Source organism: Polaribacter sp. (assembly GCF_024639685.1).
Taxonomy (GTDB): domain Bacteria; phylum Bacteroidota; class Bacteroidia; order Flavobacteriales; family Flavobacteriaceae; genus Polaribacter.
In genome coordinates this window covers 1-57,671 of the sequence record NZ_JAHEHX010000005.1, presented here as the reverse complement: position 1 = coordinate 57,671, position 57,671 = coordinate 1, and the positions used below count along the sequence as shown (strand labels likewise).

Here is a 57,671-nt window from a genome sequence, read left to right as displayed (position 1 = left end):
TCTTTAGAAATAAATAATGGTACACCATCTGGATAACCAGTAATGTCATTATTCCTAACCTCTTTTAGTTTAGCTCTTAATAGGGTTGCAAGTGCAACACGGGTCTCTAAATATTCAGGTTTATTTGCCAAATTGGTAATTTGGTAAGGATCTTCTTGGATATCGTATAGTTCTCTTCCTTTAGAGCCACTTTCTTCATGTAAAATAAGTGCATATTGATCATTTCTTAATAAAAACGATTTACCATCTTGAGACACCGAAAAAGCAAAATCTCTAACGCTATACGAAGCATTATTAAAAACAGGTGACAAGTCTTTACCTTGAATATGTGGCGAATACTCTAAGCCCGCTAAACTAGCTACAGTAGGGTAAAGGTCTACAAGTTCTACAAAAGAATTGCATACCGCTGCAGGTTTACCGGGTACTTTTATAATTAAAGGTACTTTGGAAGACTCGTCTTTCAAGCTCACTTTCATCCAAAAACGATGCTCTGCTAAATGAAATCCATGATCTGATGCAAAAATAACAATTGTATTGTCTTCTAGGCCTTCCGCTTTAAGTGCATCTAATACTCTACCCACTTGGTTATCCATAAAAGCAACAGAAGCGTAATACGCAGCAATAGCCTTTCTTTCTTGAGTGGTATTCATCTGTGCTTTCTGACTCGTAACATAGTTGATCCCTCTTGCTGGGACGTCATTTAAATTATCATTATAGCTTGGTGGAAAAACGATACTTGACCAAGGGTAAGGTGTAAAATATTCTTCCGGAGCAACAAAAGGCACATGTGGTCTCACAAAACCAACACCCAACCAAAATGGTTTGTCTTTATTCTCTTTTAAAAGTTGAATGGCCTTGTTGGCTGTTACTTGGTCTGGAAGCACATCTGTACCATCAGCTTTAACAATAGTCATTACATTTCCATCTGCAATAGGTTTGGTGCCATTGGGGTTGTTTTGAACCAATTCCCCTTCACCAGATGCTTGAAATTCTGGTCCTTGACCATTATGCCTTTCATTCCATGAAATAGGATCATCTTCACCATTTAAACCTTGATAGATATCTTTTGGAACACGCATATGGAAAAGTTTACCAACTCTCGCAGAATGATACCCATTATCTTTAAATAACTGAGGCCATGTTTGACGACTAGAGCCAATAGCTTCTCGACCACTTGTATAGCCAAAAACATTTGCAGCATGAGGGTAATACCCCGACATAAAAGATGCTCTTGAAGGGCCACATACAGGAAATTGACTGTAAGCATTGTTAAACTGAACACCTTCTGAAGCCAATTTGTCTATATTTGGTGTTACACTCGCCCCATTTTGATAGGTTGAAATTGCAGTAGCCGTTAAATCATCAGAAACGATAAATAAAACATTAAGTTTATCTTGTGCATGGCTTAAATTACTCTTTACACAACACAAAAGAAGCAATAGTATACCTTGTATAGAAATTAAATTTCTCATTATAATTATATTTTTGTTCAGTACTTATAAATACAATCTTGCTAGAAGATACTACAAAGCCCTCAACACAAAGTTAATACTATATTAAATTGTTAAAGTTCAATTAAGTATTTATTTAGTCTAGTATTATAACCATTTATTTTAACACCCTTAATTTTGTTTTCCAACGCCTATAGGTTCAGGTGTTAGTTCTGGAAAAAATGGATTGAAATAATAAATACCTTCTTTATCAAATACTTTTAATACGGGTTTTAAGCGATGTAGAAAATTTTCGTAGTTTTTGTTTTTTTCTTGCGTCCAAGAAGACTCCGCTAATGCCAATAGTCTTGGAAAAAGCATAAAATCTAAACGTTTTTCATTTTGTATTATTTCAGTCCAAACATTGGCTTGAATTCCTTTAACAAAAGATTTTTTTCCTTTGGTCGTTAATTTTAAACTTTCAGGGAAAGCATATATTTTACTTAAGGTTCCAAATTTCCCTCTTCGTTTTCTTCCCCATTTATGAGATTCCTTTTGTATAAAATTAAGGTAAAGAGGTATGTTAGGACACAAAACAACATCACACTCATTATTCAAGGCAGTTTTAAGTTGGTTTTGTTTATCGCCTCTCCACCACATTACCATTGATTCTTTATTAGATATATTGGCATCAACAATTTCATCCCAGCCTATCATTTTTTTATTAAAGCTCAAAATGGTATCCTTCATTCTATGCAAAAAAAAATTTTCAACCTCTTTTAAGGTTTCTAAATTTTCTTTTGCCATTAGCGTTTGCACATCTTTATCTGTTTTCCATTGCTGATTTCCGTAATGCACCTCATCACCTCCAAGGTGTATCCATTTAGAAGGAAATAACTGAGTAACTTCTTTTAAAATATTCGATAAGTAGTTGTATGTTCCTTCCTTACCAGGGTTGAAGGTAAACTCGGGATATTTTTTTGTGCCACCACCACTAAATTCTGGATAAGCTCTATTGGCTGCCGCTGCATGTCCTGGCATATCTATTTCTGGAATAATTTCTATATGCCTTTTTGCAGCGTATGCTACAACTTCTTTAATATCTTTTTGTGTATAAAAACGAGGGATAGCATTTGGGTCATGCCAGTTTCCTTTAGCTCCAATAGTGGTTAATTTTGGATATTTTTTTATTTCAATTCTCCATCCAGGGCTATCCGTTAAATGCCAATGAAACTTGTTCAGTTTAAAAAAAGCCATCCAATCTAATAATTGTTTTACTTTCTCTTTTCCAAAAAAATGACGAGATTCATCTAACATCAAACCTCGCCATCCATATAAAGGTTCGTCTATTATTTGAGTCGCTGGAATCGCTATTTTTTTGCTCTTAACCTCTGAAAGTAATGACATCTGTAGTAAGGACTGGAATCCATAAAAGACTCCTCTATTACTTGATGCTTTAATTTCTATTGATTGTTTAGAAACATGCAACTCATATCCTTCTGAATGAAGACTGCCTGAAGAGTCTTTTGTTAAAATGATATTTGCATCTTGTTTTTTTACCGATTTGTTTTGGATACTAATACCTGTTTGAGCATTCAATTTTTTTGTAAAAATCTCAACAATTTCTTTGTATTCAGGACTATAATTAAACGTTGTTTTTTTGCTCATTACAAACGTACCTTCTCCAAAACGAACCTGTTTAGGATGAGGTACTATTTGAGAAACTCCACTAGTAGTAGCAAATACAATTAGTAATAATGTGAAATATTGTGTGTATTTTTTCATGATTATTATCTATTTAAAACCCTTAATTTTGTTTTCCAACTCCTATAGGTTCTGGTGTTAACTCTGGATAAAAAGGATTGAAATAATAAAGGCCGTTTTTATCAAATAAATCCAATACCGGTTTTAAACGAATTATAAAATTTTCGTAATTTTTATTTTTCTCTTGTGTCCAAGCAGCTTCTGCTAAAGCGACGAGTCTTGTATAAATCATAAAATCAAAACGGTCTTCATTTTGTATCCTTTCTGTCCATACATTGGCTTGAATTCCTTTTACAAACTGCTTTTTTCTTTTAGGAGCTATTGATAAACTATTTGGAAAAGCATACAACTTGTCTAAAGTACAGAATTCTCCTCTTCGTTTTCTTCCCCATTTATGGGCATCCATTTGTACAAAATCAAAATAGAGCGGTATTCTTGGGCATAACACCGTTTCATAACCCTTATTTAAAGCTTTTTTAAGTTGTTTAGGCTTATCATGTCTCCACCACATCACCATCGATTCTTCACTAGCTATATTGGCATCTACGATTTCATCCCAACCTACCATTTTTTTATTCAAACTTAAAACGCTATCCTTCATTCTATGTAAAAAATAGTTTTCTACGTCCCTTAACGTTTTTAAATTTTGTTTTTTCATTAATGCTTGTACATGGCTATCAGTTTTCCATTTGTGATTTCCATAATGAACCTCATCGCCACCTAGGTGTATCCATTTTGATGGAAATAACTCAGCAACTTCTTTTAAAATATCAGTTAAGTATTGGTAGGTTCCTTCTTTACCTGGATTAAACGTAAAATCTGGATATTTTTTTGAACCACCACCACTAAATTCTGGATAGGCACTATTCGCTGCTGCTGCGTGACCAGGCATGTCTATTTCTGGAATAATCTCAATATGCCTTTTAGCAGCATATGCAACGATTTCTTTAATATCAGCTTGTGTATAAAAAAGAGGTGCTGCATCTGGGTTGTGCCAATTGCCTTTTGCGCCAACCGAAGTTAGTTTTGGGTACTTTTTTATTTCAATTCGCCAACCCGGGCCGTCGGTCAAGTGCCAATGAAATTTATTAAGTTTAAAAAATGCCATCCAATCCAACAATTCCTTTACCTTTTCTTTTCCGAAAAAATGACGCGATTCATCTAACATTAAGCCTCGCCATTCGTATAAAGGTTTGTCAACAATCTTTGCTGTTGGTAGGGCAATTTTCTTACTCTTATTTTTAGAAAACGTACTAAGTTGAAGTAAAGATTGCAAACCATAAAAAAGACCTGTATTAGTTGCTGCCTTTATTTCTATAGAATTTTTAGAAATTTGCAATTCGTAACCCTCGTTATTTGATTTGAGAGAAGCATCTTCTGTTAAAATAATACTTGCTTTTTGTTTGGATACCGATTCAGTTTTAATACTAATACCTGTTTGAGCCTCAAGTTTTTCTACAAATATTTCAAGAATTTGTTTATCTGCTATATTATAATTTAACCTTGCTTTTTTACTTATGATAAAAGTATCCTTACCAAAACTTAATTGGTTTGGTTGTGGTATTATTTGTGCATAACCATTTACATAAACACATACCGTTAAAAGTAAAAAGATAGTATATTGGAAAAATGTTTTCATCATATTCATTAGTATTAGTATTTCTAAAAGGTATTATTTTTGAAACTTTTTCCAACCATTACCTTTATCTAGCTGTTTGCTTAGTTTTTTAACTATAGATTGATATTTCTTGTCTTTGGCGTAATTACGGTCAGCAAGCTGGCTTTTAGAATGATCATACAGCTCTCTTTCAACTATATGATTCTCTTTATCTATCCATTCTGTATAACGCCATTTACCACTTCGTATAGAATACCGCATACTACCACTAGTTGGGTACTGACTTAAAGCTACTTGTTTCCATTTTTTATTTGGCTTTTTAAGTAGTGGAATTAATGATGCCCCTTCACAATGTGTTGGGATTTCAAAATTGCAAAAGTCTGCTAATGTTGGATAAACATCGACTAATTCAACTAAAGCTGGTGAATTTTTATTTGTTTTATATTGAGGAGCCGAAATTATTAAAGGGACTCTAGCGTCAATCTCAAAGTTGGTATGTTTGCACCAGGCTCCATAATCGTTAAGTTTCCATCCATGGTCTCCTAGCAACACTATAATTGTGCTTTTTCGTAAGTCTAATCGGTCTAATTCTTCAACTACTTTACCTATTTGTGCATCAACATAACTAACAGAAGCATAGTAGCCATGTATTAAATTGGTTTCTATCGATTTGTCCCAATTTTTTTTCTTTTGTGGAATATCTGTATATGATTTTAATTCACCCGATTTATTACCGGCACGTTTGGGCATATCAACAGGCCATGATTTTTGGCTTGTTTGATAAAGTGTTTCAGGATTATAAATATCCCAATACCTTTTAGGTGCATTAAAAGGTAGGTGTGGTTTTTGAAAACCGCAAGCCAAGAAAAAAGGTTTTCCAGATTTCTTAAAGCCTTTTAATCTATCAATAGCCTCATCAGCCAATACCCCATCTGGATACATATTATCGCTAACTGCTGCTTTTTCTGTTGAAGGACCGACGCCTTTTTTTCTATTGGTATTGTATATTTTTGATTGCGCCTCTTTAGTAAGATAACCACGCCCTTTCCATTGTCCTTGAGGATGCCATTCTAGCTCAGTCCAACTATTAGGGTCATCTCCATTCTCTCCTCTATTGTGATAAATTTTACCTAAAGAAATAACTTCGTATCCCTTATTTTTAAAGAATAAAGGTAATGTTAAGGTATTGGGTACAGATTCTTGCAAACGTGTTTTAAGATCAAAAACATTGGTTGAATTTGGTCGTAAACCACTTAAAAAGCTTGCTCTACTTGGACCACATACCGCTTGTTGGCAGTAGGCTTTTTCAAATACAATACCCTCACTTGCCAGCTTATCTATATTTGGACTTTTAACGATTGGGTTTCCATAACACCCTAGTTCTGGCCTAAGATCATCAACAACAATGAATAACACGTTTTTTTGTTGTCCTAAAACATTAAAAAATGTTAGCACTGAGAGGATGCAAAATAAGCGTATTCTTTTCTTCACTGTGTCTTATCTATTTATTTCTTTAAAAACAGTTGTAAAAACTTGTTTTGGTGATGTTACAGACACCACTCCAGAACCTCCATTGTGTTGGATGATTATTGAAGCATATCCGTTAGTTGCTTGAACTTTACGAGAACCTCCAGTAGTCCCTATATTATCTAACATTTTACCTTTACCAATATAATCAAAAAGCACCCAGTTTTTAGCATCTAAACAAAGAACATTATTCTTATCTTTTAACCAGACTTCAACTTTACTTTCTTTTTTGTTTATTGGTGTAACTTTTACTTGAGCATTTGATGGTTTTTCCCATTTGGCTGTTTGATACTTTACATGGATGGTATCAGAAATTGTGAATCTACCTTTTTTCCCTTTAGCTATAATGATGTTATCTCCTTCTTTTAGCTCCACATTCCATCTTAAACCTGCCGCCGGAAAATCTTGACTGTTTCTTTTTTTGAAGTCATACGATATCCCATTCACAAAAAGTTCAACTTTATCGCAATTGGAATAAACTTTAACGGTTTTCTTTTCGCCAACATTACCCCATCTTACAGGCCATGAATGCCCATAAATATGAACCATAGGTTTTTCTGTCCAATAGGATTGAAATACATAAAAAGCCTCTTTAGGTTTAAAATCGCGCTGTACCACTCCTTTTTGATTCACATAAGGAACAGGGTTATCTGGTCTTACAGGTGTTGAAAAATCTTTAAATGGCCAATAGGCTGTTCCTGTTAACCAATCCATTTTTTCTTGTTCTTTTAGGTGCCAGTCTATAAGATCGCAACCATACGTTTCTGTCCAATCACCATCTTTAGAGACTCTTGCAACACCTCCAAATAGCGAGGCGTCCCCATCGCGCTCATCAGCCCCTTGATTGGTTTTTATTTTATCTAATACTTTTTCAGAAGACTCAGAGTGGCGTCCTGCATGCTGACTTGCTCCCCATTCTACATGTAAAAAATGTTTCACCTCGTTTGCTTCTTGTTTTGATACATTGGCATATTCTGTAAATTTACCTCTATACCAACCTGCCCATAAGGAAGGAGAATACACATCCACAATGTCTTTACAGAAATCGCATCTACGGATTGCCGTTTTTCGTTCTGAATCTAATTCATGTGAAAGATCATGTAGCTCTTTCATAAATTTTCGAATCTTCTCTTTATCAAATTCTTGAAAATCACCGTCCCAATCGTTTTCGTTACCAAGCCCCCAAATAATAATAGAGGGATGGTGCTTGTGTTGGTGAATCATATTTGTGAGCATCCGTTTTGCTTGAGCCTGATATTTTTCGCCACCTAAACCACCTCTACACCAAGGAATCTCCTCCCAAACGACAATACCCAAACTATCACATAAATCTAATACTTGCGCAGATTGTTGGTAATGCCCCAAACGGATGAAGTTTACTCCCATTTCCTTCATCATCACCATTTCTTTTTCAATCATCTCTGGTGTCATTGCAGCTCCAACTACTGCATGGTCTTCATGGCGATGGGTTCCTCTGAGTAGTAATCGTTTTCCATTTAATAAAAAAGGCCCTTTATTTTTAAATTCAAAATATCGAAATCCAACACTACGACTGATTTTTTGAGTTCCTTTTTCAGAATTAATTGTAACAATACATTCGTATAATTCTGGGCTGTCTGGATTCCATAGGGTTGGTTTCTTAACTGTTACATTGAAATCAATGTTTTGATTTTTAGATGTAATATTTTTTCGAGCGACTTCTTTTTTTGTTTTTTTATTTCTAATAATTACATTTAAGCCATAGTCACTATTTTGAGTGTTGCGCACATTTGCAGAAATGGCAATATTTCCTTTTTTAGTTTTTTCATCATAAGTTACTCCCGTAACAACATCTTTCATGTAAATATTTGGTACATGCACTAGGTGAACTTGCCTGTAGATTCCACCGTATACTGTAAAATCTGAAAGATTAGAAGGAATCGTGGTTAAATCTCTTGAATTGTCGCTTCTAACTATTAATGGAATTCCTTTTCTAAAACGCTTTTTGGAATTTGGTAGTTTTTTTATTTTTTTTATTGCTTCGGTTATATCTATAGTCCACTCATCATAACCTCCAATATGTTCGCCTACTTTTTCAGTATACAAATATACCTCTGCTCTTTGCCCAACACCTTCAAAATGAATAAGGGTTCTTCCATCAGGATAAGGATTATTTGTTTTGATGTTGGTTTTGTACCATGCTGGTCCTTGGTAATAATTCACATCTGGATCCACAGCATCTTGAGCATTGTAAGAATGCGGGATAGAGACCGTTTCCCAGAAAGGAACTGCTTCTGCATTACCTCTTTTTATAGGCCTAACGGCTTCCCAAATCCCTCCTAAATCAGATTGTAAAAACTTCCAATTATTAGTAAGTGTTATTTTTTCTTGAGCATGGTTTCCTGATGAAATCATGCATAATAAAATAAAGGCAATAACTATTTTATTAAAAAAAAAATTTAAAGTTTTCATTAATCTATTGGTATTTTTAAATATCTAAACAAAATATATTTTTACTTATTTTTTTGCTTTTTTCATTTTATCACGTTCAATTTTACTCGCTTTAGCCTCTTGTTGAAGTTTAGCAACAAATTTCTTTATAAATTGAGCATCATCCCTTTTTCTAAAAGCCGCTAATAAAAAGTCGCCGGTTTTTTCCATATACTTTTCAAGCTCTTTACGTTTACAAGCAATTTCTTTTTTGTATTTCGGGTTATGAATTAAATTATTCAAAGCATTTGGGTCGTTTTTAAAATCATAAAACTCTTCTAAAACTCGATTTTCAAAAAGGTGAACCCTAGCTTTAATGGTAGTGTCAGAATTAGCCACTTTTTTCATGGCTTTCCAAGAACGTCCTGATTGAGATTCATTTTTAAAAACCTTTTTACCATTTGCCCAAGCATTAAAAATATAGCCAAACCTTTCGTCTTGAACACTTCTTATTGGATAAGCATTGCCTCCATTTGTTTCATGAAACTGTGTAAACACATGCTTTCTTCCTTTTTGATTTTTTCCATTTAATATTTTAACAAAAGATTTTCCATCTAAGGTTATCGGTTTTTTAATTCCTGCTGCCTCTAAAACTGTTGGAAAAAAATCTACAGTTGATATAAAATGCTCATCATCTACTTTACCTTCTTTCACAACTCCAGGCCATTTCACTAACCATGGTGTATTGGTACTCTGCAAGTAACAATTGGCTTTAGAGAAAGGAAATGCCATACCGTTATCTGATAAAAACATAATTAATGTATTATTTGCCACACCTTGTTCCTCTAATGTTTGTAGTATTCTTCCGACGGTATCATCTAATCGCCTAACAGAACTGTAATATTCAGAAATTTCTAAGCGAACTTCTGGTAATTCTGGTAAAAAACCTGGTACAACAACTTCATTAGGTTTATAGATTCTAGAAGGATCTTTAATATTGTACTTTTTCCATTTCTTTTCTTGATCACTTTTTGCAAACGGTCGATGAGGATCGTGCGAATTTACCATGAGATAAAAAGGCTGATTTTTCTTTTTTGATTCTTGAATGAACTTTGTCGCCTCTTTGTAATAAATATCTTTATCACGCCCCATACCTAAGTCCTTTAAATCTAATTTTGTATCCCAAGGCGTATCAAATTTTGGTGAAGAATGATCAACTTTCCCTAAAATTCCACAACGATAACCTTCGCTCTTAAATGTTTTAACAATAGTTGGGATGTCCTTTTTGGTATCAGAAAACCCAACTAATCCACTATTATGAGCATAAAGCCCTGTTGCGATTACTCCTCTTGAAGGTGCACAAACAGCAACATTTACATGGGCTTTTGTAAACCGAAGTCCTTGTGAAGCTAGCTTATCTATATTTGGTGTAATATTATCTACCTTAGAGCCATATACACCAACAGTATTGCAGTTTAAATCGTCAGCGGTTATTAAAAGAATGTTTAATTTATTTTGAGAATAACTTTCATTAACAAACGTAATAAAAAAACTTATAGATAATATATATTGAATGATTTTCATTTTTTTATGGGTTTAGTTTTTTACAGAATAGCCTTGGGTACGATATGTGCTTAAAAGCTTTCTCATTTGTTCTACTTGCTGTGGATATTTACTATATAAATTAACGCGCTGTTCGGGGTCAGCTTCTAAATCAAACAGCAATCCTTTTGTTTTAAAATCTGTATAATTCTTTAATTTCGTATAGAATTCAGGCACTTTAAAATGACTAACATCTGACGTATTCATATAAAGCCATTTGCCTTTTCGCAACGCCCATTTATCTTCAAAAGTATTTTGAACGGTTGCTTCCCTTAAAGGGCCTTTAATTTTTTTTCCTTTTAAAATACTTGAAAAGTCGTAACTATCTGGGCCAGCTGTTTTGGGCAGTGCCGTTTTTGTGATACTAGAAATGGTAGCCATAATATCTACCTGCGATATGACTTCGTTACTAACTGTACCTGCTTTTATTTGTTTGGGCCACTTTACAATAAAGGGAACATGATGTCCGCCTTCCCAAATATCTCGTTTTAAACCTCTAAAATCTCCCATGCTAAAATGGTCGAATTTTTCAGCTCTTTTAAAAGCATATTTCTCAGGACCGTTATCAGAACTAAAAATAACAATAGTATTGTCTTCTAAGCCTTTTTCTTTTAATGCATTTAGTACTTGGCCAACTACCCAGTCTGTTTGTACCATAAAGTCTCCATAAGCTCCTGCTTCTGATTTTCCTTCAAACTCATCATTAGGAATAATGGGAGCATGAGGTGATGGCAAAGCAAAATAAAGAAAAAACGGTTCTTTCTTGTCATAATTATTAATCCATCCTACCGTTGTTGTAGTAAGGGTAGGTAATACTTTGTAAGGATCCCAATCTTTAAGTTTAGGTCCAGCTCGAAACTCGCATTTACCTTCTTTTGTTATACAGGTGTTTTTTGAACTCATTTCTTCAGTTGGTGCTTCAATAAACCGTTCGTTTTCCATCCAAGCGTAGGGTGGAAAATTTATAGTCCCATCTCCAAAATAATAATCAAAACCTCTGTCTAATGGACCTCCCTTCACAGGTTTACTCCAATCAATATCATGAGATTGATAAACATCAATTATTCTTCTCCCTTTTTTTCTTTTAAGCGACGGTGGATTTTTAAATTCCCAATCTAAGCCCAAATGCCATTTACCTATACATGCTGTAGTGTACCCTGCAGTTTTTAAAACCTGCGGAAGCGTAATATCGGTCTCTTTAAAAAAAGGTTTACCAAATGACTTTACAATTTCATGCTGATTGCGCCAATGGTATGTTCCTGTTAATAATGCAAAACGGCTTGGTGAACAAATACCCGATGAGCTATGGGCATCTGTAAATCGCATACCCTCTGAGGCTAGTTTGTCTAAATATGGAGTTGGAATTTTTGAATTGGGGTTTTGACAATTTAAATCGCCATAACCCATGTCATCCGCATAAATAATTACGACATTAGGGCGTGTTTGTTCTTCATCTTTAGTTTCCTTAACTGTTTTACAGCTAATAAAAACGACTAGAATCAATATGAAAGATATTTTTAAATGTATCAATTTCACATTATTTGGTATTAAGCAAATTAATTAATTCGTAGCCCGCACACAAAAAAGCACCAGCACCGTACACTTCAGTTTTATCAGGAAAAGCTTCTCCTGGAGCCGCTCCTATAGGTTGCACATAGCCCAACATACCTTCTTCTGTTATGTGCTTTTTGGTTCCGTTCCAGCCTTTTTTAACTACGGGTTCATAAGTATCATAATCTAGTATTCCTTTATTGATACCCCATGCCAAACCGTATACAAAAAAAGAAGTTCCACTAACTTCTGGTGTTGGATATTGCTCTTGAGCTAACAAACTCATAGCCCAGTGCCCCTCAGGTGTTTGTATCTGAGCTAATTTTTTTGCCATTTTTTTATAGATTTTTAAAAAGTACTTGTATTCTTTGGTCTTTGGTTCTAATTCATTTAGAATATTTACCAAACCAGCAAATACCCACCCATTACCACGAGACCAAAAGATTTTTTTACCCTTGTCTAGCTTATTCATAAATCTTTCATCTCTATAATACAACTGCTCTTTTTTATCGAATAAAAATTTTGTAGTAGCCTTATATTCCTTCATCATAAAATCCAAATACTTTTTTTCTCCTGTAATTTTGTACAATTTCGCCCAAACAGGTGGTGACATAAATAGGGCATCGCACCAATTCCAACGATCTAAATGGAAAGGAGTTTTCCAATTTAAAGCACTTTTAGAGGGATGATACAGGATATAATCAAACTGTTTTATGGTGGGTTTAATTATTTTTTTTTGAGGATATTTTTTGTATAAATCGCAATACAATTGACCTACCGTATGATCATCTGCATGATAGATTCTATCATATAATTTCCAGTTATAGTCTTCACCAATTTTTTTCAACCATTTATAATAGGTATCATCACCAGCAATTTCTGCCCACTTAACTAAACCCACATAAAATGCACCGTTTGTCCAATCTAAAGGGTGGTGTGGTTTTTTTTTGCTAAATGCATCATTAAAATGTGCCATTTGCCAATCGGCAACACGTTTCATATCCTGTTTTACCTGTGCAATGTTAATTTTTTGACACCATAATGAATTCCAAGAAACAAAAGTTAAAAGTAGTATTGTATATTTAATAGTATGTTTCATATCAATTACTGTGGTTATGTATATTGGACAATTAATGTATTAATTATTCTTTTCTTTTTCTGTATTTTTATCAACCTTATAATATTTATTTGCTCTATGCCTGCTTTTGCAAAAACTGAGGTTGTTTATTTTTGTTAGGTGCTTTTTTAGCGTATTGATTGTTTCTTGATATTTTCGATTTCCTGTAATGTTACATTCATATTTAGAGCATTTCTATGGTTGTACATTTCTTCAGAGCCATCTTAAAATAAATCAATCGAAAATGTTCTGACCAAATGGTATGATTCTTTTCACTTCCAAGAACCATTTGTTTTAAAGAACAAAATTTTACGATTCTTTTCTATTTCTTTTTCTTCTTCTTAGGCTCTTTAATTATATTTTCATATTTGTTTAATTTACCTACAGGCGAAGTTGTTTTAAACTTAATACTGTCTTTAAATTTTAGAGGTATCTTTTGAGAGTACTTTTCAGAATTTATCGTTGGAATTTCCCCATTAAGTGTATAGTAAATTTCTGCTTCAGCATAGGGTTTTGTAAAAGAAATAGAATCCTTTTCAAGTGCATATTTTGCCCTTGGAATGCGATAACCAATTCCTTGAGCATCCAATCTTTTTAGATGATGACTTCCAAGTCTGCCCATGAATTCAGAGAAATCACGATTTTCTGGTTGACTCCAACCAACTTCTGCTAAAGCTAATAATCTTGGAAAGGTTTTGTAATGCAATTGTTCTCTTTCGGGAGTTACATATTCAGTCCACAACGCCCCAGAAATTCCTTTAATGTGTTTTTTGTTTTCTTCTGGAATAGACTCATACGGATCAAAACTATACACACGCTCTAAGTTAACAATACCTGCCCACCAGTGCCCAGGTTCTAACTTATGTTTGGCTTCTTTCATATCAAAATAACAATACTTCCCTGGTGCCATAATTACATCAATACCTTTCTTTGCAGCTCGAATACCCGGTTTTGGTCCAATCCACGACATAATAGTGGTGCCTTTTGGCAATTTTCCTCCTTTTAATATTTCATTCCAACCAATTGGCTTTTTACCATATTTAGTAACAATCTCGTTAGTACGTTTTACAAAATAATGCTGTAATTGTGCATCATCTTTAAATTTTTTATCTTTCATTAATTGATTACATAAATTACAATTAAGCCATTGTTTACGGTTAACCTCATCGCCTCCAATATGAATATATTCAGATGGAAACAATGCTGCTACTTCTCCAAAAATATCATCTAAAATCTGAAACACTTCTTCATTCCCTGCACACATCACATTTCCTTTGTAACCGTGTACACCTTCTAAACCTGCTACTTTACAACCCGTATTTAAACTTTTATTTATTGCCAATGAATGTCCAGGAACATCAATTTCTGGTATAATGGTCATACCTCTAGTTGCTGCATAAGCAATAAGCTCTTTTATTTGTTCTTGGGTATAAAAGAATGGTCCGTAAGGGTCTGAATCTGCTTGTTGCCATTCTGGTGCTTTTCGATTTCTATAGTCTTTTAATACTTTTCCTGTTCCACGAACAGCTCCAATTTCGGTTAGCTCAGGATGTGATTTTATTTCAAGTCTCCAACCCTGATCGTCTGTTAAATGAAGGTGTAATACATTTATTTTTTGCTGCGCTAAAACTTCAACATATTCCAATAAATCATCGAATTGAATAAAATGCCTACTTACATCTAGCATCATGCCTCTGTAGTTAAAACGTGGTGCGTCTTCAATATTTAATGAAGGCAAAACATAATTTGATGAAATTTTCTCGTTGGCATACACTTCGGTTGGCAACAATTGTAAAAATGTTTGAATACCATAAAACACTCCTGAAGGACCTCCACCTTCTATGGTTATTCCATTTTTAGAAACTTGAACTTGGTATTGCTCTGTTTTAAATTTTGAGTTGATTTGTAAGGAAAGATTTCCTTTTTCACTTATAGCGACCTCTTTAGCTAATGATTTTGAAAGCTTTTTAGAAATATATGCTGCTTGTGTTTGTAATTCATTATTTGCTGCTACTGATTTTATAGCCTCTAGTTTAAAACCACACTCATCTGAGACGATTACTGATTGAACTTTAGGAAGTACTCTTGCGTTTACAAATTTCTCAACATCTTGTATTTCATTCTTGTAGGAACAACCGTTGAGAAAAAATAATAAAAATAAAGTATAAACTGAAAATTGTTTCATCTGTAGATTATATTTTAGGGTGTTCTGTTATTATATGTAAATTGTTTAAAAATTTAAAACCCGTATGAAGTGAAACAGTAAAATTAAACTATATTTTTACTTTCTCTACGGTATCATCTTCATACTCAACTTGCAGTTCTCTTAAACGCTTTTTTAATTGCTTGGTTAGAACTTTATATTCTGGTTTTCCAAAAAGATTGTTCATCTCTTCTGGATCTGTTTGTAAATCATACAATTCCCACACATCAATATCATCATAAAAATGAATTAGTTTATAACGGTCTGTTCTAACCCCGTAGTGTTTTTTAACCATATGCTCATTAGGGAATTCGTAGTAGTGGTAATAAACTGCATCTCTCCATTTATTGTCATTAGTATTATCTAATAATAAAGGTTTTATTGAATTTCCTTGAATTTCTTTAGGAATAGTAACTCCAGCGATATCTAAAAAAGTAGGAGCATAGTCTATATTTTGAACCAAAGCAGGTACTTCTCCTTTTCTTTCGTAGCCTTTTGGCAAGCGCATTAACAAAGGAGTTCTAAAAGATTGCTCGTACATAAATCGTTTGTCAAACCAGCCGTGTTCACCTAAATAAAAACCTTGATCAGAAGTATAAACGATAAGCGTATTATCTGCCAATCCGTTTTCTTCTAAGTAATCTAATACACGCCCTACGTTTTCATCAACAGAACGTATGCACGCTAAATAATCGCGCATGTAGCGTTGATATTTCCATAAGTCTAATTCATCACCTTCAAGTTTTTTCTCTAAAAATTCTTTTGTAATAGGTTTATAATGCGCATTCCAACGATTTGCTTCAGCTTCATTCATTCTTTTGGTGTGCTTTACTTTTCCAAAACGTCCTTTTATACTTTCGTGTTCTAGTTTTAGGTCGTAATTAAGGTCCATATCACGCGAACGAATACTTAAGCGTTGTTCTTTAGCTGCAACTCTATTTTCATATTTATCAAAGAAGTTTGCAGGTACTGGATATGTTTTGTTCTTAAACTCATCTATATGTAAAGTATCTGGCTGCCAAGTTCTGTGTGGAGCTTTATGATGCAATAACAAACAAAATGGTTTCTTTTTATCTCTATTTTTAATCCAGTTGATACCATAATCTGTTGTTACGTTAGTAGCATAGCCTTCAACACGCTTTTTCTTTCCCATTTCAATAAAGTCTGGGTTATAATATTTTCCTTGACCAGGTAAAATATTCCAGTAGTCGAAACCTTGAGGATCACTTTTTAAATGCCATTTCCCAATTAATGCAGTTTGGTAACCTGCTTTTTGTAATAGTTTAGGAAAAGTTACTTGATTTCCATCAAATTTTACTCGGTTATTTATTTGACCGTTTTTGTGTGTGTGTTTTCCTGTGAGCATCGTTGCACGACTTGGTCCACAAATTGAATTCCCAACAAAACTATTTCTGAATAATACACCATCTTTTGCTATACGGTCTAGGTTTGGTGTTTTAATAAGTTGATCATTATAAGCACTGATTGCTTGGTAGGAATGATCATCTGTCATAATAAACAGTATATTTATTTTTTCATTTTTGTTTTCTTTCTTTTTACAACTTAAAAAAGTAATGGATATCGTAAAAAAAAATAGAGAAAATAGTTTCGATTTATAAGTTAACATATTATTTCGTTTTAAATTCACAAAGCTTTAAGTTTTTCTATTTCTTAAAGCTTTGTGAAAGTAAAAAAACCAAATTAGGAATTTTTATGTTTTTTGTATATAAAATTTATTATTTCAAACGTATACTAAACTCTTCGAAAACTACATTTCTGTCTCGTACCACTAATGTATCCTTTACGGCATGTGTTTCATTATTAAGAACATCAATATACGTGTAGTCTAAGTAAATTACGTCTCTTGGTTTACCTCCCCAAGTATCACCATCTGTAACAAATTTTCCAGTTCCAGTAACGTTGTAAGGGTCTGAATCATAACTACCAATAATACAATTATTGTTATCATCAAAAGATAATTCTAAATTTACATCACCTGGGCTTGTGTTATTACCTCTTCTAACTCTGTTTAGTAATTCAATATTATTTTCTCCAGATATAGTAGCCAAAACCAATTCGTCTCTTTCTATGAATTCATTACTATAAACATTATCAATGGATTGACCAGCAGCATCAGTAACAACATCTACACCACGTCTTAAATAATATGCGTGGTATTTATTAATATATTTAATACCGAAAAGTGTAAAATCTTTTGGAAAAATTGACCAATGTGTTTCATTAACTCTAGATGGATTATCTACGGCTGCTTCACCTGCTAAAATAAAATCTAAATTTTCAACATCAGTAATTAATAATGGTACAACATAGTTTACACTATCTCTAACTCTTGCAAAAGATAAAGGGTCTTGAAAAAATGCATCTGTTAATTGTATGGTAATACGCCCTTTTGTAGAGCCTACGGGTATTGTAACTGGACTTTCAGTTACAATGTTATAATAGTTATCTGGAAGGGCTACTACGTTATCTACATCATCTAACAATTCAGGAGCTTTGACAAATGATACTTTTCTTTCTATATCATTCGTATAAACGCCACCCATAGTAACAGTTATTTCGAATCTTTTATTATTATCATTGTCGTTAAAACCTAAGTCATATTTTCCTAAAATTAAACTCCTTGCTGGTGTTTGAAAAGGAAAATATACTCCAGTAGATCCAAAATCATCAAACTCATTCTTTTGATTTTCACATGCGGCTAAAATTAACGTTAGGGCAAATAAGAAAATTAGTCTCGTCTTCATATCATTAATATTTTTAATTATTACTATTTTTAATAAATTACCAACCTCTATTTTGTTCTAAAGCTGAAAACTGAATAACTTGACTATTTGGAATTGGTAGATATGTTGCAAAATTAGGGTAGTTTCTTGGTTCTACTTGATCTAATACTTGATATTCAGTTCCGTTAAAAAAGTTACCTTTAATTGTTTCATTTAAATCTAATCCCCATCTGCGAAGATCCCAAAAACGATACCCTTCAAAACAAAGCTCTAAACGTCTTTCATTCTGAATAAGTCTACGCATTTGTTCTGTTGTGTTTATTGTTGCTAAATAGGCATCTGGTTGCGCTAAGCCTGCTCTTTTTCTTATCGCAGATATAATATCTCTTGCGGACATTCCATTTACTTGATAATCTGGCCCTCCAATTTCATTTGCTGCCTCAGCCAAAATTAAAAACAACTCGGTATATCTAATATAAACATTAATATGTCTTTGCCCTGTATTTGATCCATTTGGATTGATGACTACATCTGGTCTCAACAATTTCTTTAAATAATATCCTGTTCTTGTAGACAGTTGTGGAATAGAATCTAAACGATCTATACCACCTCCAAAGCCAGTATTTATAGTACCTCGTGCATATGAATCTCCATTTGTAATAATAAAGTTTTTTAACCTTGGATCTCTATTTTCATATGGGTTTTGTGGATTGTAACCATTACTTATAGTCGCAGGATAACCATTTTGCATCGGAAAAGCATTGACCAAGTTTTCTGATGGATTAATTTGACCTAAACCATTTAAAGAAGGTGGAAAATAACTTCTCTCTGATGCTGAATTTGTGCCTCCAATAGATCCTCTCCATAATATTTCTGGATTGTTAATATCACTATCAGAATCATAATAAAGAATTCCATCTGGTGCTAGACCAGAAACTCCTCCAATATCAGTAATCAATTCGCTAGCTATATTTGCTGCTGTTTCATAATAACCTTCACTACCGTTTAAAAAAGAAGGACTAGCCGCAAATAAGGCTACCCTAGCTTTTAATGCTTTTACAATTTTTGCTGTTACTCTTAAATTATATTGAGATCCATTTACGGTTAACCATTTTGTAAAATCTAAAGCGGCATATTTAGCTGGCACCTTAGACGGACTATCAGAGTATTCGTTTGGCAATAATTCAATTGCCTTATTAAAATCTTCTATAATAGCTGCTACAGATTCTTGGAAGGAAAGTCTAGGAATATTGAAATTTCCAGTATTAGGAATAAATTCTTTAAAATAAGGGATACCCAAAAGATTTCCTGAAGTTCCTATTCCTGCGTGTGCTTGTAATACATAATAATGGTGTAAAGCTCTTAAAGCATATGCTTCTCCTCGCATACGTTCATAAAACAATGCATTAATTTCATCATCTCTATTCCATTGAATTTCACCAATATTAAGGATATCAATAAACCTGTTGATGTAGAAGACTTTTTCAAAATTTTTCCATTTAGATGTTGGGTTTGATTGTGCTGACAAACCACCAGTAGCTATATTTCTATAACTATTATTTAATTGGTTGTGAACGGCATCATCAGTCGCTGCTGCTTGTACAAATCTAAATTGATTAACTAAACCTGTATAACCATGTAATAAAAACCCTTCAGCAAATGCTGGATCCGTACTCACAAAATCAAAAGTTTGTCTATTTTCATCTAACGGGTCTAAGGCTTCACAACCTAAGAATATAGTTAAAATGGATAGAACCAATAAATATTTAAGATTATTTTTCATTTAAATAATTTTTATAGTTTTTTAAAATGATGCTCTTAAACCAAGAAAATAATTTCTAAATTGAGGATTACCTCCAACATTTAGCTGATTTAATTCTTTATTTTTAGCAAACTGTAAGACATTAGTTCCTGTTACATTTATACTCAAATCTGTCATTCCTAATTTGCTATATAATTTTTCATCAAATTCATAAGTTAATTGTACTCTTCTAATATCAAAAAAACTATTGTCATACAACCAAAAAGTTGAGTTTCTATAGTTATGTGGATTATTAACAGAGGATAATCTTGGGTAAGTTGCAGTTGCTGCTGTTTCAGGAGTCCATCTATTTAAAGCAACTTCTGAGTACTTATTATCCCCTTCCACCCAAAAATAGTTTCCAGAACGGATGGCATTTCCTCCAAATTGGCCATACCCTAAAACAAATAAACTAAAGTTTTTGTAGTTTAATTTTAGATTAATCCCATAAGACCAAGGAGTTCCTGTTCTACCAATAACCCTTTCATCATCGTTATCAATAATTCCATCATTATTTTGGTCTATGTATTTAATATCTCCAGGTTTTAAAACTACTTCTGTTAAAGGAACTGGTAATCCGTCTATCAAATCTCCGTCTGCTGTAAAATCTGATTGAGTATAAAAACCATCATCAATCAATCCAAATACTGCACCTAATTCTGTTCCTTGTCTCTTTTGATAATCGAATTCTCTTATTTCCTGTACTTTTTCCCTTGTTCTTCTAGTGTACATAATGTTACCACCAAAATCTAGAGAAAAATCTTCATTTAATTTTTTATTAAATGTAAACGCTGATTCAAAACCGTTATAACGTTCTGCATTATTATTATCAAAAGGTGTAAAATCACTGTAATAAGATGGGAAATTAATATTTACATCCGTAACTTGTCCTTTTAAGAGAATATCAAAATAATTAAATTCAAACCAAATCTCGTTAAATAAATAACTTTCAAAACCAATACTCGTATCTCTTCGATATTCAAAAGTAAGGTTTGGGCTCTCTGCTTGCTGTAAATTAGTTATTCTATTTGAAGCCTCACCATCTGCCCAATTAACAGTTGTACCACTATTGTAAGATTCTAAATATCTATAATAAGACCCCACACTTCTATCGTTTTTAAGAAAACCTCCAGTAGTTTTAAATTTTAGGTAATTTATTATTTTAGAATCCTTTAAAAAATCTTCTTCACTCAAAATATACCCAAAACCAAGTGTAGGAGAGAAACCTCCTCTATTGCCTTCTGGTAATAGTGCTGAAGAAACATAGTTTCCAGTAAAATCAAAAAAGTATTTATTTTTATGGCTAAAAGTTAACTGTAACCCTAAATGCCCATTATTCGTTGGTTGTCTAACTCCTCTAGTCTCTTGATTATTGAAATAAGCCAAAAAAGTAGCATTAAATTTATTGTGTCCGTTTTTAGAACTACGTTTGTAGTCTAAACTTGCATAAAAGCCTAAACGACTTACAAATGCATCTGTAGCAATATTTTCACTTTGGTCTTGGAGATCTGGTCCTCCAAAAGGATTAATCCCTATTATTTTATCTCCTAATGCATTCCATACAGGTTCATATACGGTAAACTGGTTTTGAATGCTAGTAGTGTATGAGTCGAAAAAATCAAAACTTAAATAGGTTCTTGCTGTTAATCCTTTAACAAATCTATTTAAATCAATATCTATTGAATTACTAAACTGAGTTGTACGAAATGTTTTAGTTTGATACCCTCCTGCAAAAATATTTGCAAGTGGAGAATTTTGGACAGCTGCTGAAGCTCCTAATAAGAAACCATTATAGCTATTTGCGGTTGCAACTTGATCTCTAAAAGCATCATTATTTTCAAAATCAAATAAAGAAAGCGGAAGAAAAGGCGCAAATGTATTGGGCTTAAATGTTGTTGCAAAACTTAAAACATTTTGACGAGCACTTATGTTGGAATTTACAATTGCTACTACATCTACACTACTTTTAATAAAATCATTAACTTTAAAATCTATATTGGCTCTTAGATTAAACCGATTGGCACCTTTATTGACATCTGGATTAATTTTAACCAAATCTTGGTCATTTTTCCAACCTAAATTTACATAAAAACGGGTGTTTTCATTACCTCCAGAAAATTCTGAAATAATACTTGTAGTACTAGCAAAATCTCTTAAATACTCACTATTGTATAAACTAACATCTGGATGTAAGTATGGATTTGTACTATTTTTATAATCGTCTATAAGCGTTTGAGAAAATGTTGGTGCTAAACCATCGTTTGCTCTAGCTTCATTAAATAGCTCCATATATTTAATGGCTCCCAAATACTTTGGAAATGATATGGGCTCTCTTAAACCTCTCAAAACATTTACTTTTGAAACTTTGGTATTAGTTTCCCCACGTTTTGTATTGATTAAAATAACACCGTCTCTAGCTTGGTTACCGTATAAAGCAATAGCATTGGCATCTTTTAAAATGGTAATTTGCTCTACTTCTTCTAAGTTTAGTGTATTAGGATCACGATTAAAGACTCCATCTATTACAAAAAGCGCACCTCCTAAACCTCTAATATTGGTTCCATTATTACCTCTTACCCCTGGTGCTAAACCAGAAATATAATTTCTTATAAATTGTGTGTTATCATATACCAAACGATCTTTTGGGTTTATAACAGAAATAGATCCTGTAATTGCTCTTTTGGTGGTTTTTTTGAAACCTAAATCTATGATGTCTTTTTCTGATTCCAAAAACACTGATTTTACAAGTGTGATTTGTTTTATCACATCACCCATATTTAAAGTTTGCGTTACATAACCCTCTTTTTTAATAACGATAACTTCTTCTGGATTTGTTTTGATAGAAAAACTTCCATTTAAATCCGTTTTTGTAGCAACTCCTTTTGAACCTAAAATTGCTACATCTTTAATAGGATTTCCACTTTCACTTACTACAATGGATGAAATATCTATTTTCCCTTTTTTTTGAGCAACTAAGGAGTTTGTAAAACTAAGTAGGACAAAAAAACTAAAGAAAAGTATCTTATTTTTGTTTCGTATGTTCATTATATACTCTTTATTTTTATAAATACTATTTTAACGATTACCATCCAGGGTTTTGTTCAAAACCTTCATAAAACTGAGTTTGATTGGCTCTAAATGGCAACCAATAGTGCTTTGGATATTCACAAACTCTTGGCACAACTAGTCTTTCATTAAAGAATGTATAGTTTGCATCAAAATCTACACCCGTTTTATTTTTATACTTGTCTAAATGTGCAAGTACCCATCTGCGAATGTCTACCCAACGATGAGCTTCAAAAGAAAGCTCTACACTACGTTCTCTTCTGAGTTCATCCATAAATTTATTAGGATCAGCCACTATAGATTGATTTACATTTGGTATTCCTGCTCTTGATCTCATCAAATTAAGCACATTCTCAGCAGTTAATGAATAAGAAGTTGGTGCAGTAGTTGCATTATTTTTTGCAGCATGTAGCGCTTCAGCATACATTAAATACACATCTGTTAAACGCATTCTAATTCTTCTTATGGTCAAACCATTAATTCTACCTCTAAATCTATCTGTATAATTAAAAGGGTAAAACTTCTTAATAAAATAACCTGTTTGAGATCCTTTTGAGGCTAAGCCTTCAGTTCTATGAATTCCACCGTTATATAATGCTGCAGTTCTATACTTTTGTCCACCTCTTGTACCTAAAGCTGCTCCATTATAGGTAACCCACTCATAAAATCTTGGATCTCTATTTTCAAATGGTTTTGTAGCGTCAAAGGTTGGCGCGCCATAATTACCACTTAAATCGTCTTCTACAGACAACCCGTTAGCCATACCAAAATTAGCATGTATAAAATTATGTGTTGGGCTCATTACAAAAGAACCTTGTGATAATACTTGTTTTGACATTAGCATTCTAGCAATATTTCTACTTGAATTTCTACTATTGGCACTCCCGTTAAAAATAAATTCGTTATTTAGCCCTGGTATTTTATTTTGTCTGGTCATAAAAACTTGTTCATAATTACCAAATGAAGCCAAACTATACGCCCCCTGGTCTGCCAACTTTAATACCTCTGCAAAAGCATCTACAGCCATTTCTGCAAGTTCTGTATCATAATCATAGGTGTTTCTTGATCCTTTCATCAATGGGCTTGCAGCAATTAATAGGTTTTTACCCATAAAAGCATATACTGCTCCTTTAGTTACCCTAGTCTTATTTTTACCCACAGTTAGCCCACCTAATTGTCCAGCCAATTCAACAGTATCCCAATCTTGTGGTAACAATTCTGCTGCCAACTTAAAATCTTCATGAATTTTTAACGCTGTTTCTTTGTAAGTATCTGGTCTTGAAAACCTAAAGTTATCCCCCACAATCGTTGCATCTATATAAGGGAAACGCCCCCAGAATTTCATAATTTCAAAATGAAAAAATGCTCTAAAGAAATAGGCTTGTCCTAATAATATATCTCTTTCAGAAGTGGTAAGATTTACAATATCATCAATTTTTTCTAAAATTTGATTGGCTTTTCGGATGCCTCTCAAACTCCCATCCCAAACCCCTGGTCTATTCCAAGCAGTACCGGTAGAAGCACTTTGATTTCCACCACCTTCGCCAATTAAGTATGTCCATTTAGGAGCAGTACCCTCATACAAGAAGAGATAGTTACCACGATCCATCCAAGCGGAAGTTTGGTAATTTTGATTAATAACTGTTTCATCTCCTAAGAGGTAGTCTGTACCACCATTTCCACCTACATGATAATCTACTACCAAATTATACATTTCTTCTAAAAACCCTTGTGTTGTAACAAAGTCTTTAAATGCGTCCTCTTCTCCAATTAAAGCTTGTGGAGCTACATCTAAATAATCTTCGCAAGAAAAAGCAAATAATAGACTTAATACAAATACTAATTTTATACTATATTTTTTCATTTTTAAAAGTTTAAATTAAATCCAAGATTAAATCTTCGTATTGTTGGGTAATCTCCTCTAAAATTAGAATCTGAAGTACCTGTTCCATTAAATTCCCTGTCGTCAGGTAAATTAGTCCATAAATGTAAATTGTTACCATTAACAAATACTCTTAAAGAGTTAAAACCTATTTTTGTACATAGTTTTTTTGGAACTTTATAAGCCAATTCTACCGTTTTTAGCCTTACTATTGAAGCATCATAATAATCACGAAGAGGGTCATTTTCTCCTTCTCTTTCACTCCAATATCGTAATGTTCTGGTTGAATTAGGATTATCTTTTGTCCAATAATCTAATGCATGATCATAAATTAGATAGGTGTTTTTCTGAAACGTTCTTGTTATAAATTGCTTGGTACTATTTCGATTCCCTGTAAACATTACAGTAAAACTAAGCCCTTTATACCTTGCCCCAGATCTAAGACTCCAAGATTGTTGCGGACGAGTAGGGTAACCATAAGGTGCATCATCTCTGTCTTCATTATAAGAACCATCACTATTAAAATCAACGATATCGTAGTACCCTGGACGTCTAGAATCTTGCCCCACACTAAGTGGTGTTGCTCCATATATATCATCCCAACTTTGCAAAATTTGGCCTGGTATGGCTGCTCTTGTTTGCCCGATTTGATAACCTGCCAATTGTAAGTGCTCTGGTCTTAATTCTGGGTCTTCTCTATAAATAATTTTATCTTTGGCAGAGCTAAAAGCAATTTTTGACCATAGATTTAAGTTATTGTCGAAAGTGTGGTTTAAGCCTAATACCAACTCGTATCCTTTAACCTCTACCTCTCCGGAATTTACATCTGGAGGCAAAGCACCAAACCAATCTGGAACACTTCTCTGATTTCCTGTTATAACGATATCTTTTCTATTTTCATTAAAATAGTCAAATTCTGTAGTTATTGCTCCTTTTAAAAAGGATGCATTGATTCCAAAATTAGATTTTATAGCGGTTTCCCATCGAAGATCAGGGTTCCCTACAATAGTTTGTCTGTACCAAATATAGTCTGAATTCCCTCCAAAAGTATTAGAATCTAAGCTAGCACGACCTCCATTTTTCCATTGTGATAAATACCTCCATCTACCACTTGAATTATCATCTCCAATAAGACCATAAGAAAAACGAAATTTAAACCTATCAATCCAATTTATGTTTTCCATGAATTTTTCTTTAGTTGGCACCCATCCTACTGCAATTGAAGGGAATAAATCAAATCGATTTCCGGGTCCAAATTTTTCTGAACCATTATAAGCCCCACTAATATCTAAAAGGTATTTAGAATCATAATCATACGTAACTCTGGTTACCCAATCTTCACGAAATCTTGGAAAAACACTACCACTTGCAGACTGGTCTCTCATAAAAAGAAGCAGTGCAGAAACATCGTGCTTGTCACCAAATGTTCTTTTGTAATTTAAAGACAACCTATAATTTAGTCTTCTAAATCTAGAACCGTCGTTAATATTATTTGAACCTAAAGTCCAAGGCCTAGGTACAAAATCAAAATCATTTACGCCTGGCTCAGAAATAATACTTTCGTTTCCATTTAAATCATAGGTCCTAAAGATGATATTAGATACTGGATCTGAAAGCCTTCTTGTTGAACTAAATCTATTATCAAGCGATAATCTTCCTGTAAATGATAAACCTTTAGTTATAAAGTTAAGTTTTTGTTTTAAAATAAAATCGGTATTAACCTGAATTCTTCTTTGAGTAGAACTCCCCGAGGATATTAAGGATGTAAGTGGGTTGGCAAAAGTATCATCTTGAGTCGGAACCCATCCAAAGTACCCATCTGGATATAAAGGGGTGTAAAGTGAAGGCGCAAAAGAGTACAAACCTCCAATTATTCTTGCATTACTTGCAGAAGGAGATTCTTGAAAACCTACAAATCCTCCAAGATTAACAGAAAACTTGGTGGTTTTAGTAAGGTCAAAATCTAAATTACTTCTATAATTATACCTATCATACTTATATCCTGTGCTATATCCTCTTCCATTATCATAATCCGCTCCTTTTAAAATATCTCTAGTAGTTTGTACTGATAAACTCCCAAAATATTTCACAAAACTATTACCTCCTCTAACATTAAGATTTACCCTGTAATCTTGTGCAAAATCCTTAAGCAGTAAACCTGCCCAATCTGTATTGGGGTATATATAACTTTCTTCTACACTAGCTGGATTTCTGTATTTATCTGCAATACCAAGAGGTATAATATCATTCCAAGAGTTAGGGCTATACATAATCTCTCTCATGATAGCTTCATTAACATGAAATGTTGAATTGTATGAATCTACCAACTGCGGCAACTTTGAAACTACTTTAATTGTCGTATTTGCCGAAACCGATAATTTTGCACCTCCTTCTTTACCTCTTTTAGTAGTTATTAAAATAACACCATTAGCACCTTGTACTCCAAAAACGGCGGTAGCTGAAGCATCTTTTAAAACAGAAACTTGCTCTATTTCTTCGAAATCTATATCGTTTATTGTTCTTTGAACACCATCTACTAAAATAAGCGGAGAACCAGAACCATTCCAAGAAGCCTGACCTCTAATAAATATTTGAGTACTGTTTGCACCAGGTTGCCCTGAAGACTGTATCGTTGAAACCCCTGGCAACCTTCCTTCTAAAGCTTCAGCAACATTTGTCACACCACCAGCCTCTAAAAGTTCTTCTCCTTTAGTAGTTACAATTGCACCAACAATACTTGCTTTTTTCTTTTGTCCATATCCTACAACAACGATTTCATCTAAGGACTCTGCCTCATAATTTAAAACAACGGTGAGTGTAAGCTTTCCTTTCACAGGTAATTCTCTAGTTTTCATCCCTAAATACGAAAAAACAAGAATTACTTTTTCATTAGGAACAGCAATTGAAAATTTACCATCAAAATCTGTTTGTGTTCCTTTGCTAGTTCCTTTTATTGAAATAGAAACCCCAGGTAAAGTTATACCTGTATCATCTAAAACTGTACCAGAAATTACTCTCTCTTGATTATCCTTTAAAATTTTGAAGTCATTTGCTAAAACTTGACTACTAAAACTAAATATGAAAAAAAAGATACAGAAAAATTTTTTGAAGATTATGCTGTTTTTAGCATACCGAATTAAATGAGTTTTATTTAAAATATATTTCATAAGAATTATTTATCTTGTAAATCTTTGTTTCTAAAAAAAACGTTTTAAGTTTTTGTTAACATTTCATCAAATATAGAAGCTAACATAAAAAACTGCACCTAATATAATCCACAAAACTTCCATTTTTGTGTTTACATCTACAAACCCATAATTTTTAAATGATACTTGGCTTACTTCTTGTTGTTCTTTCTGTAAACTGTAGGGGAAGATGAAAATTGTTTCTTAAAATATGTACTAAAATATTTAGGACTATTAAAGCCAACTAATAAAGCGATTTCTTGTATTGTTTTATTGGTATGCGTTAACATTGAAGCAGCTTTATTCATTCTTAGCTTCAGCATTAAATCGTTTATACCGATATCTGTAATTTTTCTTAGCCTTTTATAAATTAAAGATTTGCTCATCCCAATTTCTCTTGAAAATTTAGTGACATCAAAAGTTGGGTCGTCTATGTAGGTTTCCATAATTTCTATAATTTTATCATAGAAAACTTTATCAGAATTACTTATAGATTCTTTGTCAACATCTATTTCTATTAATTTAAGAAATTTGCTTTTTAATGCACTTCTTGTTTTTAACAAACTCTCTAATACCGAAAGTAAAACATTTAATTGAAAGGGTTTTTCTAAATAGGAATCTGCCCCAAACTTATACCCTTTAATTTTATCTTCTCCAGAAGTTTTAGCTGTTAACAAAACAATAGGCACTGTACTTGTTGCCTCATTTTGTTTGAGTAGTTTACACAGCTCATCTCCGTTCATTTTCGGCATCATAACATCAGAGAGAATCAAATCAAAATTCTCTTTAATCGCTAAATCATAACCTATTTTACCATTTTCTGCAGTGACAACATTGTAGTACTTAGACAAGCTAGCTTTTAAATACTCTCTTAAGTCTGGTTCGTCTTCAACAATAAGAATTCTTTTATCTTTTACAACAACGTTTTCATTATTTTCTTCTCCTTTTTCTTTAATTTCTTTAGGTAGCTTCTTGGGTGCTTCTGCATTTTTTTCTTCAATTATGTAACGATTATTTTTTAAAGCATCTCCTTTTGATAATTTTATACTAAAACTAGAACCTTTATCTTTTTTACTTTTTACCGAAATAGTACCTTTATGCGCTTCCACAAATTTCTTGGTTAACGCAAGACCTATACCAGACCCTCCAATATGGTCTTTTGTTTGAAAGAAACGTTCAAAAATATGATCCAAATCTTCTTTTGATATTCCTATCCCAAAATCTTTAACTTTAATTTCTATCGACTTTTCTTTATTATAAATAAAAACAACTACTTTACCTCCTTTATCACTATATTTAAATGCATTTGATAATAAATTATACATGATTGTTTCTAACATGTATTTATCAAACCAAATAAATTTTTCTTTGGTATCAGTTTTAAAATCTAGTTTGATATTCTCTACCTTAGAATACCCTTTAAATCTTTCTAATATTTCTTTAATAAAGGAAACAACGTCTGCTCTTACAGGTTGTATTTCTGGCTCTTTAAACTGCGTTTTTCTAAAATCGATTCCTCTATGGATTAACTTATTAATTCTTTGAGCATTTTTTTCTATCAGCTTTAAATCTTTAGAATAATTTCCTTTAAAAAATTCACTTTCTATGATGGTTCTTATTGGACTTATGATTAAAGTTAAAGGTGTTCTTATTTCATGTGATAAATTTGTAAAAAATCTTAACTGCTTTTCATTTAATTCTTTTTCATTTTTTAGCGCTTGTTTTTCAAATTTACTTTCTCTTTTTATCCTTTCTCTTTTAAAGAATAGATGAAACCCTAAAAAAATAGTACCTAAAAAAACCATCATAGATAAAAGTCTAAACCAAATCGTCTGCCACCAAGCAGGCAATACTTTAATTTTTAATTTAGCATATAATTCTCCGAATTCTCCAACCTCATTTGATGCTTTAATTTTTAAATTATAAAGCCCTTTTGGCAAGTTCATATAGGTTAGATTTCTTTCTTTTGTAGTTATCCAATTTTTATCATAACCTTCCAGTTTATAAGAAAACAGAGTATTTTCAGGATATTGATAATCAAAGGTTGAATATTTTATTGTGACTACTTTTTGATCATTTGTTAAGGTTAAAAAATTATCATCTGCTATGTAATTTTCTGTGACTTTTTGTTTAGAATTCAAATCTTTATAATTTATAACCAAATCTGTAAAAACAACTTTTCTAGCATTTTTTGGCGCCTTAATTTCTTCTGGGTTAAATGATAAAATTCCTTTTAAACCTCCAAAATAAATTTTCCCGTTGACATCTTTTATGACTGCGGGGTTTACAAATTGATTGTCTTTAAAAGCATTTCTATAGTTATAATTGATGAATTTTTTAGAAGAAACATCAAACTTAGAAACTCCTATTGAAGTACCAACCCATAAATTCTCTTGATTGTCTTTAATCATAGAATTTATTTGAATTGAATTTAACCCAGACTCTTTAGCATAAAAATGAGTTTTCTTTGTTTGTATATTTATAAGACAAACTCCTTTATTTGTAGCAAGCCAATATTCATTTTTTTGATGCTTTTCTATAGCTACAATTCTTTTTGGAGCAAAACTGATATGATTAATAACCCCATTTTGAAACTTAGAAAGCACTCCTATACATCCCAAAAGAGTGAAATCTTGTTCTTTATCATTAAAAGAAGATAAAACCCTATTTGTGATTGTTAAATTATTTAGCTCCAATTGCCTTTTTGCACCCACTTTTTTGTTGCGAAAAAGCACAGATCTGTTTGAAGTAACTATGATATCCTCATCAATATTTTTTAAGATTGAAGCAACATTTTTTGAAGAATCTATGTATTTGTGTATGTAAGATTGGTATTGATATTTTTTGTTTTTTATATCAAAAGAAAACAACCCTTGTTTATAAGCACCTAATAACAAGCTGTTCGAATCAAGCTCATTCATACTTCTAATTGTTTTTATATTCTCATCAGAAAAAACAAGTTCTAAATTGTTATTTTTTAATTGATAAAGCCCATTACCATCACTTCCTACCCAAATTCTGTTTTGTGAATCTAAAAAAAGTGATGAAACAGGGTATTCTGTTGAAGAGTTTCGTTTGTCTTCTTTTACTTTATAGGTTTTAAAAAGGTTCTTTTTTATATTGTGACTTATTCCATTTTTTATAGTTCCTATCCACAATGTAGCATCTTTAGCTAAATAAGAAGTGTATAAAAAATCTGAACCAATACTAGATTCATTTCTATTATTCGCTTTGATGTATCTAAATTTCTGCTGCTTGATATCATATATATTGATACCTCCTCCATCAGTAAATATCCAGATCTCATTTGTAGAACCTCTTTTAAGATCTCTAACGTATGCGTTATTTAAAAATTTATTTCCAACGCCTTTTTTTAAATGCTTTTTTATTTTTGAATCTTCATAAATAAAAACACCATTAAGAGTACTCACCCAAAATTGGTTTTTATCTATTTTTAAAATTTTTGTGATTTCATTTTTGGCATTAAAAATATCTTTGCTTAACAATGAAATTTCTTGGGTATTAAAATTAAAAAGGTAAAATGCTTTTTTATTTACATAAAAAAAGAGATGAGCATCATCATATTCAAAAATATTGAATGACGTAACTTTAATATTAAACTTTCTTTCTACTTTTTTATTTAAATTAAAATTTTCTGTAAAATTTAAATTTTTATCAAATTTTATAACATTATTATTTCCGTATATAGCCCATACATTTTGATTCTCATCTTCAATAAGATTTGAAAAATAATTCCTTTGTTTTTGATTAATAAGACTGAAGTTATCTAGCTTATAATTGTAAATGTTTAATCCTCTTTGAGTAGCTATTAAAAGTTTTTTATTTGAGGTGTAAAGAATATCATTAATTATATTATTACTTATAGAACTGCTATCTTTTACGTTATGAAAATAATTTTGCAATTCATAACCATCGTATTTATTAAGTCCTTTTTCAGTACCAAACCAAAGGTATCCATAAGCATCTTGTTCTATGGTTTTAACAAAATTATCGGATAAGCCATCTTCTCTAGAGGTGTTTTTAAAATATTCATTTTGAGAACTCACAGCATAAGAAAACAAAAGTAAATTGATCAAAATAAAAATATGCTTTTTGAAAAATAAACTTTTATTTAATGTAGAAAAAAAATGAGACCTTACTGTCATATAATACTTAAAAATCAAATATTCAGTATAAAGCTACTAAAACTCTACCTAAAAAATATTGAATTACAATACTTTTTTTGCAAATTATTGATTTTATTCTTAAAAAACCAATACCTTACCATTAAGAATGTAAAAAATCTAAATGAAACTTCATCTTTTAAATAGAAGCACTACAAATAACAGCTCTTTTACAACTAGAGTTAATGAATATCCTTATTTTTTAAAAATATGGCATTACCATCCAGAATTAGAACTTGTAATTATTCTTAAAAGTGAAGGCACCTGTTTTATAGGAGATGGAATAGAAAAATTTAAAAAAGGTGATGTCGTTTTAATAGGGGAAAATTTACCTCATATATGGGTGAATGATGATGCTTATTTTAACACCAATTCTAACGAAAATGCAAAAGCCATTTCAATTCATTTTAAACAAGATTTTTTAGGTGACGGTTTTATTAAAAAACCAGAAATGAGTGATATTTTTAGTCTCTTTGAGGAAGCCAAACAGGGGCTAAAGTTTTTAAATGTAAAAGATCATCTCATTCAAGAAATTAAAGAAATGTTGAATTTGAGTGGCTTTGAGAAAACTATTGTTTTTTTATTAATTCTTAATAAGTTAGCAAAACATTCTTCTATTGAAAAAATTGCATCTCAAGGGTATACCAATCATTTTAAGTCTTCTAAAAACGATACTCAAAACAAGGTGCAATCTTATATATTTAAAAATTTTAATCAAGACATAAGCCTTGTACAAGCGGCAAATATTGCTCATATGAATCCTTCTGCTTTTAGTCGGTATTTTAAACATATCAACCGAAAAACATTTACAAAATATGTTTCAGAAATACGAATTGGATATGCTTGTAAACTATTAATTGAAAATAAATTCAACATTTCTGAAATTTGTTATGAATCTGGTTTTAAAAATATTTCAAACTTTAACCGTCAATTTAAAATAATCATGAAATGTACTCCTTCAGAATATCTAAAAAATTATAAAACTCAACTTTTAGATAATAAATAGGAGATATTATTACATAAAGCAAAAAAAGTATCAGAAGATGTCAAATCATTACAAGACATCATTATTATTTCAGATTAGATTTGTAACATAAATATCCTTTATATGTTCAAAAATAATCAAGTTCTGCAAATACATGATAGAGATAATGTTTTAGTTGCTTTAACTGACCTTAAAAAAAATACAACAGTAGTATTTAATAACCAGGAATATGTTATCCAAGATAATATTGATGCAAAACATAAATTTGCAATCGAGCATTTGACCAAAGGAGATGCAGTATATATGTATGGTGTACTGGTTGGGAGAGCAAAAAAAGAAATCTTAAAAGGTGGCTTAATTAGCACAACCAATTTAGCACATGATACAGAAAAATACAGTGCAGATGATAAAACAAAGGGTACATCTTGGGAAGCCCCAAATTTATCTAAGTTTACTAACAAAACTTTTGATGGCTACCATCGTGCAGATGGAAAAGTGGGCACAGAAAATAATTGGTTGATTATACCTTTGGTATTTTGCCAGAACAGAAATGTAGAAGTTTTAAAACAAGCACTTGTAGAAAAACTAGGTTTTGGGAAACAACAACACTTAAAGCTAGATGTTGATGCTCTTATTGAAGGCTATAAAAAAGGGACTTCAACAAAAGATTTATTAGATAAAGACATTTTAAAACAGCCTCATGAACAATCGAAAAACGTATTGTTCCCTAATGTAGATGGCATTCATTTTTTAACTCATGATGGAGGTTGTGGAGGTGCTACTACAGATTCTGTAGCCTTATGCCATTTGTTGGCAGGGTACATCAATAATCCTAATGTAGCAGGAGCAACCATTCTAAGTTTAGGTTGTCAACATGCACAGGCAAGTATCTTAGAAAAGGCCTTAACAAAAATGTCACCAGACAATAAAAAACCTATATACATCTTAGAACAACAACAAAGTGAATCTGAACAAGATTTACTTGCAGAAGCCGTAAAAAAGACTTTTGTTGGGTTGATTAAAGCTAATAAAACTGAACGCAACCCTGCGCCTTTAAGCAAGCTTGTTATTGGTTTGGAATGTGGTGGTTCTGATGGATTTTCAGGAATTTCAGCAAACCCTACTTTAGGCTATGTATCAGACTTAATTGTTGGGCTAGGTGGAGCAACGGTTTTATCTGAATTCCCTGAATTGAATGGGGTAGAACAAGAATTGATAAACAGGTGTACTAGTGAAGACCATGCTAAGAAATTCTCAAAAATAATGTCTACATATAATGAGAAGGCTGATGCACTTGGCGCTGGTTTTTACGCAAATCCTTCACCAGGAAATGTAAAAGATGGTCTAATTACTGACGCTATAAAATCTGCTGGTGCTGCAAAAAAAGGGGGTACTTCGCCAGTTAAAGATGTTTTAGATTACACAGAACAAGTAACAACCCCTGGTTTAAATTTATTATGTACTCCTGGAAATGATGTTGAGTCAACTACTGGTTTAGCAGGTTCGGGCTGCAATGTTATCTTGTTTACAACAGGTTTAGGAACCCCTACAGGAAATCCAATTACACCAGTTGTTAAAGTTTCATCAAATACGAAGTTATTCAATAAGATGTCTGATATCATTGATTTTAATACAGGAAAAATAATCGAAGGCACATCAACCATAGCTGATACAGGTGAAGACTTATTAGATTTTGTAATTGAAGTGGCTAGTGGAAAAAAGACCAAAGCAAAACAACTAAGACAAGACGATTTTATTCCATGGAAACGCGGAATGTCTCTTTAAATAAAAAAATTAAATACGAATGACAAAATTTAGCTTAAAAAATAAAACAGCCATTGTTACAGGTGGTGGTAGTGGTATAGGAAAAGCCATTTCGTTAACCTTTGCAAATCAAGGTGCTAAAGTGCATATATTGGACTTTAACCTAGAATCTGCTAATGAAACCGTAAATGAAATAAAAGCTTTAGGCGAAAATGCAGAAGCCTATCAATGTGATGTGGCAAATCAACAAAATGTAAATACGATAATTGATAAAATTTCTCAATCAGAAGCTATAGATATTTTAATCAATAATGCGGGTATAGCCCACGTTGGAAATATTGAAGCCGTTGAAGAAGCTGATTTAGACAGATTATATAACGTAAATATTAAAGGTGTTTACAATTGTATAAAAGCCTGCATTCCTTCAATGAAGAAAAATAAAAATGGTGTCATTCTTAACTTAGCATCTATTGCCTCATCTGTAGGAATTTATGACAGATTTGCGTATTCTATGACAAAAGGAGCTGTATTAACAATAACCTATTCAATTGCAAAAGACTATATCGAAGATGGTATTCGTTGTAACTGTATTGCACCAGGTCGTGTTCATACACCTTTTGTTGATGGTTTTATTAAAAATAACTACCCAGGTAAAGAAGAAGAAATGTTTGAAAAACTATCTAAAACTCAACCTATAGGACGTATGGGAAAAACTCAAGAAATTGCAGATTTAGCCCTATTTTTATGTTCGGATGAAGCAGGATTTATAACAGGGTCAAATTATGCCATAGATGGCGGATTTGTAACATTAAATGGAAAATAAATATTAAATAATACACAATATGAAATTAATACGATTTGGAGCAGTAGGTAATGAAAAACCTGGAGTTCAATTAGAAAACGGAACAAAAATAGATGTATCTGCTTTTGGTACAGATTATAATGAAGAATTTTTTGGTAATAAAGGTATTAAAAAATTAGAAAAATGGTTAGCATCAAATCAAGATTCTTGTCCTGAAATTGATGCAAATACTAGATTAGGAGCACCATTAACACGTCCTTCTAAAATTGTTTGTGTTGGATTAAATTATGTAATGCATGCTAAAGAAGCTGGTATGGAGGTACCTAATGAACCTGTATTATTTTTTAAATCAACAACAGCTTTGGTAGGGCCTAATGACGATGTAATTATTCCAAAAAACAGTACAAAATCTGACTGGGAAGTTGAATTGGCTATCGTAATTGGTAAAAAAGCTTCTTATGTTGAAGAAGCTGATGCGTATGATCATATTGCAGGGTATGTGTTGCACAATGATGTAAGTGAACGTGCTTTTCAAATAGAAAAATCTGGGCAATGGTGTAAAGGAAAAGGGTGTGATACATTTGCTCCTATAGGGCCTTTTATCGCTACAAAAGATGAAATTAAAGATCCAAATAATTTAAATTTATGGTTAAAATTAAATGGTGAAGTAATGCAAAACAGCACGACGTCAGATTTTATTTTTAATGTTGAACATGTGGTTAGTCATATCAGCCAATTTATGACATTATTACCAGGTGATATTATTTCTACAGGAACTCCTTTTGGCGTAGGATTGGGTTTAAAACCACCTGTATATCTTAAAGAAGGTGATGTTATGGAATTAGGTATTGAAGGATTGGGCGTTTCAAAACAAGTTTGTAAAGCATACAAATGATTATAGACAGTCATCAACACTTTTGGAAGTACAACCCTGTAAGAGATGCATGGATAGATGAGTCGATGGAAGTTATCCGTAGAGATTTTCTCCCCAAAGATTTAAAACCCATCTTAAACAACAATGGTGTTGATGGCTGTATAGCCATACAAGCAGACCAATCGGAACACGAAACCGATTTTTTATTAAACTGTGCCAAAGAAAATCCTTTTATAAAAGGCGTTGTAGGCTGGGTAGATTTAAGAGCCGATAATGTTGAAGAACGTTTAGCATATTATTCGCAAAACAAACAATTAAAAGGCATTCGGCATATTGTTCAAGCTGAAAACAATGATTTTGTATTACAAGCAGATTTTCAAAACGGCATCAGTAAATTAGAACAATTTGGCTTAACCTATGACCTTTTGGTATTCCCCCCACAACTAGAAGCTTCAATAGAATTGGTTAAGGCATTTCCAAATCAAAAATTTGTATTAGATCATATAGCCAAACCCTATATAAAAGACCAAAAAATAGAACATTGGAAAACTGAGATAACAGCATTAGCAAAAGCACCAAATGTGTTTTGCAAGCTCTCCGGAATGGTAACCGAGGCCGACATAAAGCATTGGCAACCTTCAGATTTTAAACCCTATTTAGACGTTGTTTTTAAAGCCTTTGGGACGGACCGTGTTATGTATGGATCTGATTGGCCAGTATGCCTTTTGGGCGCATCATATAGCCAAGTATTAAAAATTGTAACTGATTATATTTCAGAATTTTCAGATACCGAAAAAGCAAAAATATTGGGAGGTAATGCTTTAAATTTTTATAATTTTTAATATGAATAACATAACCAAAATTATAACATTAGTAGTCGTTATTCTTTGTTGTTCTTGCAAAACAAACATTAAAAAAGAAGTACTTCCATCTAAAAAACAAACAGTTGATTATTCAAAAGAATCCAATTCCGATTATAATACCCGAATGGAATGGTGGCGTAATGCTAGGTTTGGTATATTTATACATTGGGGCGTTTATAGCGTTCCAGCAGGATTTCATAACGAAAAAGAAGTTAAAGGTGTTAGCGAGTGGATTCAAAAAAGAGGCAAAATCCCTGTTTCTGAGTATGAAAAATACGCAAAACAGTTTAATCCCGAAGCATTTAATGCCGATGCTTGGGCTAAACTAATGAAAGATGCAGGAATGAAATATGTGGTAATTACCTCAAAACACCACGACGGATTTGCGATGTGGGATTCTAAAGTTTCAAATTATGATATTGCAGATTTTTCACCCTATAAAAAAGACATCTTAAAACAACTATCTACCGCTTGTAAAAAGGAAGGCATTAAATTTGGGCTTTATTATTCAATATTAGATTGGCATCACCCAAAAGCAAGATATGAAAGTTATTTAAAAAATAGAAAAGAGGACAAAACACCCTATAAAGAAAACTTCAAAATATATTTTGAAGATTATATGAAACCACAACTAAAGGAAATAATTACCAATTATGATCCCGAAATCTTATGGTTTGATGGTGAATGGATTAAAGAATTTACCCATGAGCAAGGCAAAGAGCTCTACCAATATGTTCGTAGTTTAAAACCAAACATTATTGTTAATAACCGTGTGGACAAAGGACGAAATGGTATGAGAGGTATGAGCAAAACTGATAACGATTATGCTGGCGATTTTGGAACACCAGAACAAGAAATTTTAGAAAAGGCATCAGCTTTAGATTGGGAATCCTGTATGACCATGAACAAATCGTGGGGATTTAAAAAAAGTGACCATAACTGGAAATCATCAAAACATCTCATTCATAATTTAATAGATATCGTAGCCAAAGGCGGTAACTATTTATTAAACGTAGGGCCAAAAGAAACAGGTGTAATCCCCCAACCTAGTATAGAACGTTTACAAGAAATGGGCGCATGGTTAAAAATAAATGATGAAGCTATTTATGGCACAGAACGTTTACAAAACAACTATAAACAAGGCGATAACATTAGATTAACTAAGAAAAAAAACAAGGATATTCTTTATGCTATAATATTAAAAAAACCAACAACGACAATAGTTTTAAAAAACATAAAACCCAACACAGAAAGTTCATTATATTTACTAGGTCATTCTCAGTCATTAACTTGGAATTACACGGAAGAAAAAGGTCTGGAAATACATATTCCAAATGATTTATTAAACCGATGGTCCGAAACCATTTACGCATGGACATTTCGTATTAATGGAAAAGAACTATAAATAAAAGAAGACCACTACAAACTCAATTATGGATTTAAAATTAAAAAATAAAGTCATTATCGTAACGGGAGGTTCTAAAGGTATAGGACTAGGAATAACAGAATCTCTAATAGAAGAAGGTGCAATTCCTGTTATAATAAGTAGAAATAAGCCAAGTGCAGAAGCGGTGGTAAAAGAGTTATCCACTAAAGGTCATAAGCTAGGTTATGCCATAGCAGAGTTAACACAGCCCGAGCAATGCGAAAATGCCGTAAAACAAATCATAAAAAAATATGGTCGAATAGACGGTGTTGTTAACAACGCAGGCGTAAATGATGGAGTAAGCTTAGAAAAAGGTAATTACGAAGACTTTATGGAATCCTTAAAACGTAATCTGGTACACTATTACCTTATGGTGCACCACGCATTGCCAGAGCTAAAGAAAACCAAAGGCGCAGTAGTAAATATTGGTTCAAAAACTTCGGTAACGGGACAAGGTGGCACTTCTGGCTATGCGGCCGCAAACGGCGGGCGTAATGCACTAACTAGAGAATGGGCTCTAGAACTATTACCTTATGGCATACGTGTTAATGCTGTAATAGTAGCGGAATGCTACACACCGCTTTACGAAAATTGGATTAAAACATTCGATAATCCAGAAGAGCGCTTAAAAGAAATAACAAATAATATCCCACTAGAAAATAGAATGACAACTGCTAAAGAAATAGCAGATACCACAGTATTTTTACTATCAGAAAAATCTGGTCATACCACTGGTCAACTTGTTTTTGTAGATGGTGGCTATACACACTTAGATAGAGCATTGTAAGAGAGACTCTTTATCATAACAACCTTAAAAACAACAACATGAATAATAAATCGGCTGTAGTTCCAAAAAAAATACTGATTCCCTTTATATTAGTAACCTCTCTATTTGCACTTTGGGGTTTTGCCAATGCCGTAACTGACCCTATGGTGCAAGCTTTCAAAAAGGTATTAGAGCTTTCCAACTCCCAAGCAGCATGGGTTCAAATGGCTTTTTACGGAGGTTACTTTTGTATGGCATTGCCTGCAGCTATGTTTATGCGTAACTACTCTTACAAAGTAGGGATTTTAATAGGCTTAACACTTTATGCAACAGGAGCTTTGTTATTTTATCCTGCCGCACAATCAGAGAGTTTTATGTTTTTCTGTATTGGCTTGTATATTTTAACCTTTGGTTTAGCATTTTTAGAGACCGCTGCCAACCCATACATATTAGCCATGGGTGCTAAAGAAACAGCGACCCAACGTTTAAATTTAGCACAAGCATTTAATCCTGTTGGACTAATTGCCGGTTTGTTTGTAGCACAACAATTTGTTTTAGAAAATCTACAATCCGATGATATTGAAAACTTTAGCGCTCTAGATGAAACTTCAAAAATTACCATAAAAACTGCTGACTTGTTAGTCATCCGTAATCCTTATGTGATATTAGGTTTGGTATTAATCGCCATTTTTATATTATTTGTGATTAGCAAAATGCCTCAATCTAAAGATGAAGGCGATATGCCTAGTATTTGTGAAACATTTGCAACTTTAGCTAAAAACAATAAATATGTCTTAGGAGTGATTGCACAAATTTTGTATGTAGGTGCGCAAATCATGTGCTGGACATACATTTATCAATATGCCGAGGCTATAGGCATCAATAGTATTACGGCTAGCTCTTACCAGATGGTGGCTTTCGTGTTATTTATTGTAGGCAGAGCTGTAGGAACATATATGCTACGTTTTATGAGCTCTGGAAAACTACTTATGTTATTTTCAATATTAGCATTTATTTGTACCGCATGTACTATTTTTATCCAAGGTACTATTGGTTTATACAGTCTAGTCGCTATTTCCTTTTTTATGTCACTTATGTTCCCTACCATTTACGGCATAGCATTAGGCGATTTAACCGAAGAACAATCCAAAATAGGTTCTGCAGGTTTAGTAATGGCTATTGTTGGTGGTGCTTTAATGCCTAAATTACAAGGTATGATTATAGATGCTGGTGGTAATGGAGTTGCAGACATAAAAATACTTGGGGTTGCGGAAGTTAATTTTTCATTTATCTTACCACTTATTTGTTTTGTTTTTATTGGTTGGTATGGCTTATGTGTTTATAAAAGATATGAAGTAAAAAACAATGTTTTATAAAGAAATTTCTTAAATAAAAAAATGAGCAAAATTTCTTTAAAACGTCATTGCTTAACGCTAGATTTAAAAGAAGATAAAAATGTAATTAAAGCCTATAAAAAACAACATGAAAAAGTTTGGCCAGAAATAGAAGAAAGCCTTAAAGCTTCTGGAATTAAATCTACCGAAATTTATTTAACAGGAAATCGGCTGTTTATGATTTTACAAGTAGATACTAGTTTTTCATTTGAAAAGAAAGCCATATTAGATGCAAATAACCCAAAAGTACAAGAATGGGAAACATTAATGTGGAATTATCAAAAGGCTTTACCATTTGCCAAACCAAAAGAAAAATGGGTATTGATTGATAAGATATATCAATTAAAATAAAAAAGAACATGTTATTAAAAAACCTAATCCTTGTCTTGTTTGTTGTTTTTTCAGCAAGTTGCCAAAAAAAACAAACAAAAACTCCTAATATCATCTTAATAGTAACTGATGACCAAGGTTATGGTGATATATCTGCATATGGTAGTCCAGATGTTGCTACACCAAACATCGATAAATTAAAAAGTGAATCCATTAATTTAGAAGATTTTCAAGTAAGCCCAACCTGTGCTCCAACAAGAGCAGCAATGATGTCTGGAAAACACCCCTTTAAAACTGGTGTAACGCATACTGTTTTAGAACGAGAGCGTATGGCTTTAGGGATTACTACGTTGCCTGAGGTTTTAAAAAAGGGAGGTTATATAACTGGTTTATTTGGAAAATGGCATTTGGGAGATGAAAAAGAATACCAACCTATTAATAGAGGTTTTGACGAAGTTTTTATGCACGGAGCAGGAGGAATTGGACAAACATTTGTAGGATCTTGTGCCGATGTTCCAGATAACAAATATATTGACCCAATAATCAACCACAATGGTAAATTTGTACAAACCAAAGGATTTTGCACCGATATTTTTTTCACACAAACGCTGTCTTGGGTAAAAGAGAATGCAACAAAAAAGAAACCCTTTTTTGCATACTTAGCAACCAATGCACCTCATGGTCCTTTTATTGCACCTGATTCCTATAAAGAAAAATTCAAGAAAAAAAAATATCCAAAAAGTGCCCAAGGTTTTTATGGTATGATTGAAAATATTGATGACAATATGGGCATATTATTGAAAAAACTCAATGATTGGGGTATTGCCGATAACACCGTTCTAATTTTTATGTCAGATAATGGTAAAACAACAGGAGGAGCAAATAAAGTACATGGTAAAACATACAATGCAGGCTTAAAAGGTTTTAAAGGAAGCGTTAATGAAGGAGGTACCAAAGTGCCATTTTTCATCAGATGGCCAAAGCATTTTACAGCAGGACAAAAGATTGATGTTTTATTAAACCATTATGATATACTACCAACTCTTGCCGAAATTGCTGGTGTTGATATTTCGAATTTAAAAGATTTAGACGGACGAAGTTTTTTAGCTCATTTAAAAAGTAAAAAAACAAATACAGAAGATAGATATCGGTTTTTTCATACTGGTAGATGGCCCATAGATGCTACCAATATTCCTAACGAATTATTGCGAAAAAAATGGATTGGAACTCCTGAAACTTCGAAACCAGAGAATTCAAAATACAAAAAATGTGCTGTTCGAAATCAACGCTTTCGCTTGGTTAATAATGTAGAATTATATGATATTATAAATGACCCTGGAGAAACCAAAAATATCATATCAGAACATCCTGATGTTGTTGCTAAAATGAGAACAGCTTATGATGAATGGTGGAAAAATGTAAAACCATATATGATTAATGAAAATTTACCTTTAGCCACAGAAAAACCTTATTGGGTAAACTATAACAAACAGAAAGAATCAGGACAAATAAGAGAGTGGATTAAGCCAGATATAGAATAGCTATAATGAGTGGTTTTTTTAATCATAATTCTAAATTATTTCTCAATACAATAATGAATAAGCAGGATGGTATAATCCATTACAAAACTACTTTTATTAGTGAGTTGTGAAAAATAGATATAAGAAACAAAAAAATCAGGATTTAATCCTGATTTTTTTGTTTAAACTTCTGTTCTAAAGAATGTGTTTTATTTCAATTCCTTAACACAAATGTTTTTTATTGTACCATGAAATGCTTCTGTTTCAGGTAATGTAGAGCCTAAAGATTCTAATGGACAAAGCATTTGTAATTTCTCACTCCCAATTAGTTTACCATCTACATACATAGATGTTTTGCCTTTTTCTCCTATAAGCTTAATTTTTACTTTTTTGTTTAAAGGTACTTTATAATCAAAAACGATCACTTGAGGACCATGAGAGGTTATTGGAGAATCATGCGGTGTTTGATTGGCTCTTACTATCGCGAAACCTCTTTTTACAGTTGCCTTTTTTTGTCTTCTTTTTTTCTTGTATTTATGTTCTAAATCGCTATAAACAGAGGCTAAAGATGAGGTTAACAACAACTCTTTTCCAGTGCTTTCTTTGGTTCTCAACAAAGTAAGCTTTAAACTCCAAGGGTATTCTATATTACTTTTTGTAACATTAATAGGAAGATCCTTGGTTTTTGTTAAGTCTATATTTTTGTTCTTATAAACAATTGTTTCTTTTTCCTTATAATCTCTATTTAATACCTGTGTATCAGGAACTTTAATTAATAATGGAATATTCTTACTAAATTCATCATAAGTACTGTATGCTTTTGTACCCCACATTTTTTCAGAAAATGTTAGTATAGAAGGAACACTTATACGCGCTATTTCAGATATTGAATACCCTGTTGGTCCATAATCATTCCAAATATGCATTTTACTACCCAACAAACCAGGGCTACCTTTAGTTAAATTTTGACCTTCTTTTCTTCCAAAAATTTCAGGAGTCCATTTTTCATAAATGAACTTATTGTTTACACCGTAATATTTTGCACCAGGAACTACATAAGTGAAATAGTGAGACGAATTTATAAATTGATATCCTCTGTCTGATTTATTTTTAGCATCACTGGTTTCCCACATATCAATAATGATATCTTTATCAATTTTAGTATCTCCAGGCATGTTTTCAAATCCAGACCAAATTCTGGTTACTTTTCCGTTTTTTTTTACCACTTTATTAAAGTGATTGATATACTTTCTAAAAGTATTACCAATATCTTCTTTGATAGAATCGTTTTTAATTCTGCTTAATCGATATTCATCTGTTCCTAGATGGAGATCTGGCGCATCAAAATGAGGAATTACTTCTGCTAAGATTCCTTCCATAAATGGATAGGTATCTTTGTTTTTAATATCTAAATAGTTTTCGCTTAACCAATCTGCTCTTAAATCTGGTCGGATTTTTGTGAATGCTAAAGAGTGTCCAGGTGAATCTATTTCTGGTGTGATAGTGATGCCATACGAATGTGCAAAACCTTGCAAATCACGAATTTCTTCCCACGAATAATGACCGTCTTTAGCGGTTAATTCTGGATGCAATTTGCTTTCTAAACGATAGGCGCTATACCCTCCCCAACCATTATCACTAAGGTGCAAATGCAATTCATTCATTTTTACCCAAGCCATAATTTTTATAAAATCTTTGATTTGTTGAACCGTAAAAAACTTACGCCCTACATCAATCATTAGCATTCTTTTACCATATTCAGGATAATCTACAATTTCACCCTTTGGCAAGCTTTTTTGATGAGCTTCTTGTACTAATAATTGCAACAAGGTTCTTGATGCATATACTAACGAATTGAATGATGTATAAGTTACTTTTGTAGTTTGACCAATGTTTATTTTATAAGTGTCTTGCTTTTCTCCAGACTGTAATGCAACTTTTTCAAAAGCTATTTCTAACGTATTTCTCTTTTTTTTATCTACATACTTTACACCTATTGATTTTAGTTCACTTTTAAAGCGCTCTAAAAAGTTTTTTTGTTTGGCATTAATTTCAGAAGACCAATTTACAGTTACATTATTAAAATCAATATTTTGACTTGCGTAAGTCCAATTCTGCACTGCCGGAATGGTTTTAATTTGTTTTTGAGAAAAGCTAGATATTGTATAGAATATAAAGCTAAAGATTGCTAATTTTTTAAACATTTGTAGGTCTTTTAAAATAATTATTAGTAAGTTTTTCCTAAATCGTTTGTTCTTACTTCTTTAAGTTTTGTTTTAAGTTTTTCTTGGAAACTCTTTACAACCTCTACATATTCAGGTTTTTCAGCAAGGTTGGTATATTGTTTTGGATCTTTTTCCATATCAAACAACTCTATTCCTTTTGATGCGTCTTCCATATACTGTATAAAAGCCCATTTATCATCTCTTAATAAGAATGATTTTCCTCCATGAGTTACAGAAAATGCCATGTCTCTAACCTTTTCATTTGGATTGTCTAGTAAATTAGCTATACTTTTTCCTTGGATGTGTTCAGAAGTTTTTAATCCTGCTAATTCTGCTATTGTTGGATACAAATCGAGCAATTCTACAAAAGAATTACAAACAGCAGGTTTTTTTCCAGGTACTTTAATAATCATAGGCACACGTACAGATTCTTCGTGCAAACTAACTTTCATCCAAAAATCGTGTTCGCCTAAATGAAAACCGTGGTCAGATGTAAAAACAACGATAGTGTTATCTTCTAACCCTTCTTCTTTAAGTGTTTTTAATACTTTACCCACTTGGGCATCCATAAACGATACCGAAGCATAATATGCCGCTACCGCTTTTTTTTGTTGTTCAATAGACATTTTAGCATTTTTACTTGTCACATAGTTTATTCCTCTTTTAGGAATATCATCCCAATCGTCTTCTACTTTTTTTGGTAATTCAACCACATCATAAGGATATGGTCCAAAATAAGACTTAGGTGCTACAAAAGGAACATGAGGTCTTACCATACCTACAGCCAAGAAAAAAGGTTCGTCTTTATGTTTTCTAATCAATTCTGAAGCTTTTCGAGCTGTTTTCCCATCGGAATGAACCAAATCGTCGCCATCTGCTTTTACAATAGTCATTACATTTCCTCCTCTACGTTCTATTTTCCCATCAGGGTTTCTTTGAACCAATTCGGCTTCACCTTTTGTTCTCCATTCATCACCTTTACTATTAAAACGCTCTGTCCATGAAGCTTCATCATCTGCACCATTAGAACCTCTTTCAATATCTTTTGGAACCCCCATATGATAAATTTTACTTACACGAGCCGTATAATAACCATTGTCTTTAAATAATTGTGACCACGTTTTTCTCTCTGGTCCAATGTTTTTTCTTCCACTTACATAACCATAAGTTTTCGTTGCATTTGGGTAATAACCAGACATAAATGATGCTCTTGACGGGCCACAAACAGGGTACTGTGTATAGCTTTTTGTAAACTGAACACCTTCTGATGCTAGCTTGTCTATATTTGGCGTGCTACAAGCCTTGTTTTCATAAGCTGAAATGGCTGTTGCTGTTAAATCATCCGAAATAATAAACAAAACATTAGGCTTTTTTATTTTTTTTGAAGCTCCTGTATCAGTTACTTTTTGCGAACAAGAAGTACTGAAAAAGGTTATGATTACTAATAGAATTAAATTTCTCATTTTTTATCTTTTATTTAATTTTAATTGGTTTAAATTTCTATAGCTTATGGTATCTAGTTTGTTACTTGTTTTAAGCACCTAATTTGGCAAATAAAAACCAAACATAAATCAGTAAAGATTTTTTAAGTAGGCTAGAACTAGTAATAAATTATATACGGTATTTCAAACTTAATTTACTGACATACTATTTCACTATTTCTTAATCCAATATTTAATAGATGTTTTATAATCTGTATAATGGATATACTTTTGATTTTCCATCCATAGTACTACTTCAGAAGATGTCTTGTTTAGTCCTCGAGGCACGTATGGTCTTACATTATCCAATTTGGAATTTTTAGTTATTGCATCTTTCTTCCAAGTCTCACCATCGTTTTTGGTTTCCCAGCGCTCAATTTCAAAAACACCATTTATTTGTCGAGAAAGAAAAACAACATTAACATTATCTGGATCAAACGTTAAACCTCCAAAATAATGAGGCTCCTTTTCAATTTCTCCTACTTGTGTTTGAGGAAACCATTTTCCTGAGTTACACATTTTTTTACTTATCCAGCCTTGTTTAGTAAACCGTGCGTACCAATATTCATGATTCTGTTCTGTAGGACTTTTTGTATACAATATTACAGGTTTTCCATTCTCATCTTGTGCTATATCTGCTATCCAAGCTCTCCCATCTTTTTCATTTGAAGTATAAACTATCGACGCATCTTTTGACTCAAACGGTATGTTTTCTAGGGTACAAATTTGTTGTCCGTTTGCTTTGTAAAATGCCCCATCTTCATAATAGGCATAATATACTGAGTTTGTTGGTTCATTTCTTGGGTGCCCATCTGTAAATATAACGTGAATCTTAGATTCTCCATCTGAGTAGTATTTTGCGTAAGGTCTGTTGCCAAAATCGAAAGGGTAATTTGTAATAAAAACTTTACTTTTTGACCAGTTGGTACCTCCATCATCAGACCACATCATATTTGGCTTATATCCTGTCCATCGACCAAAGGCATAGATTCTATTGTTTTCCTTCTTTAAACTATAAGGATTTGCATAGGTTACATGTTCTCTTGGAAATTTTGCAAGTTCTTTCTTAGATAAGGGGTGAATCAATTGAACACCAGTATATTCACTATTGTTTTTGTAATCTTTTAATCTATTTATATATAAGTCTTTCTTACTATGTCTTGTATACATAGCAATAATATCTCCTGAGTTTGTTAATGTAAAAGCAGGATTATCATGGTCGTCTTTTTCGAGTTTAAAAAACAAATCATCAGATTTTACTTTTCCTGATTTTGTATTGAAACGCATAGCTTCAATGGTTCCGTTAGATTTAACCCAACCAGCATATATTGTGTTGTCTACCGCAATTGCACGAGGGTCGGAAAACCAACACCAAGCTCCATCTCTGGTTAGGTAACCTGTTTTTGATTGTCCAATTAATTGATGACTAATTGATAGTGAAATAATAATTAAAAAAATGTGTTTCATATTTCAATTTGTTTTTATTTTTGCCAATTTTCAAATATCGATGGGAACATCGTTGGTTAATTTTTTTCCTGGTGTACTTCTTCCGTCAGCAACATATTTTTCTAATAAAATTTTTAATTCCTTTACAACTTCTGGGTATTCACCTTGTAGGTTTTTAGACTCATTAGGGTAAGATTCCATGTCATAAAGTTGTATTTTTGGCAGTCTCTTTTTAGTCGCTGTTTTATTGTTGTCTTTGGACCATCCTCCTGAACCTGAACAAAAAATTAATTTCCATTTGCCTTTTCTAATTGCAAAATTACCAAAAATAGAATGATGCACTATAGCTTCACGATTGTTTGGTATGATGTTGCCTTGCAATGCTGGGTAAAAACTTTGTGCATCTACTAATTTATTTTTAGACAATGGTGTTTTTAATATGTCGGCACAAGTAGGTAGCAAATCGGTTAAACAAATAAGCTGATTATTTGTTGAGCCTGCTTCAACACCTCCTTTTGGCCAACGTACAATAAATGGAATTCTATGACCACCATCCCAAATATCGGTTTTTCTACCTCTAAATCCAGCTGAAGAGTAATGTCCATAACTTTCTAATTCTGGAATGTTTGCTTTTTTTGAAGTAACATTGTCACTTGTAAATACAACCAAGGTATTATCCGCTAAATTATTTTTATCTAGGGATTTCAAAATTTGCCCTACTGTCCAATCGGTTTGCATCACAAAATCGCCATACGCGTTAATACCGCTTTTACCTTGCCATTCTTTTGTAGGCACAATAGGTGTATGAGGTGCTGTTAGTGCAACATATAGGAAAAATGGTTTTCCTTTTTTTGATGCTTCAGCATTTTCGTTAATATAATCAATAGCTTTAGCTGTTAAAAGCAGAAGTAATTGGGTAGTGCTCTCTAATTCTATTTTTACTTTGTTATTTTCAACAATAGTTTTCATAGACCCTGCATGGTGTGGGCCATTGTCTTTTAAAAAAGACGCTACTGTTAACCTATTTTTATCAATTAACGGTGGTTCAGATTTTTTTGCTCGTAACACCCCTTTTTGCAAATAGGTTCGCCATGCATACCTACCTTTTAAAATACCATAACGTGTGGGTGTACATACAGAAGAGCTAGAATGCGCATCTGTAAATTTTAGGCCTTGACTTATCAAACTATCTACATTTGGGGTTGGTATTTTACTTGTATTACCCCCCAAAGCTTGTATATCGCCATAGCCCATAACATCACATAATATATAGACAATATTAGGTTTTAAACTAAGCCTGCTGTCTTTTTGTTCTGAAAGGTTTTTGTATGTACTTTCAGTTCTTACAGCAGATTTACAACTCGTTAAATTAAAATAAACTACTGTTAATATTAAAACTAATAATTTATTCATCTATTTTTTCAGTCCATTCTATTTTAATAGGGATCTGCACATTAAAGGTATTCTCTTTGTTTCTATTACCCTTTTTACCTGCAGCACAAAATAGCACACTAGGATTACCATCTTTGTCAAACCAAACTTGTGGTCTTTCTAAGCTTCTTAATGGTAAAACTGTGTTATCTTCCCAAGTAATTTCTGTTTTAGAAATTAGAAGGTTTTTAGAAGGTCCCCAATCTATTCCGTTAGCAGATTCAAAAAGTGCCAGAGACTTTACTCCTGTGTATTTGCCATGCATATCTTTTACAATAGCGTAATATGTATCGTTTTGCATCCATACAAATGGGTCTTCTGCAGTATGCTCTGTTAATAGTGTTTGCTCGGCAATGGTAAAAGGTCCTGTTGGTGTTGGTGCTGTAGCCAAACAATGTATTGGGTCGAATCTATTTGATTTTTCCGAATCTTTTTTACGAGCCTTAAACATCATAAGGTAGGTACCATCTGGACGTTCGCAAACACTTGGATTAACCATATAACCATAAGCAGGTTTCCCTTCTTGGTAATCTATTAATGGTGTTTCGCTAACCTCCCACGGGCCATTAGGACTATCTGAAACAGCTACTCCTATGCGTTGACCATAAATATGGTTCATCCAATCGCTTAGATCTTTATCACTAGTCGTATGAGAAATAAAATATAAATAATATTTATCTCCAAATTTTTTGATATGTGGGTTGTGAGCCGCTTCCTCATTCCAATTACCTTCTCCTACACCAGTTAAAGCAACACTTTTAAATGTATAAGGCCCTGTTGGCGAATTAGATACAGCATGAGCAACTTCAGACTGTTTTAACCAACCTCTAAATTTAGATTCTTTTGGCCATCTGCTGTAAAATAAATTATACACATCATCTTCAGACTGTACCATAGAGCCTCCCCAAACATAATAGTCTTCATGCCCTAAAACGGAATGTTTTGCTACCGGTTGTAGCTTTATTTTTAAGTCTTTGTTCTCTATTTTTGGTTTGTTCGCACATCCTTGTTGTATTAATACAATAAGGGCTAAAATTATTATTTTTTTCATTATCTTAAATTTTATCTGTTGGTATGGCTATTTGTTTTTAATTAGTGCTTTTTTTTTCTTTTTTTTAGAACGCTCCATAAATACTTTGTCCAATTCATCTGAATCACCGTACTTTTTTCTAATATCAACTAGTTGTTGATGCATGTTTTCTTTTACTTCTGCATAAGCAGGATCATTATAAACATTATTCATTTCTGAAGGGTCTTTTTCTAAATCGTATAATTCCCAAGTATCTATATCGTGATAAAAATGAATCAATTTATACTTATCTGTTCTTACTCCATAATGGCGTTTTACATGATGCTCTCCTGGAAACTCATAATACGTATAATAAATTGCATCTCGCCACTCACTAACTTCGCCATTCACCAATTTACGAAACGATTCTCCTTGAATTTCTTTCGGAATTTCGACTCCAGCATAATCTAAAAATGTTGGGGCAAAATCTAAGTTTTGAATCATTTTATTAACGACAGTTCCAGGCTTTATTTCTTTTGGGTATTTGACTAATATTGGTGTACGGAAAGACTCTTCATACATAAAACGTTTGTCAAACCAACCATGTTCTCCTAAATAAAATCCTTGGTCTGAAGTATAAACTACGATGGTGTTTTCATCTAAATTATTTTCTTCTAAATAGTCTAATAGTTGACCAACACCGTCATCTACAGATTGGATTGTTCTTAAATAATCTTTCATATAGCGTTGGTACTTCCATAATGCCAACTCTTTTCCTTCTAACTTATCTTCTTTAAACTTTTTGATAATTGGATCGTAATAGGCATCCCAAGCTGCTTTTTGCTTGTCGTCCATACGGTTATATCGTCTTTGGAAGTATTTTCTATATTTTGATTTAATATCACCTTCTTTGTCTAACATTTTTAAGTCATATACAATATCCATGTCTTTGTAGATACCCATTTCATGTTTTGAAGCTGCAACTCTTCCTTCATAATCATCAAAGAAATTTGCTGGTGGTGTAAATTCTTTATCATCAAATAATGTAAGATATTTTTCTTCTGGCATCCAAGTTCTATGTGGTGCTTTTTGGTGGTAAAGTAATAAGAAAGGCTTGTCTTTTTCTCTTTTATTGTTTAACCAATCTAAGGCAATATCTGTTGTAACTGAAGTTACATATCCTTTCATCGTTTTCTTAACACCATTTTCAATAAATCTAGGATTATAATAATCACCTTGTCCAGGTAATACATTTGAATAATGAAAGCCTTGTGGCAAACCATGCAAATGGATTTTACCTACTAGAGCTGTTTGATAACCTACACCTTGCAAGGACTTTGCAAAATTATCTTGATCCCAGTTATAGGGCTTAATATTGTCTACCTTACCATTTACATGACTGTGTTTACCTGTAAGCATTACAGCTCTACTTGGCGCACATATAGAGTTTGATACGAAACCTTTGTTAAACAAAGCCCCTTCGTTTGCTATTCTATCTATATTTGGTGTGTTATTTAATCCATGACCATAAGCACTTATTGCTTGGTAGGCATGGTCATCACTCATAATGAATATAATATTAGGTTGTTTTTTAGCCCCTTTGGTTCCTTTTTGATTTGATTTACAACCGAAAATTACTGCAATTGAAATTGCAAGAATTAAGTAACTATTTTTCATCGTATTAAATTTATTTTGTTCTAATTTTCAAATATTTATAATTATTTTAAACTATGTTTTGCATAATTTAATTTCATAGCATCAAAACGTTTGGATAATGTTTTTAAACGTTTGTTAAAATCGGGATAACTTTTTTGTTCTTTTGCCGACCAAACTACTTCTGACAAAGCGGTCATTCTTGGTAAAATCATGTATTCTACTTTATCTGATGTTGTTATATATTCTGTCCAAACGTTTGCTTGAGCTCCTAAAATGTATTTTTGAAATTCGGGCTCTAAGTTTTTAGGCATTGGCTCGTAATCGTAAACATCTTTTACAGTTGTTTTTCCACCAATAGCTATGGGTTCGTTTGCTCTTTCTTCTTTAGTTACCTGATAATGATCAAAATAACAAGAATGGTTAGGCGTCATTACCACATTATGCTTTTGTTTTGCCGCAGCTATACCTCCTTTGGTGCCCCTCCAAGACATTACAGCTACGTTTGGTGCCAAACCACCTTCTAAAATTTCATCCCAACCAATGATATTTCTACCTTTTGAGTTTAAAAACTTTTCTATCCTCTTTATAAAATAGCTTTGTAACTCATGCTCGTCTTTTAAACCTTCTCTTTTAATTATTTCTTGAGCATATTGGCTTTCTTTCCATTGCTTTTTTGGTGCTTCATCGCCTCCTATATGTATGAGTTTACTTGGAAATAATGCTATTACTTCGGTTAGTACATCTTCTAAAAACTGAAACGTTTCTTCTTTTGGTGCATATATTTCTTTAAATACGCCCCATCTTGTACCAACTTCATATTGCTTACCAGTATTCCCCAAATGTGGATAAGAGGCAATGGCCGCTAAGGAATGTCCAGGCAATTCAATTTCTGGAATGACCGTAATATGTTTGCTAGAAGCGTAGGCAACAATTTCTTTAACCTCTTCTTGTGTATAAAATCCACCATAGGGCTTACCATCAAATTTTCTTTTTCCTTTATTTCTAGCGTGCCCAACTAAAGTTTCTTTTCTAAATGCTCCTACTTCTGTGAGTTTTGGATATTTTTTTATTTCAATTCTCCAACCTTGGTCTTCTGTTAAGTGCCAATGAAAGGTATTCATTTTATGAAAAGCTATAAGGTCTATATACTTTTTTATGAACGCTACGGGGGAAAAGTGGCGACCAACATCTAAATGCATGCCTCTATATTTGAATCGAGGCTCATCATATATAGCAACTGCGGGTACTGATAGATTAGAAACTGTTACTTGTGTTTCTATTTCTGGAGGCAATAATTGTCTTAAAGTTTGGATGCCATAAAACACCCCTCTTGAAGTTTTTGCTCTAATCGTTATTTTTTTAGGATTGATCTCTAAAAAATAGGCTTCATCGTTTTCAATAGCAGTATCTAATTTTAATTCTATAGCATCTTTTTCAAAACTGTTTTTAGAAACTTCTAATTTTATAGGCAAAAGTAATTGCTTTAAAAAGTTTGCCTCATTAGCTAACTCTTCAACTGCAATAATTTTGGTGTTTGCGCCTATTACAAATTTTCCATCTTCTTTAGTTAATTTTAAAGGCTTAGGAATCACTTGATAGTCTTCTTCATTATTTTTAATTTGCTTGTTAAAAACTGAACAAGAAACAAAAAATACTACTGAAAGTATTAAAAGCTTTGATTTCAAAAGTGCTGATTTATTTTTTAGTTATTCTGTAATTTCAAATGTTTTGTTTAATTGAAAATCTTTAGATGAGTTTCCAATTGCGATCTTAAACAACCCTTTTTCAACGACAAATTTCTTCTCTATATTGATAAATTCTAAATCTTTAGGGTTTATTGTGAAAGATATTTTTTTTGATTCTCCAGGTTTTAAATGAACTCTTTTAAAACCTCTCAATTGCCATCTATAAGTACTCAAAGATGTAGCTACATCATTTATATACAATTGTGGTACCACATCACCAGCAATTTCACCTGTATTTTTTACTTCAAAACTCATACTTAACTCTCCAGTTGTAGTTGTTAAGTTATTTTCTAATTTTAAGTTACTGTATTCAAAAGTTGTGTACGATAATCCGTGCCCAAAAGGGTACAATTCCTTTACAACTCTACTTCTACCAGTACCATTTGGACCTTTTCTATTTTGACCCGCTTGTGAATTTGGTTTTGCAGGAAAGTTGAACGGAATTTGACCTACGGTTTGAATCATAGTTACAGGTAAATGTCCTCCTGGGTTGTAATCTCCAAAAAGAACTTCGGCAATTGCTTGTCCACCATATTCTCCAGGAAACCATGCTTGTAACACAGAGTAAGCTAGTCTATCGCTGTAATTTAATGTTAATGGGTGACCACTAATCACTACTACAATCAGGGGTTTTCCTGTTTTAGATAATGCTTTTATTAATTTACGTTGATGACCTGGCAGATTTAAACTTGTTCTACTTCTACTTTCCCCAACCATCTTTTCATTTTCGCCTACAAATAAAATAATAGCATCTGTTTTTTCTGATTTTGCTACTGCATCTGCAATCATTGCATTTTCTTCTTCTGTTGGATCAACAGGAAAAACTTCAGAATCTGGCCAGTTTTTATCTTTTATATGAATGCCTTCTGCAAAAGTAACTTCTACTTTACCTTTAAGATGCTCTAAAATACCTCGATAACCTGAAACAACATCCAAACTGGTTGCCCCATATCTACTTTCAGAACTTTCGGTTTCTTTAGCAGTAGGTCCACAAACCAACACGTTTTTAAGTTTGCTTATATCTAATGGTAATGTATTATTATCATTTTTTAACAATATAATTGACTCTCTTGAAGCTTGTAATGAAAGCGCTTTACTTTCTTCAGTTTTTACTGCTTTGTCTGCTAAGACCTCATCCTTATATGGCTTATCGAAAAGACCTTCCATAAACTTTACATAGAGCACATCTTTTACTCTTTTGTCTATAAGTTCTTCTGATAATCTACCTTCTTTTATCAATTCTCTTAATGGCTTTACAAACCTTTTTGGAGGGTTAAAATTAGTACGCACATTTAAGCCCGCTTTAATCGTCATATAAACGGCTTCTTTATAAGAAGAAGCAACTCGGTGTCTATTATAAAGATAACCAACAGCATCACTATCTGAAACAACATATCCTTTAAAACCATACTCATCTCTTAACAGTTCTGTTAAAAAATGGTAGCTTCCAGATACTGGCTCTCCGTCATAATCATTATAAGAGCTCATAACGCCCAATACATTTGTTTCTTGGATAACACGTTTGAATGGATATAAATACATGGAATGCATATCGCGCCAAGTGACGTGTGGATCAACTCTAACAAAACCGTCTCTACCTCCTTTTGGAACAGAGTATACTGCAAAGTGTTTTAATGTATTTGCAACACCTTGTTCTTGAATACCTTTACTTATTTGCACTCCAAATTCTGAAACTAAAAAAGGATCTTCTCCAAAACTTTCAACAATTCTTCCCCAACGTTGGTCTCTTGCAACATCTAACACAGGAGAATAAATATTGTTATATCCTAAAGCATAAGCTTCTTTACCGATAACTTGCCCTACTTTATATAATAATTCTGGATTCCAAGTAGAGCCCATACCAATTTGTGCAGGAAAAGAAGTAGCTTTAGTATGATTTAATCCACGAATTCCTTCATTTGTAAATTCTACGGGAATACCTAATCGAGTTTCTTCTACAAAAAAAGTTTGAATTTTATTTAGTGCCCAAACATGTTTGCTATATGGAAAAGTGTACTTTGCTTTGGTTCTTTTTAACGGAATTCCGTTAGAAGCTTCATCAATATTGGCTATTCCGTCTTTCCATAATTCAGTTTTCCATTTCTCTCTTGGAAGTTCACTTTTAGCTACACGTCCATAACCGTAAAGTGTTACCAATTGCATGGTTTTTTCATCCAAGTTCATTAATGAAATCAAATTATCGACACGTTTATCAACAGATTGAGATTGATCTTCATAAATGTCCATTTTACCATTTTTATTAAAATCAATCCATTTTTTATAGTATATCTTTTTTGTCTGACAACTAACTGTAAGACTAAAAAACAATAAACTAAATAATGCTAGTAATTTTTTCATTTTATAAGGATATTAGATAAAATATTTTTTTAATTATTTCTATTTAGCTTAATCAATCTTTTAGAAGCTCTTATGTCATAAGCTCTACTTTTTGGATTCTTAGCTAGTATTTCTTTCGCATTCGGATTGCAGATTTTGCAACATTACCGCCAATAACTTCTAAACTATTTAACGCATGAACTCGTACCATTAAATTATCATCTTTTAATGATTCAATCAATACTGGAGCAGCTAATTTAGACTTCCCTAAATTACAAAGGGGTTGATCCGGTTTTCTATTCTTATAGTGCGCTTTTTTTGAAGATTTACTCCAAGCCAAATTTGGTTTTATCGTATTGTAATCTTCCTTAGAGTTATTAGTTGTATAATATCCTGCTTCTTTTAAATACTGTGGGAAAAACTTTATATCCTCGGGTATTCGATATTTGCTACGCATATTTTGAGTACCCATAGATGGTGGATAAACACCAGTAATAATGGCAGATCTTGCAGCAGCACATACTGGTGCATTGGCAAAAGCATTTAAATATAAAACTCCTTCTTTTGCAAACTTATCAAGATTTGGAGTCGTTGCAAATTCATCACCATAACAACCTAACAAAGGGCTATTATCTTCACTAACAATCCATAAAATGTTTGGTTGCTCGATAATGGTTTGTAGTTCTTGTTTTTTACAAGAATACACCAATAATAGTAACAGCAATAATTTATTCATTTCTCCAAATGAGTTATATAAAAATCTATTTTTTTTCGAAGTTAAATTATAAAAAGAAAAGTAATGCAAAAAAAAGTACTTGTCTTAAAAAAAAACTTACATCATAAGGTAAACATAAGCTAAACTATATTGAGTTACTATTACTATTTTACACAATAGCACTATTATTATGTAATTTGAATGTACATTTCAGTTCTAAGTTAAAAATACTATGAATATTAATTATTTTTGTTACACGAAAAAACTTAAATAAAAACTGAAGTTTATTCTATTTAAAATAATCAAATTATATCTAGCTGATTAATTATATATAAAATTCAAATCAAAAAAAAATACATTTTATCTAAACTATAGATTTTTAATTTATTTCTAATTAAATACCTTAAGTTTATATATTATTTAAGAGTATGAAATCAATTTTTTTGTTATTTTTCTTGGTTCTTTTTTTGGGATGTAAGCCAAAAATCAAAACAACATATTCTAATATAAATAAAAGCCATTCAACAATTAGATTTGATGGTGGTCGTAGAGAGGAAGTACTAAGTCTTAAATGGAGTGATATTATCCAAGGCAATAACGGAGTGCTATTTTTTCAATATAGAAACCTAAAAGTTGAACGATTGGGGAATAAGAATACTCCAAAGAAGTACTCCCCTATTAATGAAGATCTGATGATGCTTTTAAAAGAAATGGGATATGATCAAATGAAAGGTAAAAATGTCAAACTCATCGATCCTGAGAATACGTATACAATTAATACCATCATGGAGAAAGTTTCTCGATCATTTAGTCATTTTA

The 57,671-nt window shown here is 32.5% G+C and carries 35 protein-coding genes and 1 pseudogene (1 of these 36 running past the window's edge); 11 read left to right on the top strand and 25 right to left on the bottom strand.

Annotated elements, in window-relative coordinates:
- The 16 genes from Q0L44_RS04225 to Q0L44_RS04150 form a co-directional block, all read right to left on the bottom strand.
- Window positions 1–1,472: the 5' portion of a sulfatase-like hydrolase/transferase gene (locus tag Q0L44_RS04225; protein ID WP_296635709.1), read on the bottom strand. It extends 226 nt beyond the left edge of the window; only the first 1,472 of its 1,698 coding nucleotides appear in the window; its start codon is at window positions 1,470–1,472; its stop codon lies beyond the left edge, outside the window.
- Between the two features lie 150 nt (window positions 1,473–1,622).
- Window positions 1,623–3,215 carry a beta-N-acetylhexosaminidase gene (locus tag Q0L44_RS04220; RefSeq protein ID WP_296635706.1) on the bottom strand — a complete coding sequence of 531 codons (1,593 nt, stop codon included), beginning with the start codon at window positions 3,213–3,215 and terminating at the stop codon, window positions 1,623–1,625.
- A 22-nt stretch (window positions 3,216–3,237) separates the two neighbouring features.
- Entirely contained in the window at window positions 3,238–4,836 is a 1,599-nt protein-coding gene (locus Q0L44_RS04215; protein WP_296635705.1) for a beta-N-acetylhexosaminidase, read from the bottom strand.
- Window positions 4,837–4,866: 30 nt separating this feature from the next.
- A complete protein-coding gene (locus Q0L44_RS04210; RefSeq protein WP_296635703.1) occupies window positions 4,867–6,267 on the bottom strand; it encodes a sulfatase in 1,401 nt (466 codons plus the stop codon).
- A gap of 42 nt (window positions 6,268–6,309) precedes the next feature.
- Entirely contained in the window at window positions 6,310–8,790 is a 2,481-nt protein-coding gene (locus Q0L44_RS04205; protein WP_296635701.1) for a glycoside hydrolase family 2 TIM barrel-domain containing protein, read from the bottom strand.
- Between the two features lie 45 nt (window positions 8,791–8,835).
- The gene (locus Q0L44_RS04200) at window positions 8,836–10,332 is read right to left on the bottom strand and encodes a sulfatase (RefSeq protein ID WP_296635699.1); all 1,497 of its coding nucleotides are present in this window, start codon (window positions 10,330–10,332) and stop codon (window positions 8,836–8,838) included.
- Between the two features lie 12 nt (window positions 10,333–10,344).
- On the bottom strand, window positions 10,345–11,853 hold the full coding sequence (locus Q0L44_RS04195; RefSeq protein WP_296635697.1) for an arylsulfatase: 1,509 nt from the start codon (window positions 11,851–11,853) through the stop codon (window positions 10,345–10,347).
- A 34-nt stretch (window positions 11,854–11,887) separates the two neighbouring features.
- The gene (locus tag Q0L44_RS04190; RefSeq protein WP_296635696.1) at window positions 11,888–13,000 is read right to left on the bottom strand and encodes a glycoside hydrolase family 88 protein; all 1,113 of its coding nucleotides are present in this window, start codon (window positions 12,998–13,000) and stop codon (window positions 11,888–11,890) included.
- 340 nt (window positions 13,001–13,340) lie between these two features.
- On the bottom strand, window positions 13,341–15,203 hold the full coding sequence (locus Q0L44_RS04185) for a family 20 glycosylhydrolase (protein ID WP_296635693.1): 1,863 nt from the start codon (window positions 15,201–15,203) through the stop codon (window positions 13,341–13,343).
- A gap of 88 nt (window positions 15,204–15,291) precedes the next feature.
- On the bottom strand, window positions 15,292–16,848 hold the full coding sequence (locus Q0L44_RS04180; protein WP_296635690.1) for a sulfatase: 1,557 nt from the start codon (window positions 16,846–16,848) through the stop codon (window positions 15,292–15,294).
- A gap of 109 nt (window positions 16,849–16,957) precedes the next feature.
- Entirely contained in the window at window positions 16,958–17,986 is a 1,029-nt protein-coding gene (locus Q0L44_RS04175) for a DUF5627 domain-containing protein (RefSeq protein ID WP_296635688.1), read from the bottom strand.
- A gap of 37 nt (window positions 17,987–18,023) precedes the next feature.
- A complete protein-coding gene (locus Q0L44_RS04170) occupies window positions 18,024–19,748 on the bottom strand; it encodes a RagB/SusD family nutrient uptake outer membrane protein (RefSeq protein WP_296635685.1) in 1,725 nt (574 codons plus the stop codon).
- 21 nt (window positions 19,749–19,769) lie between these two features.
- Window positions 19,770–22,811 carry a SusC/RagA family TonB-linked outer membrane protein gene (locus Q0L44_RS04165; RefSeq protein WP_296635683.1) on the bottom strand — a complete coding sequence of 1,014 codons (3,042 nt, stop codon included), beginning with the start codon at window positions 22,809–22,811 and terminating at the stop codon, window positions 19,770–19,772.
- A gap of 37 nt (window positions 22,812–22,848) precedes the next feature.
- Window positions 22,849–24,696: a RagB/SusD family nutrient uptake outer membrane protein gene (locus Q0L44_RS04160; protein WP_296635681.1), complete on the bottom strand. Its 1,848-nt coding sequence runs from the start codon at window positions 24,694–24,696 to the stop codon at window positions 22,849–22,851.
- Between the two features lie 2 nt (window positions 24,697–24,698).
- Window positions 24,699–27,881, bottom strand: coding sequence for a TonB-dependent receptor (locus Q0L44_RS04155; protein ID WP_296635679.1), 3,183 nt, complete (start codon window positions 27,879–27,881; stop codon window positions 24,699–24,701).
- 170 nt (window positions 27,882–28,051) lie between these two features.
- The gene (locus Q0L44_RS04150) at window positions 28,052–31,996 is read right to left on the bottom strand and encodes a response regulator (protein WP_296635675.1); all 3,945 of its coding nucleotides are present in this window, start codon (window positions 31,994–31,996) and stop codon (window positions 28,052–28,054) included.
- Between the two features lie 211 nt (window positions 31,997–32,207).
- On the opposite strand from Q0L44_RS04150, the gene Q0L44_RS04145 reads away from it, so the two are divergent.
- From Q0L44_RS04145 to Q0L44_RS04100, 10 genes are all read left to right on the top strand, one after another.
- Window positions 32,208–33,089, top strand: a complete 882-nt coding sequence (locus Q0L44_RS04145; RefSeq protein ID WP_296635673.1) for an AraC family transcriptional regulator — start codon at window positions 32,208–32,210, stop codon at window positions 33,087–33,089.
- Window positions 33,090–33,191: 102 nt separating this feature from the next.
- Window positions 33,192–34,853 carry an altronate dehydratase family protein gene (locus Q0L44_RS04140; protein ID WP_296635671.1) on the top strand — a complete coding sequence of 554 codons (1,662 nt, stop codon included), beginning with the start codon at window positions 33,192–33,194 and terminating at the stop codon, window positions 34,851–34,853.
- Between the two features lie 19 nt (window positions 34,854–34,872).
- Window positions 34,873–35,655 (top strand): glucose 1-dehydrogenase, encoded by a 783-nt coding sequence (locus Q0L44_RS04135; RefSeq protein ID WP_296635668.1) that lies wholly within the window; start codon window positions 34,873–34,875, stop codon window positions 35,653–35,655.
- 19 nt (window positions 35,656–35,674) lie between these two features.
- Window positions 35,675–36,529: a fumarylacetoacetate hydrolase family protein gene (locus Q0L44_RS04130; protein WP_296635665.1), complete on the top strand. Its 855-nt coding sequence runs from the start codon at window positions 35,675–35,677 to the stop codon at window positions 36,527–36,529.
- Window positions 36,526–37,350: an amidohydrolase family protein gene (locus tag Q0L44_RS04125; protein ID WP_296635663.1), complete on the top strand. Its 825-nt coding sequence runs from the start codon at window positions 36,526–36,528 to the stop codon at window positions 37,348–37,350. Before Q0L44_RS04130 ends, Q0L44_RS04125 begins: the two co-directional genes overlap by 4 nt.
- 1 nt (window position 37,351) lies before the next feature.
- Window positions 37,352–38,776, top strand: coding sequence for an alpha-L-fucosidase (locus Q0L44_RS04120; protein WP_296635659.1), 1,425 nt, complete (start codon window positions 37,352–37,354; stop codon window positions 38,774–38,776).
- A gap of 28 nt (window positions 38,777–38,804) precedes the next feature.
- On the top strand, window positions 38,805–39,584 hold the full coding sequence (locus Q0L44_RS04115) for an SDR family oxidoreductase (protein WP_296635656.1): 780 nt from the start codon (window positions 38,805–38,807) through the stop codon (window positions 39,582–39,584).
- Between the two features lie 38 nt (window positions 39,585–39,622).
- The gene (gene fucP / locus Q0L44_RS04110) at window positions 39,623–40,939 is read left to right on the top strand and encodes an L-fucose:H+ symporter permease (protein ID WP_296635654.1); all 1,317 of its coding nucleotides are present in this window, start codon (window positions 39,623–39,625) and stop codon (window positions 40,937–40,939) included.
- Between the two features lie 21 nt (window positions 40,940–40,960).
- Window positions 40,961–41,308 carry an L-rhamnose mutarotase gene (locus tag Q0L44_RS04105; RefSeq protein WP_296635652.1) on the top strand — a complete coding sequence of 116 codons (348 nt, stop codon included), beginning with the start codon at window positions 40,961–40,963 and terminating at the stop codon, window positions 41,306–41,308.
- Between the two features lie 8 nt (window positions 41,309–41,316).
- Window positions 41,317–42,828: an arylsulfatase gene (locus tag Q0L44_RS04100; protein WP_296635649.1), complete on the top strand. Its 1,512-nt coding sequence runs from the start codon at window positions 41,317–41,319 to the stop codon at window positions 42,826–42,828.
- Between the two features lie 188 nt (window positions 42,829–43,016).
- Here Q0L44_RS04100 and Q0L44_RS04095 read toward each other — a convergent pair whose 3' ends face one another.
- The 9 genes from Q0L44_RS04095 to Q0L44_RS04055 all read right to left on the bottom strand — a co-directional run bounded on the left by Q0L44_RS04095 (window position 43,017) and on the right by Q0L44_RS04055 (window position 56,873).
- Complete coding sequence (locus Q0L44_RS04095; protein WP_296635647.1) at window positions 43,017–45,011, bottom strand: glycoside hydrolase family 20 protein; 1,995 nt, start codon at window positions 45,009–45,011, stop codon at window positions 43,017–43,019.
- A 23-nt stretch (window positions 45,012–45,034) separates the two neighbouring features.
- Window positions 45,035–46,495, bottom strand: a complete 1,461-nt coding sequence (locus Q0L44_RS04090) for a sulfatase (RefSeq protein WP_296635644.1) — start codon at window positions 46,493–46,495, stop codon at window positions 45,035–45,037.
- A gap of 192 nt (window positions 46,496–46,687) precedes the next feature.
- Window positions 46,688–47,980 (bottom strand): BNR-4 repeat-containing protein, encoded by a 1,293-nt coding sequence (locus Q0L44_RS04085; RefSeq protein WP_296635641.1) that lies wholly within the window; start codon window positions 47,978–47,980, stop codon window positions 46,688–46,690.
- A gap of 30 nt (window positions 47,981–48,010) precedes the next feature.
- Window positions 48,011–49,372 carry an arylsulfatase gene (locus Q0L44_RS04080; protein WP_296635638.1) on the bottom strand — a complete coding sequence of 454 codons (1,362 nt, stop codon included), beginning with the start codon at window positions 49,370–49,372 and terminating at the stop codon, window positions 48,011–48,013.
- Window positions 49,365–50,441 (bottom strand): glycoside hydrolase family protein, encoded by a 1,077-nt coding sequence (locus tag Q0L44_RS04075; protein WP_296635635.1) that lies wholly within the window; start codon window positions 50,439–50,441, stop codon window positions 49,365–49,367. The genes Q0L44_RS04080 and Q0L44_RS04075 overlap by 8 nt, the downstream gene beginning before the upstream one ends.
- Window positions 50,442–50,468: 27 nt before the next feature.
- A complete protein-coding gene (locus tag Q0L44_RS04070; protein ID WP_296635632.1) occupies window positions 50,469–52,076 on the bottom strand; it encodes a sulfatase in 1,608 nt (535 codons plus the stop codon).
- A 41-nt stretch (window positions 52,077–52,117) separates the two neighbouring features.
- Window positions 52,118–53,740 (bottom strand): beta-N-acetylhexosaminidase, encoded by a 1,623-nt coding sequence (locus Q0L44_RS04065; RefSeq protein ID WP_296635630.1) that lies wholly within the window; start codon window positions 53,738–53,740, stop codon window positions 52,118–52,120.
- 21 nt (window positions 53,741–53,761) lie between these two features.
- Window positions 53,762–56,158 (bottom strand): glycoside hydrolase family 3 N-terminal domain-containing protein, encoded by a 2,397-nt coding sequence (locus Q0L44_RS04060; protein ID WP_296635627.1) that lies wholly within the window; start codon window positions 56,156–56,158, stop codon window positions 53,762–53,764.
- A gap of 103 nt (window positions 56,159–56,261) precedes the next feature.
- Window positions 56,262–56,873: a sulfatase-like hydrolase/transferase gene (locus Q0L44_RS04055; RefSeq protein ID WP_296635623.1), complete on the bottom strand. Its 612-nt coding sequence runs from the start codon at window positions 56,871–56,873 to the stop codon at window positions 56,262–56,264.
- Window positions 56,874–57,280: 407 nt separating this feature from the next.
- Between Q0L44_RS04055 and Q0L44_RS04050 the strand changes: the two are divergent.
- Window positions 57,281–57,671, top strand: a pseudogene (locus tag Q0L44_RS04050) (hypothetical protein); the annotation flags it as partial.

Excerpts from the sequence above, each read along its gene's own strand:
- Q0L44_RS04215 (WP_296635705.1), bottom strand. The coding sequence starts at position 4,836 with ATGATGAAAACATTTTTCCAATATACTATCTTTTTACTTTTAACGGTA.
- Q0L44_RS04115 (WP_296635656.1), top strand. The coding sequence starts at position 38,805 with ATGGATTTAAAATTAAAAAATAAAGTCATTATCGTAACGGGAGGTTCT.
- Q0L44_RS04185 (WP_296635693.1), bottom strand. The coding sequence starts at position 15,203 with ATGAAACAATTTTCAGTTTATACTTTATTTTTATTATTTTTTCTCAAC.
- Q0L44_RS04060 (WP_296635627.1), bottom strand. The coding sequence starts at position 56,158 with ATGAAAAAATTACTAGCATTATTTAGTTTATTGTTTTTTAGTCTTACA.
- Q0L44_RS04190 (WP_296635696.1), bottom strand. The coding sequence starts at position 13,000 with ATGAAACATACTATTAAATATACAATACTACTTTTAACTTTTGTTTCT.
- Q0L44_RS04135 (WP_296635668.1), top strand. The coding sequence starts at position 34,873 with ATGACAAAATTTAGCTTAAAAAATAAAACAGCCATTGTTACAGGTGGT.
- fucP (WP_296635654.1), top strand. The coding sequence starts at position 39,623 with ATGAATAATAAATCGGCTGTAGTTCCAAAAAAAATACTGATTCCCTTT.
- Q0L44_RS04155 (WP_296635679.1), bottom strand. The coding sequence starts at position 27,881 with ATGAAATATATTTTAAATAAAACTCATTTAATTCGGTATGCTAAAAAC.
- Q0L44_RS04180 (WP_296635690.1), bottom strand. The coding sequence starts at position 16,848 with ATGTTAACTTATAAATCGAAACTATTTTCTCTATTTTTTTTTACGATA.
- Q0L44_RS04125 (WP_296635663.1), top strand. The coding sequence starts at position 36,526 with ATGATTATAGACAGTCATCAACACTTTTGGAAGTACAACCCTGTAAGA.
- Q0L44_RS04120 (WP_296635659.1), top strand. The coding sequence starts at position 37,352 with ATGAATAACATAACCAAAATTATAACATTAGTAGTCGTTATTCTTTGT.
- Q0L44_RS04055 (WP_296635623.1), bottom strand. The coding sequence starts at position 56,873 with ATGAATAAATTATTGCTGTTACTATTATTGGTGTATTCTTGTAAAAAA.
- Q0L44_RS04080 (WP_296635638.1), bottom strand. The coding sequence starts at position 49,372 with ATGAATAAATTATTAGTTTTAATATTAACAGTAGTTTATTTTAATTTA.
- Q0L44_RS04165 (WP_296635683.1), bottom strand. The coding sequence starts at position 22,811 with ATGAACATACGAAACAAAAATAAGATACTTTTCTTTAGTTTTTTTGTC.
- Q0L44_RS04075 (WP_296635635.1), bottom strand. The coding sequence starts at position 50,441 with ATGAAAAAAATAATAATTTTAGCCCTTATTGTATTAATACAACAAGGA.
- Q0L44_RS04220 (WP_296635706.1), bottom strand. The coding sequence starts at position 3,215 with ATGAAAAAATACACACAATATTTCACATTATTACTAATTGTATTTGCT.
- Q0L44_RS04140 (WP_296635671.1), top strand. The coding sequence starts at position 33,192 with ATGTTCAAAAATAATCAAGTTCTGCAAATACATGATAGAGATAATGTT.
- Q0L44_RS04205 (WP_296635701.1), bottom strand. The coding sequence starts at position 8,790 with ATGAAAACTTTAAATTTTTTTTTTAATAAAATAGTTATTGCCTTTATT.
- Q0L44_RS04170 (WP_296635685.1), bottom strand. The coding sequence starts at position 19,748 with ATGAAAAATAATCTTAAATATTTATTGGTTCTATCCATTTTAACTATA.
- Q0L44_RS04200 (WP_296635699.1), bottom strand. The coding sequence starts at position 10,332 with ATGAAAATCATTCAATATATATTATCTATAAGTTTTTTTATTACGTTT.
- Q0L44_RS04095 (WP_296635647.1), bottom strand. The coding sequence starts at position 45,011 with ATGTTTAAAAAATTAGCAATCTTTAGCTTTATATTCTATACAATATCT.
- Q0L44_RS04145 (WP_296635673.1), top strand. The coding sequence starts at position 32,208 with ATGAAACTTCATCTTTTAAATAGAAGCACTACAAATAACAGCTCTTTT.
- Q0L44_RS04085 (WP_296635641.1), bottom strand. The coding sequence starts at position 47,980 with ATGAAACACATTTTTTTAATTATTATTTCACTATCAATTAGTCATCAA.
- Q0L44_RS04070 (WP_296635632.1), bottom strand. The coding sequence starts at position 52,076 with ATGAAAAATAGTTACTTAATTCTTGCAATTTCAATTGCAGTAATTTTC.
- Q0L44_RS04100 (WP_296635649.1), top strand. The coding sequence starts at position 41,317 with ATGTTATTAAAAAACCTAATCCTTGTCTTGTTTGTTGTTTTTTCAGCA.
- Q0L44_RS04175 (WP_296635688.1), bottom strand. The coding sequence starts at position 17,986 with ATGAAGACGAGACTAATTTTCTTATTTGCCCTAACGTTAATTTTAGCC.
- Q0L44_RS04090 (WP_296635644.1), bottom strand. The coding sequence starts at position 46,495 with ATGAGAAATTTAATTCTATTAGTAATCATAACCTTTTTCAGTACTTCT.
- Q0L44_RS04160 (WP_296635681.1), bottom strand. The coding sequence starts at position 24,696 with ATGAAAAAATATAGTATAAAATTAGTATTTGTATTAAGTCTATTATTT.
- Q0L44_RS04105 (WP_296635652.1), top strand. The coding sequence starts at position 40,961 with ATGAGCAAAATTTCTTTAAAACGTCATTGCTTAACGCTAGATTTAAAA.
- Q0L44_RS04130 (WP_296635665.1), top strand. The coding sequence starts at position 35,675 with ATGAAATTAATACGATTTGGAGCAGTAGGTAATGAAAAACCTGGAGTT.